The 54,787-nt window shown below is 69.4% G+C and carries 55 protein-coding genes and 2 pseudogenes (2 of these 57 running past the window's edge); 33 read left to right on the top strand and 24 right to left on the bottom strand.

Annotated elements, in window-relative coordinates; genetic code table 11:
* The 5 genes from ACO2RJ_RS09505 to ACO2RJ_RS09485 form a co-directional block, all read left to right on the top strand.
* A protein-coding gene (locus ACO2RJ_RS09505; protein WP_423267751.1) for an outer membrane protein crosses the window boundary here: on the top strand, positions 1–746 show its 3' portion. The gene continues 10 nt to the left of window position 1, outside the view; 746 of the gene's 756 nt are visible here — the last part of the coding sequence; its start codon lies beyond the left edge, outside the window; its stop codon occupies positions 744–746.
* Between the two features lie 183 nt (positions 747–929).
* Positions 930–2,102 (top strand): phosphoserine transaminase, encoded by a 1,173-nt coding sequence (locus tag ACO2RJ_RS09500; RefSeq protein WP_423267750.1) that lies wholly within the window; start codon positions 930–932, stop codon positions 2,100–2,102.
* Between the two features lie 71 nt (positions 2,103–2,173).
* Positions 2,174–2,911 carry an enhanced serine sensitivity protein SseB C-terminal domain-containing protein gene (locus tag ACO2RJ_RS09495; protein WP_423267749.1) on the top strand — a complete coding sequence of 246 codons (738 nt, stop codon included), beginning with the start codon at positions 2,174–2,176 and terminating at the stop codon, positions 2,909–2,911.
* A gap of 26 nt (positions 2,912–2,937) precedes the next feature.
* Positions 2,938–4,524: a phosphoglycerate dehydrogenase gene (serA, locus tag ACO2RJ_RS09490; RefSeq protein ID WP_423267748.1), complete on the top strand. Its 1,587-nt coding sequence runs from the start codon at positions 2,938–2,940 to the stop codon at positions 4,522–4,524.
* Positions 4,525–4,583: 59 nt separating this feature from the next.
* Positions 4,584–5,141, top strand: coding sequence for a histidine phosphatase family protein (locus tag ACO2RJ_RS09485; protein WP_423267747.1), 558 nt, complete (start codon positions 4,584–4,586; stop codon positions 5,139–5,141).
* A gap of 13 nt (positions 5,142–5,154) precedes the next feature.
* On the opposite strand, the gene ACO2RJ_RS09480 is transcribed toward ACO2RJ_RS09485, so the two are convergent.
* Together ACO2RJ_RS09480 and ACO2RJ_RS09475 are read right to left on the bottom strand one after the other, a co-directional pair.
* A complete protein-coding gene (locus ACO2RJ_RS09480; RefSeq protein WP_423267746.1) occupies positions 5,155–6,057 on the bottom strand; it encodes a hypothetical protein in 903 nt (300 codons plus the stop codon).
* Between the two features lie 151 nt (positions 6,058–6,208).
* Positions 6,209–6,829, bottom strand: coding sequence for a DUF1134 domain-containing protein (locus tag ACO2RJ_RS09475; protein WP_423267745.1), 621 nt, complete (start codon positions 6,827–6,829; stop codon positions 6,209–6,211).
* A 162-nt stretch (positions 6,830–6,991) separates the two neighbouring features.
* Here ACO2RJ_RS09475 and ACO2RJ_RS09470 point away from each other — a divergent pair, with 162 nt between their 5' ends.
* Positions 6,992–7,456: a YHS domain-containing (seleno)protein gene (locus ACO2RJ_RS09470; protein ID WP_423267744.1), complete on the top strand. Its 465-nt coding sequence runs from the start codon at positions 6,992–6,994 to the stop codon at positions 7,454–7,456.
* A gap of 21 nt (positions 7,457–7,477) precedes the next feature.
* On the opposite strand, the gene cysQ is transcribed toward ACO2RJ_RS09470, so the two are convergent.
* Positions 7,478–8,290: a 3'(2'),5'-bisphosphate nucleotidase CysQ gene (cysQ, locus tag ACO2RJ_RS09465; RefSeq protein WP_423267743.1), complete on the bottom strand. Its 813-nt coding sequence runs from the start codon at positions 8,288–8,290 to the stop codon at positions 7,478–7,480.
* A gap of 163 nt (positions 8,291–8,453) precedes the next feature.
* Between cysQ and chpT the strand changes: the two genes are divergently transcribed.
* Complete coding sequence (gene chpT, locus ACO2RJ_RS09460) at positions 8,454–9,137, top strand: histidine phosphotransferase ChpT (RefSeq protein ID WP_423267742.1); 684 nt, start codon at positions 8,454–8,456, stop codon at positions 9,135–9,137.
* 110 nt (positions 9,138–9,247) lie between these two features.
* Positions 9,248–9,664, top strand: a complete 417-nt coding sequence (locus tag ACO2RJ_RS09455; protein WP_423267741.1) for a response regulator — start codon at positions 9,248–9,250, stop codon at positions 9,662–9,664.
* Between the two features lie 190 nt (positions 9,665–9,854).
* Here ACO2RJ_RS09455 and ctrA read toward each other — a convergent pair whose 3' ends face one another.
* Positions 9,855–10,556, bottom strand: coding sequence for a response regulator transcription factor CtrA (ctrA, locus tag ACO2RJ_RS09450; RefSeq protein WP_423267740.1), 702 nt, complete (start codon positions 10,554–10,556; stop codon positions 9,855–9,857).
* Positions 10,557–10,921: 365 nt separating this feature from the next.
* On the opposite strand from ctrA, the gene fliI reads away from it, so the two are divergent.
* Positions 10,922–12,256, top strand: a complete 1,335-nt coding sequence (gene fliI / locus ACO2RJ_RS09445; RefSeq protein ID WP_423267739.1) for a flagellar protein export ATPase FliI — start codon at positions 10,922–10,924, stop codon at positions 12,254–12,256.
* A gap of 24 nt (positions 12,257–12,280) precedes the next feature.
* Positions 12,281–12,700, top strand: coding sequence for a flagellar export protein FliJ (fliJ, locus tag ACO2RJ_RS09440; RefSeq protein WP_423268948.1), 420 nt, complete (start codon positions 12,281–12,283; stop codon positions 12,698–12,700).
* Positions 12,701–12,764: 64 nt separating this feature from the next.
* Here the strand turns inward: fliJ and ACO2RJ_RS09435 are convergent, their stop codons facing one another.
* Both ACO2RJ_RS09435 and ACO2RJ_RS09430 read right to left on the bottom strand, forming a co-directional pair.
* Positions 12,765–13,940: a transglycosylase SLT domain-containing protein gene (locus tag ACO2RJ_RS09435; protein ID WP_423267738.1), complete on the bottom strand. Its 1,176-nt coding sequence runs from the start codon at positions 13,938–13,940 to the stop codon at positions 12,765–12,767.
* A gap of 221 nt (positions 13,941–14,161) precedes the next feature.
* A complete protein-coding gene (locus tag ACO2RJ_RS09430; protein ID WP_423267737.1) occupies positions 14,162–15,106 on the bottom strand; it encodes a LysR substrate-binding domain-containing protein in 945 nt (314 codons plus the stop codon).
* Between the two features lie 103 nt (positions 15,107–15,209).
* Here ACO2RJ_RS09430 and ACO2RJ_RS09425 point away from each other — a divergent pair, with 103 nt between their 5' ends.
* Positions 15,210–15,599, top strand: a complete 390-nt coding sequence (locus ACO2RJ_RS09425) for a hypothetical protein (protein WP_423267736.1) — start codon at positions 15,210–15,212, stop codon at positions 15,597–15,599.
* A 46-nt stretch (positions 15,600–15,645) separates the two neighbouring features.
* Here the strand turns inward: ACO2RJ_RS09425 and ACO2RJ_RS09420 are convergent, their stop codons facing one another.
* A complete protein-coding gene (locus ACO2RJ_RS09420) occupies positions 15,646–16,431 on the bottom strand; it encodes a helix-turn-helix transcriptional regulator (RefSeq protein WP_423267735.1) in 786 nt (261 codons plus the stop codon).
* A gap of 49 nt (positions 16,432–16,480) precedes the next feature.
* Between ACO2RJ_RS09420 and ACO2RJ_RS09415 the strand changes: the two genes are divergently transcribed.
* Together ACO2RJ_RS09415 and ACO2RJ_RS09410 are read left to right on the top strand one after the other, a co-directional pair.
* Positions 16,481–17,488 (top strand): MBL fold metallo-hydrolase, encoded by a 1,008-nt coding sequence (locus tag ACO2RJ_RS09415; protein WP_423267734.1) that lies wholly within the window; start codon positions 16,481–16,483, stop codon positions 17,486–17,488.
* 50 nt (positions 17,489–17,538) lie between these two features.
* A complete protein-coding gene (locus ACO2RJ_RS09410; RefSeq protein ID WP_423267733.1) occupies positions 17,539–18,234 on the top strand; it encodes a YoaK family protein in 696 nt (231 codons plus the stop codon).
* A gap of 7 nt (positions 18,235–18,241) precedes the next feature.
* On the opposite strand, the gene flhA is transcribed toward ACO2RJ_RS09410, so the two are convergent.
* Both flhA and ACO2RJ_RS09400 read right to left on the bottom strand, forming a co-directional pair.
* The gene (flhA, locus tag ACO2RJ_RS09405) at positions 18,242–20,389 is read right to left on the bottom strand and encodes a flagellar biosynthesis protein FlhA (protein WP_423267732.1); all 2,148 of its coding nucleotides are present in this window, start codon (positions 20,387–20,389) and stop codon (positions 18,242–18,244) included.
* A 123-nt stretch (positions 20,390–20,512) separates the two neighbouring features.
* Positions 20,513–21,148 (bottom strand): DUF1345 domain-containing protein, encoded by a 636-nt coding sequence (locus ACO2RJ_RS09400; RefSeq protein ID WP_423267731.1) that lies wholly within the window; start codon positions 21,146–21,148, stop codon positions 20,513–20,515.
* Between the two features lie 309 nt (positions 21,149–21,457).
* Here ACO2RJ_RS09400 and ACO2RJ_RS09395 point away from each other — a divergent pair, with 309 nt between their 5' ends.
* Both ACO2RJ_RS09395 and ACO2RJ_RS09390 read left to right on the top strand, forming a co-directional pair.
* Entirely contained in the window at positions 21,458–22,711 is a 1,254-nt protein-coding gene (locus tag ACO2RJ_RS09395; RefSeq protein WP_423267730.1) for a hypothetical protein, read from the top strand.
* A gap of 176 nt (positions 22,712–22,887) precedes the next feature.
* Positions 22,888–24,141, top strand: coding sequence for a diguanylate cyclase (locus tag ACO2RJ_RS09390; protein ID WP_423267729.1), 1,254 nt, complete (start codon positions 22,888–22,890; stop codon positions 24,139–24,141).
* 13 nt (positions 24,142–24,154) lie between these two features.
* Here the strand turns inward: ACO2RJ_RS09390 and ACO2RJ_RS09385 are convergent, their stop codons facing one another.
* The 8 genes from ACO2RJ_RS09385 to ACO2RJ_RS09350 all read right to left on the bottom strand — a co-directional run bounded on the left by ACO2RJ_RS09385 (position 24,155) and on the right by ACO2RJ_RS09350 (position 30,868).
* The gene (locus tag ACO2RJ_RS09385; RefSeq protein ID WP_423267728.1) at positions 24,155–24,928 is read right to left on the bottom strand and encodes a hypothetical protein; all 774 of its coding nucleotides are present in this window, start codon (positions 24,926–24,928) and stop codon (positions 24,155–24,157) included.
* Positions 24,929–25,108: 180 nt separating this feature from the next.
* A complete protein-coding gene (locus tag ACO2RJ_RS09380; protein ID WP_423267727.1) occupies positions 25,109–25,297 on the bottom strand; it encodes a hypothetical protein in 189 nt (62 codons plus the stop codon).
* 11 nt (positions 25,298–25,308) lie between these two features.
* Positions 25,309–26,670: a sigma-54-dependent transcriptional regulator gene (locus ACO2RJ_RS09375; RefSeq protein WP_423267726.1), complete on the bottom strand. Its 1,362-nt coding sequence runs from the start codon at positions 26,668–26,670 to the stop codon at positions 25,309–25,311.
* A gap of 22 nt (positions 26,671–26,692) precedes the next feature.
* The gene (fliN, locus tag ACO2RJ_RS09370) at positions 26,693–27,055 is read right to left on the bottom strand and encodes a flagellar motor switch protein FliN (RefSeq protein ID WP_423267725.1); all 363 of its coding nucleotides are present in this window, start codon (positions 27,053–27,055) and stop codon (positions 26,693–26,695) included.
* Positions 27,052–27,711, bottom strand: a complete 660-nt coding sequence (locus ACO2RJ_RS09365; RefSeq protein WP_423267724.1) for a hypothetical protein — start codon at positions 27,709–27,711, stop codon at positions 27,052–27,054. Before ACO2RJ_RS09365 ends, fliN begins: the two co-directional genes overlap by 4 nt.
* On the bottom strand, positions 27,701–28,744 hold the full coding sequence (gene fliG, locus ACO2RJ_RS09360; RefSeq protein WP_423267723.1) for a flagellar motor switch protein FliG: 1,044 nt from the start codon (positions 28,742–28,744) through the stop codon (positions 27,701–27,703). Before fliG ends, ACO2RJ_RS09365 begins: the two co-directional genes overlap by 11 nt.
* A 4-nt stretch (positions 28,745–28,748) precedes the next feature.
* Positions 28,749–30,431, bottom strand: a complete 1,683-nt coding sequence (gene fliF, locus ACO2RJ_RS09355; RefSeq protein WP_423267722.1) for a flagellar basal-body MS-ring/collar protein FliF — start codon at positions 30,429–30,431, stop codon at positions 28,749–28,751.
* Between the two features lie 161 nt (positions 30,432–30,592).
* Positions 30,593–30,868 carry a DUF1153 domain-containing protein gene (locus tag ACO2RJ_RS09350; RefSeq protein ID WP_423267721.1) on the bottom strand — a complete coding sequence of 92 codons (276 nt, stop codon included), beginning with the start codon at positions 30,866–30,868 and terminating at the stop codon, positions 30,593–30,595.
* Positions 30,869–31,163: 295 nt separating this feature from the next.
* On the opposite strand from ACO2RJ_RS09350, the gene ACO2RJ_RS09345 reads away from it, so the two are divergent.
* The 4 genes from ACO2RJ_RS09345 to ACO2RJ_RS09330 all read left to right on the top strand — a co-directional run bounded on the left by ACO2RJ_RS09345 (position 31,164) and on the right by ACO2RJ_RS09330 (position 35,658).
* The gene (locus ACO2RJ_RS09345) at positions 31,164–32,585 is read left to right on the top strand and encodes a flagellar hook-length control protein FliK (protein WP_423267720.1); all 1,422 of its coding nucleotides are present in this window, start codon (positions 31,164–31,166) and stop codon (positions 32,583–32,585) included.
* A 17-nt stretch (positions 32,586–32,602) separates the two neighbouring features.
* Entirely contained in the window at positions 32,603–33,277 is a 675-nt protein-coding gene (locus ACO2RJ_RS09340; protein WP_423267719.1) for a flagellar hook assembly protein FlgD, read from the top strand.
* Positions 33,278–33,666: 389 nt separating this feature from the next.
* On the top strand, positions 33,667–35,034 hold the full coding sequence (locus ACO2RJ_RS09335; RefSeq protein WP_423267718.1) for an NAD(P)H-dependent oxidoreductase: 1,368 nt from the start codon (positions 33,667–33,669) through the stop codon (positions 35,032–35,034).
* Positions 35,035–35,370: 336 nt separating this feature from the next.
* Positions 35,371–35,658, top strand: a complete 288-nt coding sequence (locus ACO2RJ_RS09330) for a GIY-YIG nuclease family protein (RefSeq protein ID WP_423267717.1) — start codon at positions 35,371–35,373, stop codon at positions 35,656–35,658.
* Between the two features lie 651 nt (positions 35,659–36,309).
* Here ACO2RJ_RS09330 and ACO2RJ_RS09325 read toward each other — a convergent pair.
* Complete coding sequence (locus ACO2RJ_RS09325; protein WP_423267716.1) at positions 36,310–36,534, bottom strand: YdcH family protein; 225 nt, start codon at positions 36,532–36,534, stop codon at positions 36,310–36,312.
* 147 nt (positions 36,535–36,681) lie between these two features.
* Here ACO2RJ_RS09325 and ACO2RJ_RS09320 point away from each other — a divergent pair, with 147 nt between their 5' ends.
* Together ACO2RJ_RS09320 and ACO2RJ_RS09315 are read left to right on the top strand one after the other, a co-directional pair.
* A complete protein-coding gene (locus ACO2RJ_RS09320) occupies positions 36,682–36,897 on the top strand; it encodes a YdcH family protein (RefSeq protein WP_423267715.1) in 216 nt (71 codons plus the stop codon).
* 406 nt (positions 36,898–37,303) lie between these two features.
* Positions 37,304–39,100 (top strand): ABC transporter ATP-binding protein, encoded by a 1,797-nt coding sequence (locus tag ACO2RJ_RS09315; RefSeq protein WP_423267714.1) that lies wholly within the window; start codon positions 37,304–37,306, stop codon positions 39,098–39,100.
* 198 nt (positions 39,101–39,298) lie between these two features.
* Here the strand turns inward: ACO2RJ_RS09315 and ACO2RJ_RS09310 are convergent, their stop codons facing one another.
* Positions 39,299–39,922 (bottom strand): L,D-transpeptidase, encoded by a 624-nt coding sequence (locus ACO2RJ_RS09310; protein WP_423267713.1) that lies wholly within the window; start codon positions 39,920–39,922, stop codon positions 39,299–39,301.
* A 322-nt stretch (positions 39,923–40,244) separates the two neighbouring features.
* Here ACO2RJ_RS09310 and sppA point away from each other — a divergent pair, with 322 nt between their 5' ends.
* The 9 genes and pseudogenes from sppA to ACO2RJ_RS09265 all read left to right on the top strand — a co-directional run bounded on the left by sppA (position 40,245) and on the right by ACO2RJ_RS09265 (position 49,216).
* A complete protein-coding gene (sppA, locus tag ACO2RJ_RS09305; RefSeq protein WP_423267712.1) occupies positions 40,245–41,198 on the top strand; it encodes a signal peptide peptidase SppA in 954 nt (317 codons plus the stop codon).
* 67 nt (positions 41,199–41,265) lie between these two features.
* Entirely contained in the window at positions 41,266–41,571 is a 306-nt protein-coding gene (ihfB, locus tag ACO2RJ_RS09300) for an integration host factor subunit beta (RefSeq protein ID WP_423267711.1), read from the top strand.
* Positions 41,568–41,927, top strand: a complete 360-nt coding sequence (locus tag ACO2RJ_RS09295; RefSeq protein WP_423267710.1) for a lipopolysaccharide assembly protein LapA domain-containing protein — start codon at positions 41,568–41,570, stop codon at positions 41,925–41,927. Before ihfB ends, ACO2RJ_RS09295 begins: the two co-directional genes overlap by 4 nt.
* Before the next feature lie 222 nt (positions 41,928–42,149).
* Entirely contained in the window at positions 42,150–43,172 is a 1,023-nt protein-coding gene (locus ACO2RJ_RS09290; protein ID WP_423267709.1) for an ArsR/SmtB family transcription factor, read from the top strand.
* The gene (gene metF, locus ACO2RJ_RS09285) at positions 43,172–44,086 is read left to right on the top strand and encodes a methylenetetrahydrofolate reductase [NAD(P)H] (RefSeq protein WP_423267708.1); all 915 of its coding nucleotides are present in this window, start codon (positions 43,172–43,174) and stop codon (positions 44,084–44,086) included. The genes ACO2RJ_RS09290 and metF overlap by 1 nt, the downstream gene beginning before the upstream one ends.
* A 57-nt stretch (positions 44,087–44,143) precedes the next feature.
* Positions 44,144–44,395 (top strand): hypothetical protein, encoded by a 252-nt coding sequence (locus tag ACO2RJ_RS09280; RefSeq protein WP_423267707.1) that lies wholly within the window; start codon positions 44,144–44,146, stop codon positions 44,393–44,395.
* A gap of 12 nt (positions 44,396–44,407) precedes the next feature.
* A pseudogene (locus ACO2RJ_RS09275) lies at positions 44,408–45,462 on the top strand (homocysteine S-methyltransferase family protein); the annotation flags it as partial.
* Between the two features lie 211 nt (positions 45,463–45,673).
* Positions 45,674–48,325, top strand: a complete 2,652-nt coding sequence (gene metH / locus ACO2RJ_RS09270; RefSeq protein ID WP_423268947.1) for a methionine synthase — start codon at positions 45,674–45,676, stop codon at positions 48,323–48,325.
* Between the two features lie 373 nt (positions 48,326–48,698).
* Positions 48,699–49,216: pseudogene (locus tag ACO2RJ_RS09265) on the top strand (transposase).
* Between the two features lie 110 nt (positions 49,217–49,326).
* Here ACO2RJ_RS09265 and ACO2RJ_RS09260 read toward each other — a convergent pair.
* The 5 genes from ACO2RJ_RS09260 to murI form a co-directional block, all read right to left on the bottom strand.
* Positions 49,327–49,692: a virulence factor gene (locus tag ACO2RJ_RS09260; protein ID WP_423268946.1), complete on the bottom strand. Its 366-nt coding sequence runs from the start codon at positions 49,690–49,692 to the stop codon at positions 49,327–49,329.
* Between the two features lie 186 nt (positions 49,693–49,878).
* Positions 49,879–50,403 carry a hypothetical protein gene (locus ACO2RJ_RS09255; protein WP_423267706.1) on the bottom strand — a complete coding sequence of 175 codons (525 nt, stop codon included), beginning with the start codon at positions 50,401–50,403 and terminating at the stop codon, positions 49,879–49,881.
* Positions 50,404–50,629: 226 nt separating this feature from the next.
* Positions 50,630–50,899, bottom strand: a complete 270-nt coding sequence (locus ACO2RJ_RS09250) for a hypothetical protein (protein WP_423267705.1) — start codon at positions 50,897–50,899, stop codon at positions 50,630–50,632.
* A 282-nt stretch (positions 50,900–51,181) separates the two neighbouring features.
* Positions 51,182–51,769 carry a GNAT family N-acetyltransferase gene (locus ACO2RJ_RS09245; protein ID WP_423267704.1) on the bottom strand — a complete coding sequence of 196 codons (588 nt, stop codon included), beginning with the start codon at positions 51,767–51,769 and terminating at the stop codon, positions 51,182–51,184.
* A 54-nt stretch (positions 51,770–51,823) separates the two neighbouring features.
* Positions 51,824–52,681 carry a glutamate racemase gene (murI, locus tag ACO2RJ_RS09240; RefSeq protein ID WP_423267703.1) on the bottom strand — a complete coding sequence of 286 codons (858 nt, stop codon included), beginning with the start codon at positions 52,679–52,681 and terminating at the stop codon, positions 51,824–51,826.
* Between the two features lie 220 nt (positions 52,682–52,901).
* Between murI and cysT the strand changes: the two genes are divergently transcribed.
* From cysT to ACO2RJ_RS09225, 3 genes are all read left to right on the top strand, one after another.
* Positions 52,902–53,726 (top strand): sulfate ABC transporter permease subunit CysT, encoded by an 825-nt coding sequence (gene cysT, locus ACO2RJ_RS09235; protein ID WP_423267702.1) that lies wholly within the window; start codon positions 52,902–52,904, stop codon positions 53,724–53,726.
* Positions 53,723–54,571 carry a sulfate ABC transporter permease subunit CysW gene (gene cysW / locus ACO2RJ_RS09230; RefSeq protein WP_423267701.1) on the top strand — a complete coding sequence of 283 codons (849 nt, stop codon included), beginning with the start codon at positions 53,723–53,725 and terminating at the stop codon, positions 54,569–54,571. Before cysT ends, cysW begins: the two co-directional genes overlap by 4 nt.
* Positions 54,572–54,767: 196 nt before the next feature.
* On the top strand, positions 54,768–54,787 hold the beginning of the coding sequence (locus tag ACO2RJ_RS09225) for a hypothetical protein (RefSeq protein WP_423267700.1). Its footprint extends 307 nt past the window's final position; only the first 20 of its 327 coding nucleotides appear in the window; its start codon is at positions 54,768–54,770; its stop codon lies beyond the right edge, outside the window.

Genomic DNA, 54,787 nt, shown 5'->3' with positions numbered 1-54,787 from the left:
AGCTCACGACCTACGCGCTCGCGGGCGCGCTTGCTTTCGCGTTCGCTCCGGTCGCGGGCCACGCGGCCGACCTTCCCGAACCGCCGCTGCTCGAACCCATGGCGCCGGTCGAGTTCGCCTCGAACTGGTATCTGCGCGGCGACGTCGGATACAAGATCTACCGCAACCCCGACGTCAGCTATGGCGGCAGCAAGTTCAAGGGCGAAGACCTTGACGACACCGGCGTCATCGGCGGCGGCGTCGGCTACAAGTGGAACGAGTGGATCCGCACCGACGTGACGCTCGATTACGAGTTCAAGTCGGACTTCGACGGCGGCCTGTTCTGCCCGACCACCGCCTGCGTGCCGTTCGCGGACAAATACAGCAAGGAATCGGCCAAGATCTCGGCCTGGACCACGCTCGCCAACGTCTATTTCGACCTCGGCAGCTGGCATGGCGTGTCGCCTTACGTCGGCGCCGGCGCGGGCTTCTCGAACATCAAGGTCAGCAGCTACGACTTCGTGAACCCGAACGGCTCGACCGGCAGCCAGAAGGGCGATTCGAACTGGGACTTCTCCTGGGCGCTCATGGCCGGCGTCGGCTACAGCGTCACGGACAACCTCGTGATCGACCTCGGCTACCGCTTCCTGAACCTCGGCGACGGCAAGACCAAGAACGCCGCGGGCTTCAACGGCAACAAGCCGGTCAAGTTCGACGATCTCCAGGCGCACGAATTCCGCGTCGGCTTCCGCTACCTCCTCAACTGATCGTCCTATCGATCGAAATCGCGACGCGGCGGGTCCGAAAGGGCCCGCCGCTGGCGTTTCACGATCGGTTACGGCGCGCGGCGTCGCGACGATCGTGCTTGACGCACAGGCGGTCGCCGGACTACCCGTCCGGTCGGGCCACCTCTCCCCAACGAGAGGCGACCATCTGAAAGGGTGGACGACATGATGACGACTGCTCCGGCGGCGCGCCCCGCCAATCCCAATTTCTCGTCCGGACCGTGCTCCAAGCGGCCGGGCTGGTCCCTCGAGGCGCTCAAGGGCGCGGCGCTCGGGCGCTCGCACCGGTCCGCCGTCGGCAAGGCCAAGCTCAAACAGGCCATCGATCTCACGCGCGAGGTGCTGGAGGTTCCGGCATCGCATCGCATCGCGATCGTGCCGGGCTCCGACACGGGCGCGGTCGAGATGGCGATGTGGTCGCTGCTCGGCGCCCGCGGCGTCGAGGTGCTGGCCTGGGAAAGCTTCGGCGCGATCTGGGTCACAGACGCGGTCAAGCAGCTTCGCCTGCCGAACACCAAGGCGACCGTCGCCGATTTCGGCAAGCTGCCGGATCTCGCCGCCGTCGACTTCGAGAACGACGTCATCTTCACGTGGAACGGCACCACCGCCGGCGTCCGCGTGCCGAACGCCGACTGGATTCCCGCCGATCGGGCCGGCCTCACCATCTGCGACGCGACCTCGGCCGCCTTCGCGATGGAGCTCGACTACGACAAGCTCGATGTCGTGACCTTCTCCTGGCAGAAGATCATGGGCGGCGAGGCCGCGCACGGCGTTCTCATCCTGGGCCCGCGCGCCGTCGAACGGCTCGAGAGCTTCACCCCGTCCTGGCCGCTGCCCAAGCTCTTCCGCATGACCAAGGGCGGCAAGATCGACGAGGCGCTGTTCCAGGGCGACACGATCAACACCCCCTCCATGCTGTGCGTCGAGGACTACATCGACGCGCTGCAGTGGGGACGGTCGGTCGGCGGCCTGAAAGGTCTGATCGCGCGCGCGGACGCGAACGCCAAGGTCGTCGCGGACTACGTCGCGCGCACGCCCTGGCTCGACTTTCTCGCCGAGGATCCGGCGACGCTGACGAACACGGGCGTCTGCCTGAAGATCGTCGACCCCGCCCTCACGGCGCTGCCCGCGCCGTTGCAGGCGGCGTTCGCCAAGGACCTCGTCGCGCTCATCGAGAACGCGGGCGTGGCCTATGATTTCGGCGCGTATCGCGACGCGCCTCCCGGCCTGCGCATCTGGTGCGGCGCCACCGTCGAGGCGTCCGACGTCGCGGCGCTGACGCCATGGCTCGACTGGGCCTATGCCGAGGTGCGATCAGGTCTCGCGAAGGCCGCCTGAGCGACGGCCGACGCGACGGAGGGCGCGGTCCGCGCGTCCCTCCGTTCACCGCCTCGAGCCCGGAGCTTCTGATGTTCACCCCTGAGAACGATCTCGAACGCGCGCTCGTCGCGGCGATCGAGCGGCCGGACGCGCGCATCCCCTTTCTGAAGGCGATGCTGGAGGCCGAGCTCGCGCTCGCGCTCGTCGACGACGGACAGACCAAGGGCGGCGGCTACGTCGTGCCCGAGGTGACGCATGAAGACCTCGCCTTCGTGCCGATCTTCACCGCCGACAGCCGGGTGAAGGCGATGTTCGGCTTCGAAAAGCTGATGGTCGTGCGCCAGAGCTTCCGGCAGATCCTGTCCCAGATCGACGGCGCGAATTTCGTGCTGAACCCGGGATCCGACGTCGGGCACGAATTCATGGCCGAGGACGTCGCGGCGATGGTCGACGGCGACTTCGAGCGGGCGAACGCCGGCTTCGAGGACGACGGCGAGGACGAGGAGCCGGAGCTGCCGTCGCTCGTCGGCCGTCCGTCGCCGATGCCGACGCACCTCACCAACGCGCTCGCGGACTTCTTCAAGTCCAGGCCCGACGTGGCGTCGGCGCAGATCGCCCAGGCGGTGTTCGCCGATCCCGACGGCAGCAAGCGCCTCGTCATCGGCATCTCGACCTCGGGCGATCTCGACGATCTGCTCGATCAGGTCGGCGACGTGCTCGAGCGGGTCGCGAAGCCGAGCGACGTCATCGATTTCGTGCCCGTGCCCGGCTCGCCGCTCGACGGCTATTTCGAGCGCGACACGCAGCCCTTTTACCGCAGGGCCTGACGGCCCGACCGCGAGGACTAAAGCCCATGGCCCCGAAGGTTCTGATCTCCGACAAGCTGTCGCCCGCCGCGATCGAGATCTTCACCTCCCGGGGCGTCGAAGTCGACTTCCGGCCGGATCTCGGCAAGGACAAGGACGCGCTCGCGGCCGCCATCGGCGCCTATGACGGCCTCGCCATCCGGTCGGCCACCAAGGTGACGCCGAAGGTGCTGGCGCAGGCCGGCCGGCTGAAGGTGATCGGCCGCGCCGGCATCGGCGTCGACAATGTCGACATCCCCGCGGCGACGGCGAGGGGTGTGATCGTCATGAACACGCCCTTCGGCAACTCGATCACCACGGCCGAGCACGCGATCGCTCTGATGTTCGCGGTCGCCCGAGAGATCCCCGCCGCCGACGCGTCCACGCAAGCCGGCAAGTGGGAGAAGAACCGCTTCATGGGCGTCGAGATCACCTCGAAGACGCTCGGAATCGTCGGCTGCGGCAATATCGGCTCGATCGTCGCCGACCGCGCGATCGGGCTGAAGATGCGGGTCGTGGCGTTCGATCCCTTTCTCTCGGGCGAACGCGCCGAGGAGCTCGGCGTCGAGAAGGTCGATCTCGACGAGCTGCTCAGGCGCGCCGACTTCATCTCGCTGCACACGCCGCTGACGGACAAGACCCGGAACATCCTCGACGCGGACGCGCTCGCCCGCGCCAAGAAGGGCGTGCGCATCGTCAACTGCGCGCGCGGCGGACTGGTCGACGAGCAGGCGCTGAGGGCGGCGCTCGATTCCGGCCATGTCGCGGGCGCGGGCTTCGACGTGTTCGTGGAAGAGCCGGCGACGACGAACCCGCTGTTCGGCCACCCCTCCGTCGTCTGCACCCCGCATCTCGGGGCCGCGACCACGGAGGCGCAGGAGAACGTCGCGCTGCAGGTCGCGGAGCAGATGTCGGACTATCTGCTCCGGGGGGCGGTCTCGAACGCGATCAACGCGCCGTCGATCACCGCCGAGGAAGCGCCGCGGCTGCGGCCCTTCGTGGCGCTCGCCGAACGGCTCGGCTCCTTCGCGGGCCAGCTCACCGAGACCGGGCTGACGGCGGTGCGCATCGAATATGAGGGCGCGGTCGCGGACATGAACACCCGCGCGCTGACCTCCGCCGCAATCACCGGGCTGCTGCGGCCGCTGCTGGCGGACGTCAACATGGTGTCCGCGCCCGGCATCGCGCGCGACCGCGGGATCGCGATCGAGGAGGTGCGCCGGGAGGCGGCGGAGACCTTCGACAGCGTGATCCGGCTGACCGTGACCGCCGACGGCGTGACGCGGCATGTCGCCGGCACCGTGTTCGCCGACGGCAAGCCGCGCATCATCGACATTAAGGGCATCGAGATCGAAGCGGCCTTCGCGCCCTCGATGCTCTACGTCACCAACACCGACAAGCCGGGCTACATCGGCGCGCTCGGCGCGACGCTCGGCGACGCGGGGGTAAACATCGCGACCTTCAATCTCGGCCGCGCGGCGGAAGGCGGCGACGCCATCGCCCTCGTCCAGATCGACGGCGAAATCTCCGACGCGGTCGTGGCGCAGGTGCAGGCGCTGGAGCACGTTCGGCAGGCGCGCGCGCTGCGGTTCTGACGGCAAATTGAACCCGCGGAGCGCGACGACCGCCCGCGCCGGCGTCATGATCTCCGGCGATGCTGCGTCCGATCGTCTGCGCTCTCGCCTCCCTCGGCCTTTTCGCGTCCGCGGCGAAGGCCGACGACGCCGCGCTGTGGCGAGCGCTCGCCGGCGGGGGCCACGTCGCGCTGATCCGTCATGCGACGGCGCCGGGGATCGGCGATCCCGCCAGTTTCAAGCTCGAAGACTGTTCGACCCAGCGCAATCTCAGCGCTGAAGGCCGCGCGGAAGCGCGCGCGATCGGCGAGCGCTTCCGCAAGGCGGGCGTCCCCGTCGCGCGTGTCGCGACCAGCCAATGGTGCCGCGCCCGCGACACCGCGACCGAGATGGCGATCGGCCCCGTCGTCGAGGATCCGCGCCTCAACTCCTTCTTTCAGAGCGCCGATCAGGCGAAGGCGATCGCCGCGAGCCGCGTGGCGGCGCTGGAGTCGCCGCGCTCCGGCCCGATCGCGGTGCTGGTCACCCATCAGGTCAATGTGACGGCGCTGACGGACGTCTATCCGAAGTCAGGCGAGATCGTGGTCGTGAAGCTCGGCGCGGACGGTCTCGAAACGATCGGTTCGATCAAGCCGTGACGCCGGCTCCGTCTCAGCGCGCGCCGGCGCTTTGCGCGACGGGCGAGACGCGGCCTGCGCCGTCGTCGTCCGGATGGGCCTGAGACGCCGGCGCCTGAACCAGCGGCGGCGTCTCGGCGACTGTCCCGGCCGCCCTGACGATCTGGTCGGCGACCTCGTCGAGCCGGGCGCGCAGGGCCTTCAGCGACGAGGATTCGGCCTCCGGTGCGCCGCGCTCGGCGAGCTTGCGCTCCGCAAGCGCGCGCGCGGCTTCGGCGTCCGCGACCTTCGAGCCTTCCGTCTTCAGCCTCTCGGCGAGGCCCGCCTCGCGCGATTCGAGGCCGACGATCTGATCGCGGGCCCGATCGAGCTCGCGCTTCGTCTCGTCGAGCTGGACGGTCAGCGAGGCGATCTCGGCGTCGCGCGCCGCGGCCTCGATCCGGGACTGGTCGAAGGCGAGCCGGGCCTCCGCGGCGTCCCGCTGGGCCGCCTCGAGATCGCGCCGCGCCGTCTCGTTCGCCTCGTAGGCGGCCTTGAGCGCGACGGAGGCGGCGGAGGCTTCCGCGTCGCTGCGGTCGAGGGCGCCGCGGACCCGCTCATGCTCGACCTCGAGCTCGGCGACGCGCGTCCGGAGCTCCGCGAGCGCCGCGCGCTGGTCCAGCTCGGCGCTGATCGCGCGCGCGGCCTCGACGCGGTCGTCCGCGGCCCTCGCGGTCGCCTGTTCGGCGCGGCGCTCGACGGCGCGCATCTGCATCGCCTGCTCGGCCCGCAGCCGGTCCTGCGACGCCACGATCTCGTGGATCGACACGGGAAGGCGGCCGACCAGACGCCGGGTCGTGAGACGCACGGCGCGGCTCCAGAACGCCGGCAGGAACAGCAGGCCGAGCAGGGTCGCCAGCAGGGCGCCCAGAGAGGCGTAGAGGAGGGGCTCGACCATTCAGGCTCGCTCAGCGCTTCTCGGCCGGCGGGACGCGGTCGAGACGGCGCGCGCCCGCAGGCGCGGACGCTTCAGGATGGCACAGGGCCCAGGCCGCGCCAAGCGAGGCGCGGCGCCGCCGGCGCCTCGAAGGCGCGCAGGAGCCTTCGGCTCAGAACGGATTCCAGGTCGAGTTCTGCGTGAATTTGAGATAGCCGACATTGACGCCGAGCCGCGCGCCGAGGCCGGTGCGGATCGGCACCAGCACGACGTTGTAGTCCTTGAGCGCCGTCATGCCGAAGCCGCCGATGAGATAGGCCGAGCCGTCGACGCCGGCGAAGCGGCTGTAGATCTCGTCGGGCGAGCGCAGGTTGTAGACCAGGATCATCGTGCGGGCGCCGTCGCCGCCGAAGTCGAAGCCGAGCGAGGGGCCCTGCCAATAGAGACGCCGGTTGGTCTCGCCCGAGCGGGTGAACAGATTGCCCTCGCCGTAGCGCAGGCCGCCGACGAACGCGCCGGAGCCTTCCTCGCCGAGGATGTAGCCGTCCGGCTCGCCCCACATGCTGGTCGCCTTCTCGACGATGCCGGCGAGGCCGCGGGTGGTGGAGCCGAAGAAGGCGTGTCCGCGGTCGACGATCTCGCTCGCGGAGTAGGTCTTGCGTTGTCCGTATTCGGCCTGGTCGGAATAGGCGGCGTTTTCGGAGCGCGGGCCGGCATATTGGGCGGAGGCGCCGGTCGCGGCGACGAGGCCGGCGCCGAGCGCGAGGCTCGCGGCGAGCGACTTCCAGATCATCGCGGTTCCCTCAGGTTGGCGCGCGGACGGGCGGGGGCCCGTGGAATCGCGCGAGGTTCGTACAATTTGAGGGAACGGCTTTACCGAGAGGTGAACGTCGCGGGTTTAAAGACAATCCTACGGGATAAGGCCGCGATCGACGCGGTCGGGGATCATGCGGCGATGACGACCTTCTCACTCCTTCGGCTGGCGGCCGGCGCGCTGGCGCTCGGTCTTGTCGCGGGGCCCGCGGGCGCCACGCCGGGCCTGAGCGAGCGCTTCGTCTCCGATCCGATGAGCGGCGTCGCGCTATACGGCTATGACCCCGTGGCCTATTTCACCGCCGGCCGCGCGGAGCGGGGACGCCGCGACATCGAGGCGGAGTGGGGCGGCTCGGCCTGGCGGTTCGTAAGCGAAGCGAATCGCGCCGCGTTCCTGTCGGCGCCCGAGGTCTACGCGCCCGCCTATGGCGGCTACGATCCCGTCGCGGTCGCGAACGGCGCGCCCGCCGCCGGCCATCCCCTGCTGTTTCGGGTGCGCGGCGACCGGCTCTATCTGTTCCGCTCGCCGGAGGAGCGCGATTCCTTCGCCGACGCCCGCTCGGCCGACGCCGCCTGGCCGCGCGTCGAGGCGCAGCTCATTCCCTGATCCCGGCTCCGCCCGCAGGCGTCAGCCCTTGCGACGGCCCCAGGCGACGAAGCCGCCATTGCGGAAGCCCTTCTCCGCCTTGCCATAGGCGAAGGGGGCGCCGTCGATGGTGGTGACCGAGCCGCCGGCGGCCGCCAGCACCGCGTGGCCGGCCGCGGTGTCCCACTCCATGGTCGGACCGAAGCGCGGATAGACGTCCGCCTCGCCTTCCGCCACCAGGCAGAACTTCAGCGAGGAGCCCGCCGAGCGCCGGTCGGCGACGCCGAGCTTGGCCAGGAACGCCTCGGTGTCGGGATCGGAATGGCTGCGGCTCGCGACCGCGCAGAGGCCGCCGGCCGGGGCCGCGCGCGTCGCGATCGGCGCGTAGGCCGCAGCGCCCGGTATGTCGCGGACCGCGGCCCGCGCGACGGTCGCGCCGACCCCGACGGCTCCGAGCCAGACCGCGCCCAGCGCCGGCGCGTGGACGCAGCCGAGCGTCGGGCGATTCGCCTCGATCAGCCCGACATTGACGGTGAACTCGCCGTTGCGGGCGAGGAACTCGCGGGTGCCGTCGAGCGGATCGACGAGCAGGAATGCGGACGGCGCCGAGTCCGGCGCGCCGTCGCGCGAACAGGCCTCCTCGGCGATGACGGGGACGCCCGGGAACAGCTTCGCCAGTCCCTCGTGCAGGATCGCCTCGCCCCGCTCGTCGGCGTCGGTGACGGGGCTGCGGTCGTCCTTCGAGCGCACCGCGATCGCCTCGGCGTCATACACGTCGAGGATCGCCCGGCCGGCCTCGACGCAGAGCGCGGCGAGCGCCGACATGAGCTTCGGGTCGCGGTTCGCGTCGGTCATGCGGGTCGGGCTCCGGGCGTCGGGGTTCGATGGGCGCGCCGCCTTGAGGGCGAACCCCGCAGCGTGTATCAGGCTTTTCGCGCTGCGACAGCGTCCGACTCGCGCGCTCGCGCCGGCTCCGCCCGCTGCGGGCCGTCCTCCAAAGCCCTCGGCAGGAGCACCGATGTCAACCTCTGACGGGACGGCCTCGTCCTCCGGCGTGATCACGCTCGACAGCCTCGACCTCGCCGCGTTGATCGCGAGCCGGGTCTGCCACGACGTGATCAGCCCCGTCGGCGCGATCGTGAACGGCCTCGAGATTCTCGAGGACGAGAAGGACGAGGGCATGCGCGGCTTCGCCTTCGACCTGATCAAGAAGAGCGCTGCTCAGGCTTCGGCCCGGCTGCAGTTCTGCCGGATCGCCTTCGGCGCGGCCGGCTCGGCGGCGGCCCAGCTCGACCTCGGCGACGCCGAGCAGGTCGCGCGCGGCTTCATCGAGGACCAGAAGACCTCGCTGACCTGGGAGGCGAAGCGCCAGCTGCTGCCGAAGAACATGGTGAAGCTGCTGCTCAATCTGGTGCTGGTCGCCACCACCACCATCCCGCGCGGCGGCGTGATCGCGGTGACGGCGGAAGGCGAGGGCGAGGCCACCGCGTTCCGCATCGTCACCACCGGCCCCCATGCGCGCGTGCCGACCAACGTCGTCGACCTGCTCGCCGGCCGCGCCCCGGAGGACCGGGTCGACGCCCATGTCATCCAGCCCTTCTACGCCGGACTGATCGCGAAGGCGGCCGCCATGCAGGTGACGATCGAGGCCGAGATCGAGGGCGAGCGCATCGTCACCCTGGCGCGGCCGATCGCGGCGTAAGGAGCGACGCCTCTTCGGGCGGTCCGCAACCAAGCATTATGGTTTTCGCCTCATGATCCCGAGCATGCGGGCCGCTTTCGGCGGCCCGGTTCGGGACCTTTGAGGGCGCCATGAAGCACTGCCTCGTCGTCGACGATTCGAGCGTCATCCGGAAGGTCGCGCGCCGCATCCTGGAAGGCAGCGATCTGCGGATCTCCGAGGCGGAGAACGGCCAGACGGCGATCGAGCTCTGCCGCCAGGCGATGCCGGACGGAATCCTGCTCGACTGGAGCATGCCGGTGATGGACGGCTACGATTTCCTCGTCGAGCTGCGCTCGCTGCCGGGCGGCGACGCGCCGAAGGTCGTGTTCCTCACGACGGAGAACGACGTCGCGGGCCTCGCGCGCGCGATGCGCGCCGGAGCCGACGAATATGCGATGAAGCCGTTCGATCGCGAGGCGATCCTCGCGAAGTTCGCGCATGTCGGGCTGCTGTCGAGCCCGAACCCGAATGGGGCCGCCGCGAAGACGCCGCCGAGCGCGGCCTGAACCGCCTGTCGCGGCCGCGCGCCGATCCGAACGCGCTTTCGAGCGGGTCAGGGGGCGCGGGCGGCCCGGCGGCCGGACCTCCGGCTTTCGCATCATCCGAGCCGATCGCGCCCGCGCCGGCTTTCGCAAACAGAAAGCCCCGCGACGGGGCGCGGGGCTCTGGGACGTCTTCGACGGACAGCGCGCCGTGTCAGGCGACGGCGACCCGCTCGTCTTCGTTGGGCTCGCGCAGCACGTAGCCGCGGCCCCACACGGTCTCGATGTAATTCTTGCCGTTGGTGGCGTTGGCGAGCTTCTTGCGGAGCTTGCAGATGAAGACGTCGATGATCTTCAGTTCCGGCTCGTCCATGCCGCCATAGAGATGGTTGAGGAACATCTCCTTGGTGAGCGTCGAGCCCTTCCGCAGGCTCAGAAGCTCAAGCATCTGGTACTCCTTGCCCGTCAGATGCACCCGGGCGCCGCCGACCTCGACGGTCTTGGTGTCGAGATTGACGATCAGGTCGCCGGTGGTGATGACGGACTGGGCGTGGCCCTTCGAGCGACGGACGATGGCGTGGATGCGGGCGACCAACTCGTCCTTGTGGAACGGCTTGGTCATGTAGTCGTCGGAGCCGGCGCCGAGGCCGCGCACCTTGTCCTCGATCCCGGCGAGGCCGGAGAGGATCAGGATCGGAGTCTTGATCTTGGCGAGCCTGAGGGCCCGGAGAACCTCGTAACCGGACATGTCCGGCAGATTCAGGTCGAGGAGGATGATGTCGTAGTCATAGAGCTTGCCGAGGTCGATGCCCTCTTCGCCCAGCTCAGTGGTGTAAACGTTGAAGCTCTCCGACTTCAGCATCAATTCGATGCTCTGAGCCGTAGATCTGTCGTCTTCTATAAGAAGAACGCGCATGCGAATCCTCCACCGATGCCCGCGTGACCTGCCCTGGCGTCGCCGGGCGGTACGGTGAACCGATCGTTTCCAGTCCGATTCAAGCTTAACGGCGAAAGGTTAACAGAGTGTGATTCGCCGGTGCAAGCTCGAAGTCCGAAGCGCTCAAATTCGACCTAAGCATCTTCAAAACATGGCTTTTTCGAAAAAGAGGCGGCTCAACTCAAGTCTTAAGAATTTGAGCTAACCGATTCTGCGGACTCAACGTTTCGAAAGCCCGCCACGGTTTCCGCCCCCTTAAGGGTCGAGGCCATTTTTAGGCGCTCCGGTAAACGAAAGGTTACGCTGCGGACTCAAAGCCACCCTGATTCGACGGAAAGCTCCGAATGAGCCTGCTGCGAGGCCTGCGGGAGACGATCGCGGCGACGCCGGATCGGGAAGTGTTCGGCCGCGTCGTCGGCGTCCGGGGCCTTCTCGTCGAGGTCGCCGGGCCGCTCGGCGCGATGGCCATCGGGGGCCGCGTCGTCGTCGAAGGGGCGGGCGGCCGTCCGACGCCCTGCGAAGTCGTCGGCTTCCAGGGCGAACGGGCCTTGCTGATGCCCTTCGGGGCCCTCGAGGGCGTGCGCCGCGGCTGCCGCGCGATCGTCGGCTCCGCGGAGCCCGGCGTGCGCCCCTCCCGCGCCTGGCTCGGACGCGTGGTCGACGCGATGGGCGCGCCGATCGACGGCAAGGGGCCGCTCAAGGACGGACCGCTGGTCTATCCCTATCGCGGCGCCCCGCCGCCGGCCCACGCCCGCCGGCGGGTCGGCGCCCCGCTCGATCTCGGCGTGCGGGCGCTCAACACCTTCCTCACCTGCTGCCGCGGCCAGCGCATGGGCATCTTCGCCGGGTCCGGCGTCGGCAAGTCGGTGCTGCTCGCCATGCTCGCGCGCAACACCGCCTGCGGCGTCGCCGTCATCGGCCTCATCGGCGAGCGCGGCCGCGAGGTGCAGGAGTTCCTGCAGGACGATCTCGGCGAAGCCGGCCTGTCGCGCTCGGTCGTCGTGGTGGCGACGTCCGACGAGCCGGCGCTGAAACGCCGCCAGGCGGCCTATCTCACGCTCGCGCTCGCGGAGTATTTCCGAGACGAGGGCGACGACGTGCTCTGCATGATGGACTCGGTCACGCGCTTTGCGATGGCGCAGCGCGAGATCGGGCTGTCGACCGGCGAGCCGCCGACCGCGAAGGGCTATACGCCGACCGTGTTCGCGGAGCTGCCGCGCCTGCTCGAGCGGGCGGGTCCCGGCGTGGCGGAGGGGACGGTGACCGGCGTGTTCACCGTCCTCGTCGACGGCGACGACCACAATGAGCCGGTCGCCGACGCCGTGCGCGGCATTCTCGACGGCCATGTCGTGATGGAGCGCGCGATCGCCGAGCGCGGGCGCTATCCCGCGATCAACATTCTGAAGTCGGTGTCGCGCACCATGCCGAAGGCGACGCCGGAAGCCGAGCGCGAGGTGATTCAGAAGGCCAAGCGCGCGATGGCGACCTACGCCGACATGGAGGAGTTGATCCGCCTCGGCGCCTATCGGCCGGGATCGAGCCCCGAGGTCGACGAGGCGATCGCGCTGAACGGGCCGTTCGAGCGTTTTCTCGGCCAGGGTAAGGAAGAAGCAACGCGTCTGAGCGAAGGCTATGCGCAGTTGCGTTCGATCTTAGGCGTTCCGGAAACCGGCCGCTAACCCGCGTGTGCTTCCATGTCCGACATGAAATCGCGAGACACCCTGCTGCGCCTCAAGCGCTTCCACGTCGACGAAAAACGTCGGCAGGTCGTCCAGATCGAGACGATGATCGCCGAGTTCGAGCGCATGGCGGGCGATCTCGACCGCGAAATCCTGCAGGAGCAGGAGAAGGCGGGCATCCACGACATCGCGCATTACGCCTACCCGACCTACGCCAAGGCGGCCATGACGCGGCGGGACAACCTCAAGCGCTCGGCGGACGAGCTCGCGGGCCAGCTGACCGACGCGCAGGACGCGCTGGCCGAGGCCTTCGAGGAGCTGAAGAAGATCGAGTTGCTTGAAGAGCGCGACGTCGCCCGCGAACGCGTCGCGGAGGCGGCTCGCGACCAAAGCGAGATGGACCGCATCGGTCTCGCGGGCACGGGCGAGATGCGCGCGGGTTGACGCCGGCTTCGCTTATGTGAATCGTCCGAACCGCCCGGATCGCTCCGGGCGGTTTTTCGTTGCGTCAGCGCGGACCGGCGCGCAGGCCGAAACCTGCGCCGCCGCGCGGCTTCGGCATCGGCGGCGCGGACTGCGGCTCGGCGAAGGCGAGTTCCGGCGCCGCGGGCGCGGCCGCCGTCGGACGGACGGGCTCGCGCGGCTTCTGCGGCGCGGCGAGAATGGGTCCCGCGCCGGCGAGCACGGGCTGGGTCGTGGCGGAGATCACCCGCTGCCTCGGCGCGGCCACGGCGTCCCGGACGGGCGGGGTCGGCACGGGCAGGTTCGCGGCGAGCGCCGTTGCGGGCCGCGGGCCTGGGCCGACGGGCGCCGCGCGCGTGGGCGGAAGCGGCGGAACGGGACCGGCGGCCGAGGCGATGACGGGCGCGGCGTCCGGGGCGATCGTGCGGCGCTGGAGCGAAGCGGTGGTCGTCGGCTCGGGCTTCGTGGACGCCAGAGCGACGTCGCGGACCGGCGGCACGGGAACGGCGGGGCTCGCTGCGGCGAGAACTGGAGCTGCGGCCTGCGGCTCCGCGGGCCGGGGCGTCGGAACCGGGAGCGCCGGCGCGACGGGCGCGGCCGCGGCGATCACGACCGGCGCGGGGCCGCGGGCGGGCGGAAGCGGGACGGCGGCGACGCTCGTCCTGGCCGCCTGCGGCGCGGCGGGCGAGCCGACCGAGGTCTGCGGGAAATCGGAGAAGGCGAGCTGCGTGCGCGCGTCGGGCGAGCCGGGCGCGGGGGCCGGCGGCGGCGCGGTCAGCTTGCCGTCGCGGCCCATGCCGATTTGGGCCAGCATCCCGCGGCGCTTGGCGTCGTAATAGTAGCCGCTGGCGTAGAGGCGCACCGCGCGCTCGTGATTGCCGCCCGCGACCTTGTAGGCGCCGGCGAGATAGCGCACGCCGTAAGTGAGGTTGACGTCGGCGTCGAGCAGGCCGCCGGCTGGGCCCTGATAGCCCATCGAACGGGCCGTCGCCGGCATGATCTGCATCATGCCGTAATAGTTGCGATGGCGCGCCGTCGGCCGATAGCGGCTCTCGCGCATGATGACGCGATGAATGAGGCTCGCAGGAACGCCGGTCGCTCGGGAGTGCTTGGCGACCAGCGCCTGATACTCCGCAGGCACCTGCGCCGCCTGGTCGTCGGCCGCGAAAGCCAGTTGCGCGCAGCCGATCGCCGCTGCGATCCCGATCGCCGTAGCCTTCAAATCCCCGTCCCCACGCCGCTTACGCAAGCGCCTTTCTTGGGCCGCAAATGCGGCTGAAGCGTGACTCGCCCGATTTGGGACGCATTCCCACCACGCCCGCAAGTCGGTCGAAAAATCCTAGCCCCGACCGGAGTGCGGGGACGTGAAGTCCAGGAGGCGCTTTAAATCCTGCTGCCCCGCCTCGGGTCGGGCTATGGGCGGCGAAAGCGCGACGATCCGACTCAGGCGGGGGTCCAGCGCGGCGCCGGCTCGCTGTCGACCAGGCGGCGGATCGTCTCGCGGAGCCAGCGATGAGCGGGATCGGCGTCGTAGGACGAGTGCCACAGCATCGAGATCGTGACGTCCGGAAGCTCGATGGGCGCGGGGCTGACGGCGAGGCCGAGCGCGTCGGCGAAGAACAGCGCGACGTTCGCATGCATCGTGGCGATCACCGGCGCCTGCCGCACGACGAAGGGCGCCGCCGTGAAGCGCGGAGAGGTGAGGGCGATGACGCGCGTCTTCCCGATCTTGGCGAGCGCGTCGTCAACCACGCCATGGGCGCTCTCGACCAGGCTCGTCAGCACGTGAGGCAGCCGAACATAGTCGTCGAGCGAGATCGGCGGCGCGACCCCGACCAGATCGGGATTGAAGACGCAGAGATAGCTCTCGCGGTGCAGGGCGCGCCGCTTGTGATGCGTCTGGCCCTCCTCGAAGATTCCGATGCCGAGATCGACGCGGTCGGCGTCGAGATCCTGCAGGATGCGGTAGCGGTCCACATTGCGCAGCAACAGGTGAATCCCCGGCGCGGTGCGCTGCAACTGCGCGACGAGGCGCGGCATCAGCAGCACTTCGGAGCTGTCGGGCATGCCGAGCGTGAAGGTGCGTTCCGCGCGTTCGGGGTCGAAGGCCGCGGGCGGCGCGACCAGTGCCTCAATGCGCGCCAGCGCCTCGCGCACCGGCTCGATCAGCGCGAGCGCCCGCGGGGTCGGCAACATGCCTTTCGGGCCGCGGGTCAGTAGCTCGTCGTTGAAGGCGAGGCGGAGGCGCCCGAGCGCATGACTCATCGCGGACTGTCCCAGCCCGATCCGGGCCGCGGCCCGCGTGACGGTCGGTTCGCTCATCAGCGCGTCGAAGGCGACGAGCAGATTGAGGTCCAGTTTGCCAAGATTAGCGTGGTCGATAGCCATTATGCATACAATCGGTTTGATTCATGACGAAGGGATAAGCACATTCACCTCCAAGAGCGAGGGGAATTCGATCTCCCGCCATCACTCCTTGGGGACATGAACCATGTCGAACCGTATCGTCGCGGCCACCGTCGCCGCTCTTCTCAGCCTGACCTCGACCGCCGTCTTCGCGGCGGAGCCCACCCCCGCCGGCGCCTATTACGGCGCGGGCACGGTCGGCGCGATGTTCGTCGAGACCGCCGGCCTCGCCGTCAGCGGCGGCGACGTCGCCCGTCAGGGCGGCGCGGCGACCGCCGCAACCGTGCGCTGGACCCAGGGTCCGACCGCGACCTCCGAGGGGGCCTATTACGGCGCCGGCGCCATCGGCGCGATGTTCCGCGAAACCGCCGGCCTCGCCACGAATGGCGGCGACGTCGGCCGCCAGGGCGGCGGCGCGACGGCCTCTACCGTCCGCTGGGCGGTCGAGGCTCCGGCCATCCAGCCGGGCACGTAAAAGGCGAAATCCGCCGCGCCGGTCCGTCCGGCGCGGCGTTTTCGTTTCAACGCCTGACGTCGGTCAGGCTGCGCGACGCCGGCGCGCCGAAGGTGCGTCGGAAATCATGGGCGAAATGGGCCTGGTCCGCGAAGCCCGCGAGATGGGCGGCGCCGGTGAAGTTTTCGCCGGCGACGATCGCCTCGATCGCGCGCCGCATGCGCGTCCAGGCGCGGTAGCGCCGGAACGGGACGCCGACCTCCGCCGTGAAGAGATGCTGCAGCCGCGAGGGCGACAGTCCCGCCACGCCCGCCACCGCGTCCAGCGACGGCGCATCGTCTCCCGCATCCTCCAGCGCCCGAACGGCGCGCGCCACCCGCGGGTCGATCGCGCGTCGGGCCCGGGCGGTCGCAAATCCCAGCATGTCATCGAGCGCTTCGCCGGCCCAGCCATGGCTCGCGGGGTCCTCGTAGAGCTCGCGGGCGAGCGAGCGGACGGCGGATCGGCCGACGAGCGCGCCGTCGATCTCCTCGGCGTCCCGCATCAGGGGCGCGAACGCCTCGGCGCCTGCCGCGCTCGGCTCCAGATAGAGCACGAGGATCGGCTCTCCGCCGACCTGAAGCTCGTGGAGCGCGCCGGCCGGCGCCATCGCCGCCTCACAGGAGAGCCAGGGCCCGTCGCCGAGCCTGAGGCCGAACGGTCCGCCGAGGCTCGACAGAAACACAGGCGCGCCGTGCTGATGGCTGGCGTTGTGGTCGAGCGGCCCGACGAACAGGGTCCGGGCGGCGTCGAGCCGCCACAGCGGCCGCGGCGGCGCAGCGGGTTCGTACAAGCGCGGCGCAGGCTCGCTCATTAGCGTCGTCTCCCCGCGCCTGTTTCGGCGCTTGCCGGAGACGCTAGCGATGTTCGAGCCCAAGGTCATCCTCACCCGACGCGGCGCTTTGGCCTGCGGCTCCGCGGCGCTGCTGGCGCCTGCGATCCTGCGCGGCGTTTCGGCGCCCGCCGAGGCCGCCGCGTCCATGCTCGGGCCCGCCGATCCCGTCTTCCGAAGGTTCAAGCTCGGCGCGTTCGAGATCACCGTGGTCTCGGATTGCGCGGCGATGGTCGACGGCCCCTGGCCGATCGTCGGCGAGGACCGGCCGAAGGAGGAGGTCGAGCAGCTGATGCGCGACAGCCTGCTGCCGCCCAGCCGGTTCCAGCCGGGCTTCAGCCCGATCGTCGTCAACACCGGCGCCGAGATCGTGCTGGTCGACACCGGCAACGGCGCCGAGGGCTTCGTGCCCCGTCCCGCCGGCGGGCGCCTCGTCGAAAATCTCAGGATCGCCGGGTTCGCTCCCGAACAGATCGACGTCGTCGCGCTCACGCATTGCCATGTCGACCACATCGGCGGCGTGATGGAGGCTGGAAAGCCGGTGTTTCCGAACGCGCGCTACGCCGTCGGCGCGATCGAATACGACTTCTGGAAGAACAGCGACCGGCTCAAGGCGGCCGAGGGCGGAAACGAGCTCAAATCCGCGAAGCTGTTCGTCAAGACGATGCCGCCGCTCGCCGATCGCACGACGTTTCTCAAAGCTGGCGAGGAGGTCGTGCCGGGCGTCACGGCGGTCGCGGCCTACGGGCACACGCCGGGCCATCTCGCCTACCACCTCGAAAGCGCGGGCCGGCGGCTGTTCGCCTGGGGCGACTGCGCCCATCACGAGGTCGCCTCGCTCGCCCATCCCGAATGGAGCGCGCTGTTCGACCAGGACAAGGAGCAGGGCAAGGCGACCCGGCGACGCGTCTACGACATGGCGGCGACCGAGCGGCTGCCGGTGCTCGGCTATCACACCTCGTTTCCGTCGCTCGGCTTCGTGGAGCGGTCGGGGACCGGGTTCCGCTGGCTGCCCGTCACCTACCAGCTCGTGGAATAGGCGCGTCGCGTCGCATTGACGGGCGACGGAGGGCCGGGCCCAATCCGGCGATGAAGGCCGTTCTGATCATCCTGCTCAGCCTGACCGCGGGCTATGTCGACGCCGCGGGCTTCCTCGCTTTGCACGGGCTGTTCACGACGCACGTCACCGGCAATTTCGTGACGCTCGGCGGCGCGATCGCCTTCGGGACCACCGGCGCGCTCGCCAAGCTTCTGGCGCTGCCGCTGTTCTGCGTCGTCATCCTCGCCGCCCGGCTCGTCGGCATCGCGCTCGACCGGCGCGGCTGGCCGGCGCTGCGCATCATGTTCGCGCTGCAGGCGGCGCTGCTGTCGCTGGGCGCTGGTTTCGCGGCGAAGTTCGGGCCGTTCCCGGACGGCGACGCCTGGCCGGCGCTCGCGACCGGCGGCGCGCTGGTCTCCGCCATGGCGATACAGAACGCCATCCACCGCGTGCGGCTGACGAGCCTTCCGCCTTCGACCGTGATGACGGGCGCCACCACCCAGGCGATGGTCGATATCGCCGATCTGATGCGCGGGATCGGGCCGGAGAAGCGCGCCGCCGCGAAGAAGCGGCTGGGGCCCGCGCTGATCAGCATCGCCGCCTTCGCGGTCGGCTGCGGCGCCGGCGCGCTGGCCTACACCATGTTCCGCGACCTCTGCTTCGTTGCGGCGCCCGTCACGGTGATCGCGGCGCTCGTGGTCGAGGCGACCTCGAAAAGCGCGACGGCTCAGCCCGCGACGGCGTGATTCGACGTCACACGCTGCCCACCGTCTTCAGCCGCGCGCGGGGATGGACCTCGTTCTGCGACATCACGGGGGTCTGGCTGCGGAAGCGCTCGACGATCGAGCGCACGAAGGGTCGGGCGGCGGCGGAGGTCAGCAGCACCGGTTGCTCGCCGAGCTTCGCCGCCTCCTCGAAGCGGTCGCGCACGGTCGCGATGAACTCGTGGAGCTTGGAGGGCGCCATGGCGAGGCTCTTCTCGTCGCCCTGGCCGACGATCGATTCCGCGAAGGCCTGCTCCCAGGCCGGCGACAGCGCGACCAGCGGCACGTAGCCGCCCATCGCCTGATGCTGCGCGCAGAGCTGTCGCGACAGCCGGGCGCGGACCTGTTCGACGATCTGGGCCGGCGCGCGGGTGTAGGCGACGGCCTCCGCGACGCCTTCGAGGATCGTCGAGAGGTCGCGGATCGACACGCGTTCGGCGAGCAGCAACTGGAGCACCCGCTGCAGCGCCGTGGTCGAGATCTGGCTCGGGATGATCTCCTCGACGAGCTTCTGCTGCTCCTTCGGCAGCTCCTTTAGGAGCTTCGTCACCTCGGCGTAGGACAAGAGGTCCGGCATGTTCGCCTTGACGATCTCGCTCAAATGCGTCGAGAGCACGGTGGTGGCGTCGACCACGGTGTAGCCGCGGATGTTCGCCTCCTCGCGGAGCGAGGGGTCGACCCAGGTCGCGGGCAGGCCGAAGGTCGGCTCGACGGTGTGGATGCCCGGCAGGCCGACCTGGCCGCCGGTCGGATCCATCACCATGAACTGGGCGGGGTAGACCGACCCCGCGCCGCCGTCGACCTCCCTGACCTTCACGACGTAGCCGTTCGGCGGCAGCTGCAGATTGTCGACGAGGCGAACCTGCGGCATCAGGAAGCCCATCTCGCCGGCCATGGTGCGCCTCAGCGCCTTGATCTGCTCGGTCAGCTTGTCCGGTCCGGAGGAGGCGTCGACCAGCGGCAGCAGCGCGTAGCCGAGCTCGATCTTGACGTCGTCCATCTTGAGGGCGGACGCGATGGGCTCTTCCGCGGGAGCCGAGCCGGTCGCTTCGCCGACGGCTCTCGCGACGCGTTCGGCGTCGGCGAGGCGGTGCTGCTTTTCGGCCCGGAAGGCGAGCCAGCCGGCCCCGCCGGCGAGCCCCAGGAACGGGATCAGCGGAATGCCCGGCAGCAGCGCCATGACGGCCATGACGGCGGCCGCGAGGCCGAGCGCCTTGGGATAGCCGGAGAGCTGCCGGACGAGCGCCCGGTCGGCGGAGCCCGAGACGCCGGCCTTCGACACCAGCATGCCGGCCGCGGTCGAGACGATCAGCGCCGGAATCTGGCTGACGAGGCCGTCGCCGACCGACAGCAGCGTGTAGGAATGCGCGGCCTCCGAGAAGCTCAGGCCGTTCTGGGCGATGCCGATGATCATGCCGCCGATCACGTTGGCGAACACGATCAGCAGGCCGGCGATGGCGTCGCCGCGCACGAATTTCGAGGCGCCGTCCATCGCGCCGAAGAAGGTGCTCTCGTCCTCGAGCTCCTTGCGGCGGAGCTTGGCGGTCCGCTCGTCGATCAGGCCGGCGGAGAGGTCGGCGTCGATCGCCATCTGCTTGCCGGGCATCGCGTCGAGCGTGAACCGGGCCGCGACCTCCGCGATGCGGCCGGAGCCCTTGGTGATCACGACGAAATTCACGATCACCAGTATCGCGAACACGATGATCCCGATGACGAAATTGCCGCCCATCACGAAGTTGCCGAAGGCCTCGATGACGTGGCCGGCGGCGTCCGTGCCCTCGTGCCCGTTGGCGAGGATCAGGCGGGTGGAGGCGAGGTTGAGCGACAACCGCAGCATCGTCGCGACCAGCAGAACGGTCGGAAACGCCGAGAACTCGAGCGGCTTCTCGATGAACAAAGCCGTCATCAGGATCAGCACGGACAGGATGATCGAGACCGCGAGCAGCAGGTCGAGCAGGAACGCCGGCAGCGGGACGATCAGCACGCACAGGATGACGAGGACGCCGAGCGCGAGGCCCATGTCGCCGCGGCGCACGGTGTCCCAGGCGCGCCGCAGCGCGTCGGCGACCTGCGCGCCGCCCGAAGGCCCGCCCGCCATGGGGGCGCGCGCCTGTCCGGCCACCGTCACGTCCGACATTCCACGCCTCGCGATCTGCGACCAGAACCCGGCAGAAATTGCCGGGGGCATGGTTAGCGCGGAGTTAACGGCGCTTGGCTCCGGCGCAAACGCCGCACACTTCGCGGATCCCTGCGGCGAGCGTCACCCTCCGCCCATCAGGCTGGAGGCCAGCCCGACGCTGATTGCGATGATGACGGTGTTGAAAAAGAACGACGCGACGCCGTGGACGAGGGTGAGCCGCCGCATGGCGGCGGACCTCGTCTCCACGTCCGAGGTCTGGAAGGTCATGCCGATGGTGAAGGCGTAATAAGCGAAGTCGAGGAAGTCGGGGTCCGCCTCGCCGGGAAAGTCGAGGCCGGGCCTGTCGGGACCGTCGGCGTAGCAGCGGTGGGCGTAATGCGCCGCGAACACCGTGTGGAGCAGAAGGAAGGAGGCGATGATGGTGACGGCGGCGAGCGCCAGCACCGCTCCGCTCGGCGTCTCCCTGATCATCGCGAAGATCGCGGTGAAGCTGACGCCGACGGCCAGCGTGAACAGCAGGGTCAGCGCCGCACGTCCGTCGTCCTCCTCCGCCGACCAGGTCTTGAGCACGTCGGGAGAGACCGGGCTGAGACGCAGCCACAGCCAGGCGGCGTAACCGAGCGCGCCGACGTCCCAGCCGATCGCGGCCGCGACCTCGGGCGGAGCGACCAGCCCGGCGACGAGGCCGGCCGCGAGGCCGAGCGCGACCGTCGCCCCGATCCGCGCCGCATGACCCTTCCAGCCGATCGCCGCCATATCCGCGCTCCTGACGCGGAGATCATGGCGCATGAGGTCGCGACGGGGAGGGGCAGGGGGAGGCGGACAGCGCCGCGCGCCGCCGCTGGCCCCGGGCGCCGCCATGTTTGGATCCATGAGGCGATGAGCCGGCTGTTGGCGCCGGTCTACCAATCGGACCGCCGCGTACTACCCTCGCCATAAGATCGGCTGCCTTTGCCGCTGGCGGTAGAACGGCCGCTATTAAGCGTTGCATAAGAATGACGCGTCCCGCAGCATGACGCTGGCGCGTCTCGCCGTCGCAAGGCGAGGGGCATGGGCGGAGGGTCGATGGGCCGGGCGTCTCCCACGCGGTGGATCGCGGCGTTCGCGCTGTGCGCCGGGGCGCTCGCCGTCGGCGTCGCCGGCTGGCGCGGGGCCGCGGCGGAAACCCCGCCGTCCGTTTACGCCAGCGCGGAGATCGAGCGCGTCGTGCGCGACGCCTGCGCGGCCCGCGCGCCCTTCGTGGTGCTCGACACCTTCGCCATGCTGCGGCCGGGCGACGTCGACCATTTCTCTCCGGCCCCCGACGCCGAAGCGCCGCTCCGCCCCGGCCATGGCGACGTCGTGGCGGCGATCGCCTCCGTGCACCATGACGAGGTGATCGCCTATCAGATCGACCCGCGGTTCACCGCGCGCACGCTCGCCGCCGATTTTCGCCGCCTCGCCGACGACGTCGAAGGCGGGCGGATCGCGAAGCCCGCCGCGGTGGTGAGCTCCATCGTGCTGCCGGTCGACCTCGGCGACGTCAACCGCCTGATGGAGGAGGGCGACCCGATCGCGCCCGGCGATCTCGCCCGCCGGCGCGGCGAGGCGCTGCGGCTGGTCGCCGCCGGCGACGACCGGAACCCTTACGCCGCGATCGACCGGCAACTCGCGCGGCTGAGGCGCGCCGGCGTCCCGGTGTTCGTCGCCGCCGGCAACACCGGGCCGGACACCCAGTTCAACGTCCTCGCTTTGTCCGACGGCGTGTTCGCAGTCGGCGCGCTCGACCGCGACGGCGCCCCCGCGCCCTATGTCAGCCTTCCGGAATTCGTGTCGATCTGGAGCCCCGGCCGGGTCGTGATCGGCGAGACGGCGGACGGGCTGAGCGTGAGCGGGGGCCGCGGCGTGGAGCTGAAGGGGGCGGCGCTTCCCGAGCAGCGCGCCACCCTCGCGGCCTTTGTCGGCCAGCCGGCGGAGCGGCTGGTGCGGGAGATCCCGCGCGAGGCGGGCTATCTGCCGGCGGCGGCCTCTTCGCCGTCGTCGCTCCGGCAGCGCTATGTCCGGCGCCTGCTGACCCCCGGCCTCTACCGGACCGAGGAGTTGATGCGCGCCTACGGCTATCCCGCGGGCTCCGGCAACTTCATCCGTTCGGTCGCGGAAGGGCCGTTCATGCACTACCCCTCCGACACGATCTTCACCGTCGACGTGGACGGCCGGCTCGCCTTCGACCCGCGCGGCGACCGCTCGGAGGGACAACTGCGGCTGGAGGACGCCACCTCCTTCGCCGCGCCGAACATCTGCGCTAACCCCGGTCGCGACGCGCGGCGGGCGGCGCTCTGAGTTCCGGATCGTCCGCCATCCCGCGGCGTCCTGAGACGGGCGGAAGCGGCCCGCCGGCGCGTCCCTTGCAGCTTTAGGTCGCCTTGCTGGCCGCGAGAATCGGGTGATATGGCGAGGCGCGCCGGCGCGCTTCGGGGCGCGAGCCGGCTCTTACCGAGTTAAGGCGTGAGACCTTCATGACCGGCGTCGCGCTTCTCGCTCTCCAGGCGGTCGTCTATTTCAGCGCGATGGCGGCGCTGCTGCGCGCCCGGCGCGCCTACGGCGTCGGGCTGTTCGTATGCGCGCTCGGGGTGATGCACTTCCTCGAGACCTATCTCGCGGCGGTGTTCTTCATCGAGCTTCCCTTCGGCCTGCTGTCGCCGGGCTCGACCGTGCTGTTCTCCGGCAAGCTGATGATGTTCCTGCTGCTCTACATCCGCGAGGACGCGGAGATCGTGCGGCAGCCGATCTACGGTCTCTTCATCGGAAACCTGCTGCTCGTCGTCCTCGCGCTGATCCTGCGGCTGCACACCAACGTCGTGCAGATCGCCGGCGACAGCCCGAATCTCGGCTTCGTCGATCAGATGGGCCTCTTGATGGTGTGGGGCACGCTGCTGCTGTTCGTCGACTGCATCGCGCTGATCCTGATCTACGAGAAGCTGTCGCGCGTCTTCCGTCGCAACGTGTTCGCCGCAGCCTTCTTCGGCTCGGCGGTGGTGCTGACCTTCGATCAGCTCGCCTTCTTCCCCGTTCTGCACTGGCTGACCGGCACGCCGCTGTCGGCGCTGACCGGAGGCTGGGTCGCGAAGATCGGCGCGGCCGCCCTCTACAGCGTGCTGATCGGGGTCTATCTCCGGGTCGTCGAGCCGCTCGACAGGCTGCCGGGGACGCGCGCGCTCGCCGACGTCTTCTCCGCGCTGACCTACCGGAACCGCTACGAGGACCTGCTGAGAACGTCTCTCACCGACGAGGTGACGGGCGTGCGCAACCGCAACGCCTTCGAGCAGGTGTGCCGAGAATGGGCGGCGCGAAGCTCGCCCGACGCCCGGCCGGTGACGATCGCGATGGCCGACATCGATCATTTCAAGACGATCAATGACGAGCTCGGCCACGCCGCGGGCGACCGCATCCTGAAGGCCGTCGGCGGCGCGCTCGAGGCGCAGGTGCGCAGCGGGGACATGGTGTTCCGCTACGGCGGCGAGGAGTTCGCCGTGCTGTTCAAAGGCCTTTCGCACCCGGAAGCGCTGGAGATCGCCGAGCGCATCCGTCGGGCGGTGACGCGGGAGATCGAGCCGGTGGCGGGGCGGCCGGTGACGGTCAGCGTCGGCGTGGCGAGCTCGCAATTCGGCGCCGGCGACCTGCGCGGGCTGGTGGTCAAGGCCGACAAGCGCCTCTACGAAGCCAAGCGCCTCGGCCGCGACCGCGTCGTGGGGGACGGCGCGCCGGCGTGAGGCGCTTGTGTCGTCAGCGCATCGCCGCAGACGTCGGAAATTGGTCGTCAGGCGAACTGGTCGGGACGGGGGAAAAGCGGCTGAACGTCATTTCGAACGTCGCTCTTGCCTTGCTGAGGGCGGCGAGGGTGTTCCCGTAGCCCAGCATGGTGGAGAGCGGAACGGCCGCTTTGATCTCCGACATCCGTCCCGCGGCTGCCATCGCCCACCCGTCGTCCGCGCGGTCGGCGACCAAATCCTTGCACCTTCGTCTCCTAAGGTCGCTGACGATCGCCTGGGAGACGTCTTCAGGCGCCGTCACCGTTACGGCCATGACCGGTTCGAGCAGCGTGGAGCCCGCGTCGATCAATGCCTGTCTCATTGCGTCGACCGTCGCCCTGAAGACAACGGCCGACGACGAGTCGATCGGATGAAAAGCAAGGTCGTGGAGCGTCACGCGAATGTCGGTCACCGGAAATCCGGCGCACACGCCGGCTTCGAGGCAACGGAACACCGCGCTCCCGATCGAGGGGACATAGCGCAACACCGCTCGCTCCATGGCGATGTTCGAGACAAACTCGCTGCGGCTCGCCGGTTCGACGGAAAGTCGGACGCGGGCGAAATCTCCCCCGCCGGCCTCGGCCTCATACGTCCGGTCGCCGAAGCCAAGACGCTGGACCGTTTCCCGGTAAGCGATCTGGGGCTCGCCTACGGAGATCTTCACGGTCGCCTTGAGCTCGCTGACGACTTCGTCAAGCGCCTGTTCGCTCGGTCCGCCGATCACGATCCCTCCGTCGGCGACCAGCACGACGGTCGTCTCGGAGAAACGACGCATAGCGGCTTTCAGCCCGACGAAGTCCTCCGGGCGTCGCGGCTCGACAGCCACCTCGACCAGCACGAGCGGATGATGCAGAGCCATAAGGACTAACTCTCGGTGAGCCGCTCCACGCCTCTCGTGCCGCCGTGAAATCTCTCGATGGACGTGGCTTCAGCGCAGAAGCGGATCGAGCGCGGGCATGGGGTAGCGGAGATCGCGCCAGGTGATCGCAGCGTCCGGGGCGAGCGGGCTCCGGCCCGCGTCGGGGCGGCCCGCCGCGGTCTTGGCGCGCCGTTCGAGATACGCCGCGGCCCCCGCCAGCGCCCGCCGGTAGTCCACGATCTTGGGGTCGGCTTGCATCCGTCGCGCCCTCACGCCGCCGCCACGCCGCCCATCGGGGGCGGGATCGCGAAGCCTTCGTCGTCGTACTGGTTGAGCTTGTTCCGCAGCGTGCGGATCGAGATGCCGAGGATGTTGGCGGCGTGGGTGCGGTTGCCGCGGACATGGCCGAGCGTGTCGATGATGAGCTCGCGCTCGACCTCAGAGACGGTGCGGCCGACGAAGCTGCGCGTCACGTTTTCCGCAGCCTCGAGAGCGCGGTTCGCAGGGCCCCGCGCGCCGACGTCGAGCGGCGCGCCGTCGGGCGTGCGGATGGCCTCTACCCCGATCTCCGGCCCGACGGCGAGCAGTACCGCGCGGTGGATCGTGTTCTCGAGTTCGCGGACGTTGCCGGGAAAGCGGCCGCGGGCGAGCTCGGCGCGCGCCTCGAGGGAGAGCGGACGCACGGGCAGGCCGTTCGCCTGCGCGTATTTCCGCGCGAAATGGGCGGAGAGCTCGGCGATGTCGGCCGGCCGGTCGCGTAAGGGGGGGACCTTCAGGTTCACGACGTTGAGCCGGTAGAGCAGGTCCTCGCGGAACGTCCCCTTGCGCACCTCCTCGGCGAGGCTGCGGTTCGAGGTGGCGATCACGCGGATGTCGACCGGCACGGGCTTCGCGCCGCCGACGCGGTCGATCACCCGCTCCTGAAGCGCGCGCAGCAGCTTGGCCTGCAGCCGCACGTCCATCTCGGAGATCTCGTCGAGCAGCAGCGTGCCGCCGGAGGCCTCCTCGAACTTGCCGATGCGTCGGTTGGTGGCTCCGGTGAACGAGCCCTTCTCGTGGCCGAACAGCTCGCTTTCGAGCAGCTGTTCCGGGATCGCCGCGCAGTTCACCGACACGAAAGCGTGTTTCGCGCGCGGCGACTTCAGGTGGACGTGGCGGGCGAGCAGCTCCTTGCCGGAGCCGCTCTCGCCGGTGATCAGCACGCTCGCCGAGGAGGCCGCGATCTGGGTCGCAAGCTGGATCAGCGAGATCATCGAGGGATCGCGGAACACGAGGTCGCGCGCGTCGTCGGCGACCGCCGCCAGCACCGCCGCGATCAGCTCGGGATCGGGCGGGAGCGGGATGTACTCCTTGGCGCCCGCGCGGATGGCCTCGACGGCGGCGCGGGCGTCGTTGTCGACGCCGCAAGCGACGACGGGAATGTGGAAGCGGTCGGCCTCGAGCCCCGCCACCAACTCGCGGACGTCGAGCGCGACGTCGATCATGATCAGGTCGGCGCCGCGCCCGGCGCGCAGCGTTCTCAGCGCCTCGGCGACGGTCTCGGCGTGGATGACGGCGGCCCCGCGGTCCATGGCGATGCGGGTCGCGGCGGTCAGTTGGCCTTTCAGGCGGCCGACGATGGTGAGGCGCATGAGGGCTCTCCTCTCTCTCGGCTCAAGCCCGGTCGGGCTTGATGATTTCGGTCATGGTGACGCCGAGCTTGTCCTCGACGAGCACCACCTCGCCGCGGGCGACGAGCCGGTCGTTGACGTAGATGTCGATCGCTTCGCCGACCTTGCGGTCGAGCTCGATGATCGCGCCGGGCTTCAGCCGCATGAGCTGCTGCACCTCGACGCTGGCGCGCCCCAGCACCGCGGAGACCGCGACGGGGACGTCGAACACCGCCTCGAGGTCGGAGGCGACGCGCGGCTCGCCGTCGGCGGGGGCGGGCCTGCCGTGCTCGACCAAAGCGAGGTCGGCCTCGGCGTCGAGTTCGGGCAACGGCATGGAGCCGCCGCGGGTCTTGTCGGCGCTCATGGGGTCGTTCCTTCATCGGACGCTTTCGCGTCGCCAGGGCCGAGGTGACGGGCGAGGGCGGAGCGGATCGCGCGCTCGACGGCTGCGGCGTCGCGCACCACGCCGCCGTCGGCCCATTCGAGCCGGGCGTCGCCTTCCGCGACCTCGGGATCCCCGAGGACGATCAGGCGGCCCGCGAAGCCCCGGATCTGGGCGATAGCGGTGAGCTCGGAGCGGGTCGCTTCGACGAAATCGGGCGCCACGCGAACCGCGACATGCGGCGCCTGGCGCAGCTCGTCGAAACAGGCCTGGGCGGCCGCCTCGATCTCGGCGAGGGGAAAGCGCGCGACGGCGGCGCCCGAGAGCTTGCTCGCAAGCTCGACCGCAAGCCTGATCGCGTCGCGCTCGATCGCCTGCGCCCGCGCCTCCGCGGCGGCCACGGTCTCGGCGAGCCGGGCGCCGAGCGTCTCGACGGCGGCGATGAGCCGCGCGGCGTCGGCCTCGCGGGCGGCGCGCCGCCCGTCGGCTTCGCCGCGGCGATAGCCGGACGCCTCGGCGTCGGCGAGCGCGGCCTCATGGTCGGCGAGCGCCACCAGGCTCGGCCCGGTCGGCGCCGCCGGTCTAGGGGCGGAGAAGTCATCTTCGAACAGGAAGCGGACGGGGCGGCTAGTAGACAAGCTCGTCGTCCCCCTTCGACTTGGAGATCGTGATCTGCCCCTTCGAGGCGAGATCCTTGGCGAGGTTGACGAGCGCGGCCTGCGCCTCGTCGACGTCCTTCAACCGGACGGGGCCCATCGCCTCGATGTCGTCCATCAGCATCTTCGAGGCGCGGCCCGACATGTTGGACGTGACGAACTCCTTCATCGCCTGCGTCGCGCCCTTGAGGGCGACGGTCAGCTTGTCGCGCGGAGCGTCGCGCAGGAGGGTCTGGATGCCGGCCGAGTCGAGCTTGCCCAGATCGTCGAAGGTGAACATCAGCTGCTTGATGCGGTCGGCGCTGTCCTTCGACGCGGTCTCCAACCGGGCGAGGAATCGGGCCTCGGTCTGGCGGTCGAAGGAGTTGAAGATCTCCGCCATCTGCTCGTGCGGCTCGCGGCGCGAGGTCTGCGACAGCGACGCCATCAGCTCCGAGCGCAGCGTCTGCTCCACGCGCTCGAGGATCTCCTTCTGCACGGGCTCCATCGAGAGCATGCGCCGCACGACGTCGAGCGCGAACTCCTCCGGCAGGATCGCGAGCACGCGGGCGGCCTGCTCCGCTCTGACGCGGCTCAGCACCACCGCGACCGTCTGCGGGTACTCGTTCTTGAGGTAGTTCGCGAGCACCGCCTCCTGCACGTTGGAGAGCTTCTCCCACATGTTGCGGCCGGCGGGCCCGCGGATCTCCTCCATGATGAGGCCGACTCTTTCCTTCGGCAGGAACTGCTTGAGCAGGCGCTCGGTGGACTCGACGTTGCCGATCAGCGCGCCGGTCGAGGACATGCGGGACACGAAATCCACCAGCAGGTCGTCGACGGCGGCGGGCTCGACGGGGCCGAGCGAGGCCATGGCCCCCGACAGGTCGCGGATCTCGTCGTCCTCGAGCAGCTTCCAGACCGGCGCGCCATGCGTCTCGCCGAGCGCGAGCATCAGCGCCGCCGCGCGCTCGACGCCGGAGAGCCTGCGGTTCGCGACGGAGCGAAGTCCGGAGAGGGCGAGAGCCTGCGGAGCCATGGGTTTACGCCGGCTCCTGCAGCCACTGACGGATGATGGCCGCGCTCTCGGCCGGGTTGTTCCGGACGAGTTCTCCGATGCGCTCGACGGATTCGGCCTTCACCTTGCTCGCGATCTCGGCGCCGGCGAGCCGCCGGGCGTTAGTCTCCGCCTCGCCCATGCCGATCGGCGTCAGATCGCCGCCCTGCGGGCCCTGGAGCGAGGGCGAGGCCGCGACCTGCGCGGCGTAGGCTGCGATCTGTTCGGGCGTGGCGTCGGGTCCGGGCGCTGCGGGAAGCGCCGCCGTCGACGCCCTTCCGCCCTCCGGCGCGAGCGCCTTGCGGAGCAGCGGCCGGACGACGAACAGCAGCACCAGGATCGCGAGCAGCGTCAGCACGGCGAGCTCCGCGGCGCGCATCATGTCGGCCCGGTCGAGACCGAGGAAACCCTCCGCGACCGGGTCGGCGGAGCCTGCGCCGGGCAGGTCGGCGAAGCGCAGATTGACGATCTCGACGGCGTCGCCGCGGGCGGCGTCGAAGCCGACGCCCGCGCGCACCAGCGCGCCGATGCGGTCGAGTTCGTCCTGCGGCCGGGGCGCATAGGAGACGTCGCCGTTCGCGGCCCGGCTGTAGACGCCGTCGACGAGCACCGCGACCGACAGCCGCTTCACCCGGCCGCCGTCCTGCGTCTCGGTGCGGGTCGTGCGGGAGATCTCGTAGTTGACGACCTCCTCGGACTTGTTCGAGGCGTCCTTGGCCTGCTGGCCCTGCGCCGCGGGCGGGGCGGCGTTCGGCAGCTGGTTTGCGACGCTGACCGACTGCTCGGCGGGCTCGGAAGTCTGAGCGCTTTCTTCGCGGGTCTGGGTCGAGCGCACGACCCGGCTGTCGGGGTCGAAGCTGTCGGAGGTCAGGGTCGACTTGGTGCGGTCGATCTCGGCGCGGACCTCGACGCGGGCGCGGTCGGAGCCGACGACGCGGCCGACGATCGCCTCGACCCGGTCGCGGAGCCGCTTCTCGAGCGCGGCGACGCGCTCGTCGGCGCCGGCGCCGCCGGCCTCTTCGGTTCCCGCGCCGTCCGCGAGCAGGCGTCCGCCCTCGTCGACCAGCGACACCTTTTCAGGCTTCAGCCCCTGGACGGCGGAGGCGGCGAGATGACGGATCGCGCGAATCTCGCCGGGATCGAGCTCGCCGCGGGCGCGGATGACGATCGAGGCGGAGGGCTGCGGCGCGTCGCGGGTGAACAGCGGGCGCTCGGGGATGACGAGATGCACGCGGGCGGACGCCACCCGGTCGAGCGAGCCGATCGAGCGGGCGAGTTCGCCTTCCAGCGCCCGCAGGTGGTTGACGTTTTGCACGAAGCTGGTGGCGGAGAAGCCGTCGCCCTTGTCGAAGATCTCCCAGCCGACCGAACCGCCCGCAGGCAGCCGCTTCTCGGCGAGCGCCATGCGGAGCTTCGCGACCTGCTCCTTCGGCACGAGGATTCCGGCGCCGTCGCCGCGCAGCTCATACGCGACGTTCTGTTGCTCGAGCTCCCGCACGACGGCCGCGGAATCCTGCAGCGACAGGTCGGAGAACAGCGGGACCATCTGCGGCGCGGTGAAGCGCATGATCGTGAAGGCGAAGAAGCCGACAAGCGCGAGCGTCACGACGCCCATCGCGGCGACGCGGCCTGCTCCGAACGATCTCAGAAACTGTCCCAAGCCTGACACCGACCATCCCCGACATGGGGCGCGTCTCGCAAAACGCGCCGCCCGGCAAGAATTGCCCGGCGCATGGTAAACGACGCGTTAACCCGCCGATGGGCCGGCCCGGAAACGACGGCGCCGGCCACGAGGGGCCGGCGCGCAACGATCGGTTAACCTTGTGGGCGTCAGGCCCGATACTGTTGGATCCGCGTGGTGCGCAGCCCCGCAAGGCCATGCCGGTCGATCGAGGCCTGCCACGACAGGAATTCCTCGACCGTGAGCGTGTAGCGCTGGCAGGCCTCCTCCAGGCTGAGCAGACCGCCGCGGACGGCGGCGACGACCTCGGCCTTGCGGCGGATGACCCACCGCTTCGTGTCGGTCGGCGGCAAATCCGCGACGGTCAGCGGGCTACCGTCCGGACCGATCACGTATTTGGTTCGTCCGCGATGCATTTCGACCATCGATACTCTCACACGCGTCTGACCCGTTCTCCGCTGACGTTACGTCCCTCCATTTAACATTTGCCTAAGCGGAATAGAGGTGTTTAAGGGTGTTTCAAAGGTTAAGAGGAAGTAATTCTGGAGCTAACAATTTAGAAACTTAAGTTAATCTTTTACCGGGCGCCTGGGCGGCAGAAACTGCCCCGCCGGGCAGAAACGGCCGGGCCGACGGAGGCTAAGGGCGTTCATTTTCTCGGCGTCAGCCGTGGCATGGCGCTTGCTGCCCGGGTCCCGTGTCCCGCGTCCCGAGCGTCCCATGGCCCTCGCTTCCCTCAGCCCGTCGTTAAGCCTTGCCGGTCCCAGCCCGGGCGCCGGCGCGCGCGCCGCGGACGGAGCGCCGGGCTTTCAGGACCTGCTGTCGCTCGCCGAAACGAAGAGCGAGCTAGGCGACGACGAGGTCGCCCGGTCCGACGCCGGCGACCCGGTCGCCGCCTCCGGCGCCGTTTTGCAGACGGGGGCGGGCCTGGCGGCGTTCCTGTCGCTTGCGCCGTCGCCGCCTGCGCCCGTCGAGAGCGCCGCCGGATCGGCTGCGACCGACGTCGGCGGCGCGGCGGGCGAGGCCCCGCGGCCCACGCCTCTCGCCGCAGAGCCGGGCCTGACCGCCGCGGGCGCCCTCGACGGAATTGGCGAGGCCGGTGGCGCGCAGCCGGCTGTCAAGGCCGCCGCGTCCCCGGCAGCCCCGGCGACTCTCCCGGGCGCCGCGCCGGGCGCCGCGCCGACCGCGCTCCCCGCGGGCGTCACCGGCCTCATCGGCGCCGTCGACGGCTCGCCCGCTGCGGCTCCGATCGCCTCCGCGGAACGCTCCGCCGGCGGCGTCGCGCCGTTCGCACGCCCAGCCGGTGCGCCGGCAGCCAAGCCCGAAGGAGACGACGTCGCGCCGGCTCCGGACGCCGCGGCGTCGGCCACGGGAGACGAAAGCGAGACCGGGGACGCACCGGCCCAGAAGACGATCGCGGACGCCAGGATCGCCGCGCCCGGGCCCCTTTCGTCTGCGGCGCCGCAGCCGGCGGCCGTCGACGCCCAGGCCGCGATCGCGACGTCGGGGGCCGCCCATGCCGCGGCCAGAGCGGTCGCGCCGGGAGAGTCGGAAGGGGCGCAGGTCGACGCGGCGGACGCCGCGGGCGGCGCCGGCGATCCGACGTCCTCGGCCGGGATCGACGCCAAGCCGGCGTCCGCCGCCGACGCTGCGGCGCCTGCGCGCGGAGAGCCGTCTCCGGGTGCAACTGCGCGGGCCGCCCCGGCCCCGTCCTCACCTGTGCAGGCGCACGTCGCCGCCTCCGCGGTCGCGGCCGTCGCTGCGGCGGTGACCGCCGGCGCCGTCTCCCGGCGAACGCGGTTCGAGGTCCGGCTCGACCCCGGCGAGCTCGGCCGCGTCGACGTCCGGCTCGACATCGCTCATGACGGCAAGCTCGCGACCCGGCTGATCGTCGACCGGCCCGAGACGCTCGATCTGTTGAAGCAGGACGCCCGCGAGCTCACGCGAACGCTCGAGAACGCCGGCTTCCAGCTCGGCCAGGGCGGTCTGTCGCTCCAGCTCCGCGACGGGGGCCGCGGCGCCTGGCCCCTGCCTGACGCGACGCCCGGCTCCCCCCCGGCTCAGGTCGAATCCGAAACCCAGACGCCCGTCTATGTCCGACCGTCGCCCATGCGGGCCGGCGGCGTCGACGTCACGGCTTGAGAAGGACAGGAACGGTCATGGCGGTCGACGGCATTGCAACCACGGGCGCTGCGGCGACGGACGCGTCGTCGTCCACGCGCACCACGCTCGCCTCGAATTTCGACACCTTCCTCTCGCTGCTGACGACGCAGCTGAGGAACCAGAACCCGCTCGACCCGCTCGACACCAACCAGTTCACCCAGCAGCTGGTGCAGTTCGCGGGCGTCGAGCAGCAGCTTAAGACCAACGACACGCTGACTGCGCTGCTCGCCGCCAACAACACCGCGCAGGCCGGCGCCGCGCTCGGCCTCGTCGGGCGCGAGATCACGGCCGACGGCGACACCGCGCTGCTCGACGACGGCAAGGCTTCGTGGAAGCTGACCTCGCCCAAGGACGGCGTCACCGGCACGGTGACGATCCGCGACGCCAACGGCGCGGTCGTCTTCACCAAGGCCGCCGAGTTCGCCTATGGCGACCAGGAGTTCGCCTGGGACGGCCGCAAGACCGACGGCTCCCGCGCGGCCGAAGGGCTTTATTCGATCGCGGTCGACGCCAAGGACGTCGCCGGCAACGCGGCGGCGGTGACCTCGGAGGTGAAGGGCGTCGTGGACGGCGTTGATCTCTCAACCGGCGAGGCGGTTCTGCTGCTGGGCGAACTCCGAATCCCGCTCGGCTCGCTGAAGTCGGTGCGCGCGGCCGCCGCCAGCAGCTGATCCGGCGCGGAACCCGTCCAAGGGGGCGCGCCGCTTCTTATCCCTGCTCCGCGCCTGCGGCGCGAGCGGAGGCCGCCGCGCTCCATCCTCCTCGCGATCACTGCCGTCGGCTGGGCGCTCGCGTCCCCCGGGGAACGGCGCGACGCCGCCGTCCCCCTCTCCCCTTGAGGGAGAGGGTCGGGGTGAGGGGTGTGGGCGGCGCCTCTGCAGGACATGGCGACGCCGCACCCCTCATCCGACCGTCGGCTGGCGCCGCCGGCCACCTTCTCCCGCAAGGGGAGAAGGGAACAGCGCCGCCGCCCGCCGAAGGCGAGAGCCCGGCGAGGCCATTGACCGGCGCGCCTCAAGACCGTCTCTTTTCCCCAAAACATCAGGAGGAGACGCCAGCCATGAACCTCGCAGCAAAGCTGCGCCGACGCGCCGAGGAAGGTCGGCCCGTCCGCGTGGGACTGATCGGCGCGGGCAAGTTCGGCTCGATGTTCCTGTCGCAGGCTCGCGTCACGCCGGGACTGCACGTCATGGGGATCGCGGATCTGTCGGCGGAGCGCGCCCGCGCGGCCCTGATCGCGACCGGCTGGGACGTCGACGCCTCGGTCGCAGGCTCCCTCGACGACGCCCGCGCGACTGGCCGCACCGCGATCGTCGAGGATTCCGAGGCGCTGATCCGCGCCGGCGGTCTGGACGTGGTGATCGACGCCACCGGCAGCCCGGCCGCCGGCATTCGCCACGCGCTGCTCGCCGCGGAGAACGGCCGTCACATGGTGATGGTCAATGTCGAGGCCGACGTGCTCGCCGGTCCCTATCTCGTCGAAAAGTTCAACCGCGCCGGGCTGGTCTACTCCATGGCCTATGGCGACCAGCCGGCGCTGGTCTGCGAAATGGTGGACTGGGCGGAGGCCTGCGGCTTCTCGGTGGTGGCGGCCGGCAAGGGCACGAAATATCTGCCCGCCTATCACGCCTCGACCCCCGACACCGTCTGGTCGCATTACGGGCTGACGGCCGAGGAGGCGGCGCGCGCGGGCATGAACGCGCAGATGTTCAACTCCTTCCTCGACGGCACCAAATCCGCGATTGAGATGGCCGCGATCGCGAACGGCACGGGCCTCGCGGCGCCTGAGGCCGGGCTCGCTTTCCCGCCGGCGAGCGCGCATGAGCTCGCGACCGTGTTGCGACCGAAAGCCGAGGGCGGCGTTCTCGACGGCAAGGGCATGGTCGAGGTGGTGTCGAGCCTCCAGCGCGACGGCTCCGACGTGCCGAACGATCTGCGCTGGGGCGTCTATGTCGTGTTCGAGCCGAAGGACGCCGATGTTCGCGGCGACTACGCCCGCAACTGTTTTCGCGAGTACGGCGTGAAGACCGACCCCTCCGGGCGCTACGCCGCTTTGTTCCGCCCGTCGCACCTGATCGGGCTTGAGCTCGGCGTCAGCGTCGCGGCCGCGGCGCTGCGCGGCGAGGCGACGGGCGCGCCGACCGGTTTCCGCGCCGACGTCGCGGCCTGCGCAAAGAAGGCGCTGACGGCAGGCGACACGCTCGACGGGGAGGGCGGCTTCACCGTCTGGGGCAAGCTGATGCGGGCGGAGGACTCGCTCCGGCGCGGCGCGCTGCCGATCGGCCTCGCGCACAAGGTCCGGCTGAAGCGCGACGTCGCGGAAGGCGCGATCTTGAGCTGGGACGACGTCGCTGTCGAGGACAGCCAGGCCGTGCGCGTCCGCCGCGAGATGGAGGCGGCGGCCGGGCTCAAGGCGGCGGCGGAGTAGCCACGTCAGCCTACCAAGGGGCGCCTCGCGCCGTCATTCCGGCTGCAGCGAAGCGGAATGCCGGAATCCATTTCCCCGACGTCGCAGGTTCGCGGCAGGTCGACCGGCGCGCTCCCACGAACGCCGTCGCGGCAATAGGTTCCGGGACGAGCCCGGAACGACGGGGGCGTGAGAGGGCGAGTCGGCGCCGTCATTCCGGCTGCAGCGAAGCGGAATGCCGGAATCCATTTCCGCGACAGGAGTAGGTTGGGGCGCTCCCTCGGACGCTGTCGCGGTAAGAGGTCCGGGACGAGCCCGGAACGACGCGCGTGACACAAGCCGTACGGAATCTGCGGAATGGCGCAGTATTACGTCTACATCCTCGCGAGCGGCCGGCATGGGACGCTCTATGTCGGGATGACGGGCGATCTCATTCGCCGTGTCTATGAACACCGCGAAAAGCTCACGCCGGGCTTCACCAGCCGGTACGGCGTCACGCGGCTCGTCCATTTCGAAGTTTTCGACGACCCGGCGTCGGCGATCGCGCGCGAGAAGCAGATCAAGGGCTGGCGTCGGGACTACAAGACGAACGTTATCGAACGCGACAATCCAGACTGGCACGACCTCTATGAAACCCTGTGCTGACGCCCCGCCGTCATTCCGGCTGAAGCGAAGCGGAATGCCGGAATCCATGTCCGCGACCGGGGTGGGTCGGGAAGGTCCACCGGGCCGCCCCCTCGGAGCCCGTCGCGATAATGGGTTCCGGGACGAGCCCGGAACGACGGCGGCGTGAGAGGGCGGAGTCGGCGCCGTCATTCCGGCTGCAGCGAAGCGGAATGCCGGAATCCATGTCCGGGACCGGGGTGGGTGGGTCGGGAAGGTCCACCGGGGCGCCCCCTCGGAGCCCGTCGCGATAATGGGTTCCGGGACGAGCCCGGAACGACGGCGGCGTGAGAGGGCGGAGTCGGCGCCGCCATTCCGGCTGCAGCGAAGCGGAATGCCGGAATCCATGTCCGCGACCGGGGCAGGTTCGCGGCAGGTCGACCGGCGCTCCCTCGAAGCCCGTTGCGGAAATGGGTTCCGGGACGAGCCCGGAACGACGGCGGCGTGAGAGGGCGGGTCGGCGCCGGCTGAAGCGAAGCGGAATGCCGGAATCCATGTCCGCGACCGGGTGGGTCGGGAAGGTCCACCGCGGCGACAGGTCGACCGCCGTCGCGGCAATAGGTTCCGGGACGAGCCCGGAACGACGGCGGCGTGGACGCGACTTGCCGGGCGCGTGGCCTCCGCCGGAGGCCGTTACGCGATGATGTCCGGCGTCAGCTGGTCCTCGAGGAAGGCGATGCGGTCCTTCAGGCCGAGCTTGCGCTTCTTGAAGCGCTGGATCTGGAGCCGGTCGCCGCTGCCGAGACGCTCCATGGCCTCGATGGCGTTGTCGAGATCGCGGTGCTCCTCGCGCAGGCGGGCAAGCTCGTCCCGGGCTGCGTTCTCCTGGGCCCGCGCGTCGTCATTCCGCCCCGTCATCCGCGCCGCCCACCGCCTACGCCAACCCTGTGCGGCGGGAGTATCGCCGCCCGCCCGCCGGCGGGCAAGCGGGGCGCCGGACGCACGGCGCCGTGATCCGGGCGGCGCGATCTCCGTTCGACAGCGCGGGCGTCTCGTGACATCATAATGACGTCAAGACAGACGAGGGAGACGACATTAATGTCTATCGAGTCGCATCTTGCCGAGCTGGAAAAGAAGCATCGCGCGATCGAACGTGAAATCGAAACAGAGCTGATGCATCCCAGTTCGGACGACGTGAGGGTTTCATCCCTGAAGCGAAAGAAGCTTCGAATAAAGGATGAAATGGTGCGCCTCCAGCCCCCGGGCCCAACAATCCACTAGACGCACTTTAAGCATTTCAGTCTTGAAGTAGGCGCCGTCGACCCTTGGGCCGGCGGCGTTTTTTGTTTGTGTGTGGCGGGAAAGACACTTTCTCGTCGAGGGTCGTCGACGCCTCTTGAGCCCCGAATCGGCGGCGTGTAAAACCTAGGCCTCGGCCCACCCGAACCGTCCGGAGGATCTGCATGGCTCAGCCTATCGCGCCTGTCGCCTCCGGCTCGACGCGTCGCCTCTAGGTCAGACGCGCGCGCGGCCCTCCGCCGCGCCAGCCGATTTTTCAGACAGTCCTTTCGCTTTACGAGGTTTCGCCGCGGTCGACGCTCGTCCTCCGCATGTGCGTTCCCTCGCGTCGTCCTGACTTTCAGTCGGCTGACGCGCGCCGTCGAGGCGCCGCGGCCGGGAGACCGCCATGTCGAAATCCGCTCCGCTTCGCGCGACTCCGTTCGTGCGGGTTCTCCGATTCGTCTTCGGGCACTGGAGGCGCCAGCCGGCGCGCGTCGCCTTCATCTGCGGTTCGATCGGACTTGCGACGCTCGCCGACGTCCTGCTTCCGCTGTTCGCCGGCCGACTGGTCGACGCCTTCATCGAGCCCGACCGGGCGGCTGCGCTCGACGACGCGCTCTGGGCGCTCGCGGTGATGGTCGTTCTGGGGGCGGCGATCGCGCTGTTCCGGCATATCGCCTTCATCGGCGTGATCCGCATGACGCAGACCATGATGCGCGGCGTCGCGGGCGAGGCTTTCGCCCGCGTGCAACGCTTCTCCACCGACTGGCACGCGAACAGCTTCGCCGGCTCGACCGTGCGCAAGATCACGCGCGGTATGTGGTCAGTGGACCAGTTTAACGACCTCCTGCTCGTCTCGCTGGCGCCGTCCGCGCTGGTGATGCTCGGCGCGAGCGCGATGCTTGCGGCGCACTGGCCGCTGATGGGACTGGTCACCCTGCTCGGGGCGTCGATCTTCGTGGCGGTGGCGGTCTGCGCCTCGCTCTTCTGGGTGGCTCCGGCCGCGCAGCTGTCGAACGCCTGGGACACGCGGCTCGGTGGCGCGCTCGCGGACGCCGTGACCTGCAACGCGGTCGTGAAGGCGTTCGGCGCGGAGGCGCGGGAAGAGGAGCGGATTGCGCGGGTGCTCGACAAATGGGGCCGACGCACGGCTCGCACCTGGCGACGCGGCAACTGGAACGGCACCGCGCAGCAGCTGGTGATGCTGGCCCTGCGCGTAGCGGCGCTCGGCCTCGTCGTCTGGTTCTGGTGGCGAGGCGAGGCGAGCGCGGGCGACGCCGCCTTCGTGCTCACCACCTTCGTGCTGATCACGGGCTACCTCCGCGAGGTCGGCATGCAGGTCTCCGACCTGCAGCGGGCGGTGAACGACATCGAGGAACTGGTCGAGTTGCACGACGAGCCGATCGGCGTCGCCGACCGCGCGGACGCGCGGCCGATCGCCATCCGCGAGGGCCGCATCGCCTTCGAGAACGTGACCTTCCACTATGGCGGCCACGCCCGGCCGCTCTACCGCGATTTCTCGCTGTCGATCGCGGCGGGCGAGCGGGTCGGTCTCGTCGGTCGCTCGGGCTCGGGCAAGACGACCTTCGTGAAGCTCGTCCAACGGCTCTACGACGCGACGTCGGGACGGGTCACGATCGACGGCGTCGACGTTGCGGACGCGACGCAGGAGAGTCTGCGATCCCAGGTCGCGATCGTGCCGCAGGAGCCCATCCTGTTCCACCGCTCGCTCGCCGAGAACATCGCCTACGGCCGGCCGAGCGCGACGATGGCCGATGTCGAGCGGGCGGCGCGGCTCGCGAACGCGCATGACTTCATCGCCGGCCTTCCGAAGGGCTATGCGACGCTGGTCGGCGAGCGCGGGGTGAAGCTCTCGGGCGGCGAGCGTCAGCGGGTCGCGATCGCCCGCGCGTTTCTGGCCGACGCGCCGATTCTCATCCTGGACGAGGCGACCTCGAGCCTGGATTCGGAGTCGGAGGGCCTGATCCAGCAGGCGATGCAGCGGCTGATGGCCGGCCGCACGACGCTCGTCGTCGCGCACCGGCTGTCCACCGTGCGGGCGATGGACCGGATTCTTGTGTTCGACCGGGGAAGGGTGGTCGAGCAGGGCGACCATGCGGGGCTGCTCGCCCGCGAGGGTGGCGTCTACCGCACCCTGTTCGAGCGTCAGTCCGGCGACCTCGCCGACGGGATAGCGGCGTGACGCGCGCTCGCCCCTGTCGCCGAGCGGAGATGCGCCGCCCGCGCGTCTTCGGCCGGGGGAAAGGCGGCCGCCGGCGTCAGCCGGCGGTCGCTGAGGGGAGGGCGGGCGTCGCCCGAAGAGGGCGCTCCGGACGGAGGAGATCGCCGCGTCGCGATCCGTCCGAAGCGCGAGAGGAGCCTTGCGGCTCCGCTTCGCCCCTCAGCGCACCACGACGCGGGCGCCCATGGGGACGCGCTCGTACAGGTCTTCGACGTCGAAGTTCACCATCCGGATGCAGCCGGAGGACATCGCCCGGCCGATCGTCTGCGGCTCGTTGGTGCCGTGGATGCGGAACAGCGTGTCCTTGCCGTCGCGGTAGAGATAGAGCGCTCGGGCGCCGAGCGGGTTCTCGGGGCCGCCGGCCATGCGCAGCGGCAGCTCGGGCCGGCGCTCCAGCATTTCAGGGGGCGGGATCCAGTCCGGCCATTCCTGTTTGGCGCCGACCTTGGCCTCGCCGCTCCAGCCGAAGCCCTCGCGGCCGACGCCGACGCCGTAGCGCAAGGCGCGACCGTCCGGCTGGACGAAATAGAGATACTTGTCGGCGGTGTCGATCACGATCGTGCCGGGCGCCTCGCCGGTCGGATCGGCGACCTCCTGGCGGCGGTACTGGACCGGCAGCGCCGAGGGGTAGCTCGTCGACATCGCGTTCGCGATGGCGGCGCCGGAGGACGAGGACGACGCCCCGAGATTGGAGCTGCCCCCGCAGCCGGCGAGCAGCGCCGAGAGCACGACCAGCGCGAACGCAAGCCCCGCCTGCGGCCACCGTAACCCTGCAGATGTCATGTCGACCCTTGACGCGTCACGCGGAGACGTCGGCCGTCTCCCACTCCCCAACGGACAAGATTACCCGCGCGCGGACCGTCCGGATCATTTTTTTGCGCGTCCTTCAGCGCTTTGCCCCGTTTCGTGACCGGAGCGCCACAGTTTCGTCAAAGGACGCGCGCGCGAACGGCCCGTAGGCGCGGAGCCAGGGCGGGGGGCTCGGCCGCCTGGGCCGTTCCAAAGGCGCGCTCGCGGAGAGTTCCGCCCGCGGGTTCGGCATGTTAGGTCAGACGCTTCGCTTTTCGCGCAGGCCGCGTCCGGACGCGCAATCGAGATTGACGCCATGCCCATCGACCCCGACGCCATCCTCGATCGCCGGGCCCTGCGCCGACGCCTCGCCTTCTGGCGGATCGGCGCGATCGCGCTCGTCGGCCTCGTGATCGTCGTGGGCGGGCTCGCGCTCGCCGGGCGCGGCAAGACGGGCCATCGCGGCCCGCACATCGCCAAGGTCGAGATCTCGGGCGTCATCTTCGACGACGACAAGCGCGCGAAGCTGCTCGCCGATCTCGCCAAGAGCGACGCCAAGGGCGTCCTGCTGATGATCGACAGCCCGGGCGGCGGGGTGACCGCGTCCGAGGACATTTACGAGGCGGTGCGGCTGATCGCGAAGGATCGGCCGGTTGCGGCCGTCGTCGGCACGGTGGCGGCGTCCGGCGGCTACATCGCGGCGATCGCGGCCGACCACATTGTCGTGCGCAAGACCTCGATCACAGGGTCGATCGGCGTGCTCGCGCAGTACCCGAACTTCACGGAGTTGCTGAAGACGGTCGGCGTGCAGGTCGAGACCGTCAAGTCGACGCCGCTCAAGGCCGCGCCCAGCGGGCTCGAGCCGACCAGCCCGGAGGCGCGCAAGGCGCTCGAGGCGCTGATCCTGGACAGCTACGACTGGTTCAAGGGCGTCGTCGCCGAGCGGCGCGGCCTCGCAGGAGCCGATCTTGCGACCGTCGTCGACGGTCGCGTGTTCTCCGGCCGGCAGGCGATCGACCTGAAGCTCGTCGACGAGATCGGCGGCGAGAAGGAGGCGATCGCCTGGCTCGCCACCAAGGGCGTCGACGCCGACCTGCCGGTGCGCGAGTGGAAGCCGAAGTCGAGCGGCTACGGTCCGTTCGGCATGGCGAGCGCCGCGGCGACGCTCGCCGACGCCTTCGGCTGGCCGCAGATCGCCTCGGCTCTCCGTCGAACGGGTGACGCCGCCGTCCTTGACGGGGTGCTGGCGCTCTGGCAACCTTCCTCTTAAATTTCCTGACAAATGAATGATTTAGCGTCAATTTGCGTGGCGTCTTGCCGGGGGTTGGGAGACACCTATGATCAAGTCTGAGCTGGTCGCGCGCATCGCGTCGATGAACCCGCATCTGTATCAGCGGGACGTCGAGAACATCATCAACGCGGTCCTCGACGAGATCGTCGACGCGCTGGCGCGTGGCGACCGGGTCGAGCTGCGCGGCTTCGGGGCCTTTTCGGTGAAGGCGCGCCCGGCGCGCGTCGGGCGGAACCCGCGCACCGGAGAGCACGTTCCGGTGGACGGCAAGGTGGTGCCGTTCTTCAAGACCGGCAAGGAGATGCGGGTGCGGCTGAACAAGGACGACGAGCGCGCGGGCGCCTCGGCATGACCCTGCGACGCGTTCTCGCGGGCCTGATCGGCCTGCCGCTCGCCCTGCTGATCGTGCTGTTCGCGGTTGCGAACCGGCAGGACGTCACCGTCAGCTTCGACCCGTTCGCGACCGACGCCCCGGCGCTGTCGGTCGCGCTGCCGCTGTTCGCTGTGATCCTGATCTCGGTGATGGGCGGCGTCGTGCTCGGCGGCGTCTCCGCCTGGGCCAAACAGGGCAAATGGCGCAAGGAGGCGCGCCGGCGCCGCGTCGAGACGGCGCGTCTCGAAGCCGAGACCGAGACGGCCCGGCGCGAGGCCGCGGTCGCCCGCAACATGGCGCTGCCGGCCCCGACCTCCGCCCGCCGCGCGGCCTGACGCCGGGCGCGCCGGGCCTCTTCGGTCCCCCGATTACGCCCGTGCCCTCCGGCTTGATGCGGGGCCTACGCGCGCGCTCGCGGACTTCGATCGTCCGGGCGAGACGACGATGACCCGCTCAGTGAACGCGCCGCGGCGCAAGCTGGCGCTTGACCGCAAGCGGGCGCACACTCTCCGTGATCGCCATTGCGCGGGTCGCGATAAACATATAAATCTATCTTTATGTCTTTCGCCGAACCCGCCGCGCTGTTGAACGTCGAAGCCGCGCTCGCCTGCCTGCGCGCGGCGGGCGAGCCGACGCGGCTGCGCGTTCTCGCGCTGCTCGCGCAGGGCGAACTCACGGTCTCCGATCTCACCGACATTCTCGGCCAGAGCCAGCCGCGCATCTCGCGGCACCTGAAGCTCCTCGTGGACGCGGGTCTCGTCGAACGCCACCGCGAGGGGGCCTGGGCGTTCTTCGGCCTCGCCGAGCAGGCGCGGGGCGCGTCGGCGGTGCGGGCGGCGCTCGACATCCTCGACGTCGACGATCCGATCCTTGTCCGTGACCGCGAACGGCTGGAGCGGGTGCGCGGCGCGCATCACGACGCGGCCGCGGCCTATTTCAGCGCAAACGCCGAGCGCTGGGACGGGGTGCGCACCCTTCATGTCGCGGAGTCCGACGTCGAGCGCGCCGTTCTGGCGGCGGTCGGCAGCGGCCGGATCGAGGCCGCGCTCGACCTCGGCACCGGCACCGGCCGCATGCTGGAGCTTCTCGCGGGCCGCGTCGGCCGCGCCGTCGGCGTCGACTCCAACCGCGACATGCTCGCGCTCGCCCGCGCCAACCTCGCCCGCGCCGGCGTGTCGAACGCTCAGGTCCGGCAGGGCGACATCTTCGCGCTGCCGGTGCCGGCCGACAGTTTCGACCTCGTCGTCGTGCATCAGGTGCTGCACTTCCTCGACGATCCCGCCCGGGCGCTGCGCGAGGCGGCCCGGACGGTGCGTCCGGGCGGCCGGCTGCTGATCGTCGACTTCGCGCCCCACGCGATCGAGGCGCTACGCGAGCAGCACGCCCATCGCAGGCTCGGCTTCTCGCCTGAGACCATGACCGGCTGGATCGTCGCGGCGGGCCTCGAACCCGTCTCGCGCGCCGACCTTCCGCCGTCCGACGGGGCCGGCGACAAGCTCACCGTCTCGCTGTGGCTCGCCCGCGATCCGAGGATCGTCGCCGACGCCGTCCCGCAGCCCTCAGACCTCGAGGTGGCCTGATGCCCAACGACCGTCTCTCCCGCACGTCCCGCCGCCCGATCCGCGTGTCCTTCGAGTTCTTCCCGCCGAAGACTCCGGAGATGGAAGAGTCGCTGTGGCGGTCGATCGAGCGGCTTACGCCGCTTGGGCCGACCTTCATGTCGGTGACCTACGGGGCCGGCGGATCGACCCGCGAGCGCACCCACGCGACGGTCGAGCGCATGGTCAAGGAGACCGACGTGCCGCCGGCGGCGCATCTGACCTGCGTGTCGGCCAGCAAGGACGAGGTCGACGCCGTCGTCGACAGCTATCGCGAGGCCGGCGTGCGCCACATCGTGGCGTTGCGCGGCGATCCCGCGGGGGGCGTCGGCGCCGCGTTCGAGGCTCATCCCGACGGCTACAAGTCGACGGCCGATCTCGTCGCCGGCATCCGCAGGCGCGCGCCGGAGATCGAGCTGTCGGTGTCGGCCTATCCCGAGAAGCATCCGGAGAGCCCGAGCGTCGAAGCCGACTTCGACGTGCTGAAGGCCAAGGTCGACGCCGGCGCGAACCGGGCGATCACCCAGTTCTTCTTCGACAACGCGCATTACCTCCGCTACGTCGACGAGGCCCGCAAGCGCGGCATACACATCCCGATCGTGCCGGGCATCGTCGCGGTGTCGAATTTCAAGCAGACCGCGAATTTCGCGGCGCGCGCCGGCGCGAGCGTCCCGGACTGGTTCGCGGCCCGCTTCGACGGGCTGGACGGCGACCCGCAGACCCGCCAGCTGATCGCGGCGGCCGTCGCCGCCGAACAGGTGCTCGACCTCGTGGACCACGGCGTGAAAGACTTCCACTTCTACACGATGAACAAGGCCGACCTGGTCTATGCGGTGTGCCATCTGCTCGGGCTGCGGCCGACGGCGGGGGCGGGACGGAAGGCCGTGGCGGCGTGAAGATGCAATTCTTCGGCGGACGACACATCTTACGCCGAGGCGACTTGGGAGCATCCGATGGCCGAACCTGACAATCTCGTCCTGACGCTGCTGCGCGAGATGCGCAACGTGATGGATGCCCGCTTCGACGCCGTGGACGCCCGCTTCGACGCCGTGGACGCGCGCTTCGGCGAGCAGGACAAGAAGCTCCAGGCGATCCGCGAGGCGCTGAAGAGCGAGACGATTCTCGGTCGCTACGTCGTGAACGGCGTCGACGATCGGCTGGATGACATTGAAAGGCGCCTGAGCGCCATCGAAGCGCGAGGCTGAAAGGCGAAGACCATGACTGACGTCGAAACCACGATCCGCAAGCTCGCCGCCGAGCGCATCCTCGTGCTCGACGGGGCCATGGGCACGATGATCCAGCAGCGGAAGTTCTCCGAGACCGACTTCCGCGCCGGGCGCTTCACGGAATGGAACCGCGACGTTAAGGGCAACAACGACCTGCTGATCCTGACGCAGCCGGACTGCATCCGCGACATCCACCTCCAGTACTTCCGCGCCGGCGCCGACATCGTCGAGACCAACACCTTCTCCTCGACCACGATCGCGCAGGCCGACTACGGCATGGAGGAGCTCGCCTACGAGCTGAACGTGGAAGGCGCGAGGCTCGCCCGCGAGGCGGGCGACATCGCGCAAGATGAGGACGGCCGTCCGCGCTTCGTCGCCGGCACGCTCGGACCCACCAACCGCACCGCGTCGATCTCGCCGGACGTCAACAATCCGGGCTTCCGGGCCGTCACCTTCGACCAGCTCGCCGAAGCCTATGGCGAGGCCGCGCGCGGCCTGCTCGACGGCGGCGCCGACCTGCTGCTGGTCGAGACCATCTTCGACACGCTGAACGCCAAGGCCGCGATCTTCGCGATCGAGCAGATCTTCGCCGAGCGCGGCGTCCGCGCGCCGGTGATGATCTCGGGCACGATCACCGACCTGTCCGGCCGCACCCTGTCGGGCCAGACGCCGACGGCGTTCTGGAACGCGCTCAACCACGCCCGGCCGATATCGTTCGGGCTCAACTGCGCGCTCGGGGCCCGGGAGATGCGCGCCCACATTGCGGAGCTGTCGCGGGTCGCGAACACGCTGATCTGCGCCTATCCGAACGCCGGCCTGCCGAACGAGTTCGGGCTCTACGACGAGAGCCCGGAGGCGATGGGCGAGCTGGTCGGCGAGTTCGCGACCGCTGGCCTCGTCAACATCGTCGGCGGCTGCTGCGGCACGACGCCGGATCACATCGCGGCGATCGCCGAGGCGGTGAAGGGCAAGGCCCCGCGGAAGATCCCCCACATCGCGCCGAAGATGCGGCTGTCGGGGCTCGAGCCCTTCGAGCTGACCGCCGCGTGACGTTCCAGCAGCACCAACGGACTGCGTGCTTCGAGACGCCCGCTGCGCGGGCTCCTCAGCATGAGGACCGTGGAGGATGGTGGGCGCCGACCGTCCTCATGCTGAGGAGCCGGCTGCAAGCCGGCGTCTCGAAGCACGCATGACCTCGACCCAACCCATTTCAACGACGGATCGCCCATGACCTCCGCCGCCTCCCGCTTCGTCAACATCGGCGAGCGCACCAACGTCACGGGCTCCGCCAAGTTCCGGAAGCTGATCACGAATGGCGACTACGCCGCGGCGCTCGACGTCGCGCGCGAGCAGGTCGAGAACGGCGCGCAGATCCTCGACGTCAACATGGACGAGGGACTGCTCGACTCCGAGAAGGCGATGGTCGAGTTCCTCAATCTGATCGCCGCCGAGCCCGACATCGCCCGCGTTCCCGTGATGATCGACTCGTCGAAATGGTCGGTGATCGAGGCCGGTCTGAAATGCGTCCAGGGCAAGCCGATCGTGAACTCGATCTCGCTCAAGGAGGGCGAGGAGAGCTTTCTGGAGCACGCCCGCAAGGTGCGCGCCTACGGCGCCGCGGTGGTCGTCATGGCCTTCGACGAACAGGGCCAGGCCGACACCTTCAAGCGCAAGACCGAGATCTGCGCCCGCGCCTACAAGATCCTGACCGAGCAGATCGGCTTTCCGCCCGAGGACATCATCTTCGACCCGAACGTGTTCGCGGTGGCGACCGGCATCGAGGAGCATTCGAACTACGGCGTCGACTTCATCGAGGCGACCAAGTGGATCCGCGAGAACCTGCCGCACGCCCATGTCTCGGGCGGCGTCTCGAATCTCAGCTTCGCCTTCCGCGGCAACGAGCCGGTGCGGGCGGCGATGCATTCGGTGTTCCTCTACCATGCGATCGCGGTCGGCATGGACATGGGCATCGTCAACGCCGGCGCTCTCCCGGTCTATGACGACATCGAGCCGGAGCTGCGCGAGCTCGCCGAGGACGTGGTGCTCAACCGTCGGGCGGATTCCACCGACCGGCTGCTGGCCGCGGCGGAGAAGTTCAAGGGCGGCAAGCAGGAAGCGCGCGTCGTCGACACCAAATGGCGCGAGCAGCCGGTGTCGAAGCGGCTGGAGCACGCGCTCGTCCACGGCATCACCGAGTTCATCGACGCCGACACCGAGGAGGCGCGCGCGGCCGCCGAGCGCCCGCTGCACGTCATCGAAGGCCCGCTGATGGACGGCATGAACGTCGTCGGCGACCTGTTCGGCGCCGGCAAGATGTTCCTGCCGCAGGTGGTGAAGTCCGCCCGCGTGATGAAGCAGGCCGTCGCCTACCTCATGCCGTATATGGAGGAGGAGAAGAAGAACGCCGGCCTCGCCCAGCGGCAGGCGGCCGGCAAGATCCTGATGGCGACGGTCAAGGGCGACGTCCACGACATCGGCAAGAACATCGTCGGCGTCGTTCTCCAGTGCAACAATTACGAGGTGATCGACCTCGGCGTGATGGTGCCGGTGCAGAAGATCATCGCCGCCGCCCGCGAGCACGGCGTCGACGTCATCGGCCTCTCCGGCCTGATCACGCCCTCGCTCGACGAGATGGTGACGGTCGCCTCCGAGCTCGAGCGCGAGGGCTTCGACATCCCGCTCCTGATCGGCGGGGCGACGACCTCGAAGATCCACACCGCGGTCAAGATCCACCCGGCCTATGAGCGCGGGCAGGCGGTCTATGTGCTCGACGCCAGCCGCGCGGTCGGCGTGGTCTCGCAGCTGCTCTCGAAGGAGGGCGGGGCGGACGCCTATGTCGCCGACATCCAGGCGGAGTATGTCCGGCTCGCCGAGAACCACGCCCGCGCGCAGGAGGACAAGGTGCGCTCGCCGATCGCCGCGGCGCGCGCCAACCGGCTCGAGATCGACGTCGCCAAGGTGGCGCCGAAGCCGAGCTTCCTCGGCGTGAAGGTGTTCAACGAGATCCCGCTCGACACGCTGATCCCCTACATCGACTGGACGCCGTTCTTCCAGACCTGGGAGCTGAAGGGCCGCTACCCCGAGATCCTGACCGACCGGAAATATGGCGAGGCGGCGAAGAACCTGTTCGACGACGCCACCGCCATGCTGAAGCAGATGGCCGCCGAGAAGTGGCTCGAGGCGCGGGCGGTGATCGGCTTCTGGCCGGCGGCGGCGCGCGGCGACGACGTCGTGCTGTTCAAGGACGAGGCGCGGACCGAGGAGCTTGCGACCTTCCACACGCTGCGCCAGCAGATGGCGCGCGGCAAGGACCGCCCGAACCTCGCGCTGTCGGATTTCGTGGCGCCGGAAGAGAGCGGCGTCCCGGACTATGTCGGCGGCTTCGCGGTGACCGCCGGCATCGGCGAGGAGGCGGTGACGCAGCGCTTCGCCCGCGCCAATGACGATTATGGCGGCATTCTCGCCAAGGCGCTCGCCGACCGTCTGGCGGAAGCCGCAGCCGAATGGATGCACCAGCAGGTGCGCCGCGAGCACTGGGGCTACGCGGCCGACGAGACGCTCTCGAACGAGGAGCTGATCCACGAGGCCTATCAGGGCATCCGCCCCGCGCCCGGCTACCCCGCGCAGCCCGACCACACCGAAAAGGGCGTCCTGTTCGACCTGCTCGGCGCGCCCGAGGCGATCGGCCTGACGCTGACGGAATCCTATGCGATGTGGCCGGGCTCGGCGGTCTCGGGGCTCTATTTCAGCCACCCCGAAAGCCGCTATTTCGGCCTCGGCAAGATCGACCGCGACCAGGTCGCCGACTACGCCAAGCGCAAGGGCTACAGCCTCGCCGACATGGAGCGCTGGCTCGCGCCGGTGCTGAACTACGACCCTTTGCGCGCGCAGAAGATGGCGGCGGAGTAAGGGGGCGCCTAAACCGCCCCCGTTACAGGAACGCCCAGCGCCGCCGTCGTGGTCCGGCTTGACCGGACCACCCATGCCGCCGCGATGCGCGAGAACGGGCGGGCCATGTGGTCGACGCCACCTTTTACAAGCTGGAACGCCGTGCGTTCTCCTAAGTGTCGTGCGGCCATCACTTGTACCCGGCCGCCGGCACGGTGTTTGAGGACCCTCGCACCCCGCTCCAACTTTTGATTCTACGCGGTCTATCTCTTCGTCACGACCCGCCACGGCGTGAGCGCAAGGAGCTTCAGCGCCAGCTCGGAGTGACCCACAAGACCGCGTGGCGCATGGGACAGCACATCCGCATGCTGATGGATCGCGCGACGGCTTTGTGATGCTTCAGGGTCACGTGGAGAGCGACGAGGCTTACGTCGGCGGCGTCCACCACAGCGGCAACCGGGGTCGCGGCGCGCCCGGAAAGACGATCGTCATGGGCATGAAAGAGCGCAGCGGCCGCTCGTGACTGAGGTGATCCCCGACGTGAAAAAGGACACGCTGCGCGACGTCGTGAGCCGCAATATCGAGGTCAGATCCGTCGTCTCGACCGACGAACTCTTCTCGTATGGCTTACTGGAAGGCCACGGCTACAAGCACGGGACGGTGAAGCATGGCGTCAAGGATGGGCGTATTACGATTACCGCCACGACGCGAAGAACCACACGAACAGCGTCGAGAGCTTCTGGAAGCTGTTCAAGGCCTCGGTTCGCTCGACCCACATCCACGTGTCGTCCAAGTACATGGACCCGCTATCTGGCGGAGTTCGGCTTTCGTTCGAACCATCGCAGATGCACAATGCCATGTTCGATCTCTCATCGAGGATGTGAGCAGCATCTTGCGCAACGCGGTATCTAAATCAGAGACAAGTGCGGGGCCAACGCCGGCCACCTCAGCCTGGCCGATAGACTCGCCCAGGGACTTGTGGAAATGGCGTCAGATAATGCAAGCTTCGCAGTTGGGGGTCTCTAGGCGGCGCCCCGATCGCCGAGCCTGAGCTGATTGCTCAGCGCGGGAAGGAGGTCATTATCCTCGTCCACCCGCAGCATGCGGAGGTCAGACACGACCCGATTGAACCAAGCGTACCTTCTGTCCAAGTCCTGTACTGCCATAACACACCGAACGGCATCAGAGCTTTCGTCACCGAAGTAGACGCTTCCCTGCTGTCTAGTGAACCCATATTCAGAGAGTACGGTCGCGATCTGGGCGTAGCAATTCCGCCAGCTCGTTCCGACTACTGCCTCAGCAGTAGCGGTATTAAGATCGAATGCGATAGCGTACACGCGCTTATTCCTTTGTTGCTGACGATGCGGCTTCGCTTTCTGCGGGCGCATCTGCACGACAGGCATGGGAACCCTCCTAGGAATAAGACGTAAGCCTTACCTATAGACGGAATCCGACGATTCTGCTAGGAACGAGCCGCAGAGCGGGGCGGTTAGCCCCGCCCTACGGCATCGTCTAACAAGACGGCTTGCCACACAGGGTTTCTCACTTTCTAGGCTGCTGGCCCCGGTTGGTGATTAATCAAAAACGGTAGAAGGCGTTGGTCCGCCTTCACCGCTGGCGTCTGGGCCGCCAGCAGAAGTGCTGTGCGGCCCATTCTCTTCGGGCTCTTGCCCATCTCCGTCTTCTTCGTGGGCGAGCGTCCAGCCCCTGCGGCCGATGCTCGTGAGATCAATGCTGCGAGCGAGCAGCGCTGAGAGTGCGTTCACCTTGTCGACGCCTCGAATTTCAACGCCTTCAGCCTCAATCAGCTCAACGAGCCTGCGCGTGAGAACCGGACGCACCGTTTCCTTCTTAACGGCCGTGATGGCCGCCTTGACGACCTCACGTCCATATTCGGTGAAGCGGTCCAGGGGAACGCGATCGCGCACCGAGGCCGGGCGCGTCGCAGGGACGATGGCCGGTTTCGGCATATTGCGTTCGCCGGAGGGCGCGCGGCCATTCTGGACGCCATAGGCGGCAAGAAAGGCGCGAACCGCATCCAGCTTGCGCATCAGATCGGCCTCTTCGGCCTTCATTTGTTGGACGATATTGGCATCCATGAACGCGACCCCACCGGAAACCCACGCTCCTTATATCAGATCGCCATCGCGAATAAAAGACGCCATCCGAGATGGCGTCCAGCTAGCGCACGTGGCTGATGTTCATGATTTGTACCAATAGCAAGAATGCATTGGCGCGCCCTGCCAACGCTAGGACGCCCATCCGTGTACCTGTCTGAATGGGATAATCCCCTTCCAAATCGAAGTCGGCCCTACGGAAGCCGATCTACCAATTTCGTTCAGGCCTATTCAGCCAATCACTACACAAATAATCCCAAGAACTCCAATCTCGAGCAAGCTTAACGACAAACGTTATGTCATCGTTGTCGATTAGCTTTGTGAGATCGTCTCGAATTTTCCCCGTTGAAGCAGAAGTATCCAATAAATATACAGATTCAAGATGCTTACAGTGAGTGTATTGTCTTAAGTAGGTGTGGACGTCGGCGTAATTGCGTCCCGGTTTTTTAAGATCATAGGTCACGAGGATTATGGTCATGTAACTCTCCCCCGACGATTGAGAGCGTAATGCTACCACCGGACCGTGTAGTGTGCGAAGTGCATAATCGGCCATTTCCTCTCTCTTGCCGCACCTTCGAGCGTCCTTCTCCGTCACGGGCCGGCCATGCGGGGAGGGAGCGGCGGTAGGCGCGGGGGAAAGCCCGGATGTCTCCGTCCCCGGACGTCTGCAGCGTCGTCGGGGCTCGCCCGCTAGGCCTATGACCCGTCGCCCATTCCGGACGCCGAATATCTCCGCCAGCCGCTCAGCGACCGCCCAACCTCACCCCCCGGCGTGCATCGCCGCCGTCCGGCGGTAGAGCACGTGCGGCGATCCGGCGTGCTCGAACGGTTTGTCGTAGGCGAAGGCGAGGCGGTCGATCACGGCGAGGGAATGGACGTTGGCCGGGGTGGTGAAGGCGACGATCTCGGGCAGGCCGAGATTTTCGAAGCCGAGCGTCAGCGCGGCTTTGCCGATGCGGGTCGCGTGGCCCTTGCAGCGCAGCTTCGGCATCAGGGCGTAGGCGAGTTTGACGGTGCGCTCGCCGGCGGCCTCGCAGCGGCGCAGGCCCGCCCATCCGGCGAAGTCGCCGTCGCGCATGTCGCGCAGGAACCAGAGTCCGTAGCCGACGTCGCGCCAGTGGGCGCGTGCGCGCGCTATGAAACTGCGCGCAGCCTCCGGCCCGCGCACGCCGCCGAGCGTGTTCATCACGGCCGGATCGGCGAAGGCCGCTTCCAGCGCGGGCAGGTAGCCGTCATGCGGAACGTCGGCCAGCACGCCGTCGATCTCGACGATGGTCGGGTAGCGCTGGCTCAGCATCACGCCCCCTTGGCGGTCGGCCACGATCGCGCGGCCGTCAGCGGCCGACATTGGAATGTCGCTCTCGAAAAGTGACACAGTTGCGACGGGCCGCGAAGACGAACTTCAGGCGAGGATAATCAGCTCTTTATCGACGGATGTCAGCCCGCGCGTCGCGAGCGCCGCGGCGAGCTCCGGCGGCAGCGGACGGTCGGAGGTGAAGAGCGCGCGCGGCGGCTCCGCTCCCGTGTGCGGGGCGTCCCCGACCAGCGCCACGACGCGGCGGGCGACGGCCGGCGCCGGGTCGATCCAGCGCACGGGCCAGGGCGCCAGCGCCTCGAAGCGGCGGATGAGCAGCGGGAAATGCGTGCAGGCGAGGGCGACCGCGTCGGTGCGGCGGCCGTCCTCCTCGACGAAGCAGGGCGCGATCTCGGCGGCGAGCGCGGCGTCTGCGACGGGCGCGCCGCGCAGCTCGGCCTCCGCGAAGCCGGCGAGGCGGGGAGCGCCGACGAGCGTCACCTTCGCCTCTCCCGCGAAGGCGTCGATCATCGCCTTGGTGTGCTCGCGCCGGACCGTGCCGGGGGTCGCGAGCACCGTGACGAGCCCGGACGTCGTCGCCGCGACCGCGGGCTTGATCGCGGGCACCGTGCCGACGAAGGGCAGGGAGAAGCGCGCCCGGAGCGCGGGCAGGGCGAGCGTGGACGCCGTGTTGCAGGCGACGACGACGAGGTCCGGCGCCTCGCGCGCGATCAGCCGCTCCATCACGGTCAGGACGCGGCGGACCAGCCGCTCGTCGTCCAGCGCGCCATAGGGGAACGCCGCGTCGTCGGCGGCGTAGACGTAAGTGGCGGCGGGCAGCGCCTTCAGCAGCTCGGCGAGCACGGTGAGGCCGCCGAGCCCGGAATCGAACACCAGCACCTTCGGCGCGCGATCCAGCGCCAGCAGCGACGCGTTGGCGAGCCCCGCAAACAGATCCACGCCCATGTCCCGCCTGCGCACCGCTTGCCTGTCGACCAACCCCGATTGAACGACGCGATGGTTACCGAATCGTGGCGAAACCGGCGCGCCGGCGTGATTGCGCGTGGCCTTTGGGTGGACGAGGGGTCGCGGGCTGGCGTTTCGGGCCGTATAAGGCGGCCTCGCCGTCATCGCCGGCGCCGAACGTCTTCCGCGCGTCCAAGCCCCTTTCGTCCCCGCGAGCCCGATGTCCCGCACCGTCCTTCCCGGCTTTCGCCTCGCGCTCGGCCTCACCCTCGGCTATCTCGGCCTGATCGTGCTGCTGCCGCTCGCCGCGCTCGCGCTGCAGGCGGCGGGGCTCGGCTGGGATCGCTTCGTGACCGTCGTCACCGGGCCGCGGGCGCTCGCGGCCTTCCAGATCACGGTCCTCGCCGCTCTCGGCGCGACGGCGCTGAATGCGGTCTTCGGGCTCGCGATCGCCTGGGCGCTGACGCGCTACGACTTTCCCGGCAAGCGGCTGCTCGACGCGCTCGTCGACGTGCCGTTCGCCCTGCCGACGGCGGTGGCCGGCGTCGCGCTGACGGCCCTGTTCGCCGCGAACGGCTGGTACGGCGCGGTCCTCGAGCCGCTCGGGATCAAGGTCGCCTATGCGCCGCTCGGCATCATGGCGGCGATGGCCTTCACCAGCCTGCCCTTCGTGGTGCGTTCGGTGCAGCCGGTGCTCGAGGATCTGTCGGCGGACGTCGAGGAGGCCGCGGAGACGCTGGGCGCGGGCTCCTGGCGCACGTTCCGCAGCGTGGTGTTCCCGGCGATCTTCCCGGCTTTCCTCGCCGGCTGCAGCCTCGCCTTCGCGCGCTCGCTCGGCGAGTTCGGCGCGGTGATCTTCATCGCCGGCAACCAGCCGTTCCGCACCGAGATCGCGGCGCTGCTCGTCTTCATCCGGCTCGAGGAATACGACTACCAGGCGGCCGCCGCCATCGCCTCGGTGATGCTGGCAGCGGCCTTCGTGATGCTGCTGATCGTCAACGCCATCCAGCTCTGGCACATGCGCTATGCGAGGGCCGGGGCGTGAGCGCCGGACGCCGCCCCCGCATCGGCGACGCGCCGGCGACCCGCCTCGTCATTCTGGCCGTCGTGTTCGCCTTCGCGGCGCTGATGATCGTCGCGCCGCTCGCGGTGATCTTCGCCGAAGCCTTCAAGGCGGGCCTCGGCGTCTACCTCTCGAACCTCACCGCGCCGGACACGCGCCACGCGATCTGGCTGACGGTGGCGACCGCGCTGCTCGCCGTCCCGATCAACACCGCCTTCGGGATCGCGGCGGCCTGGGCGATCGCGAAGTTCGAGTTCCGCGGCAAGGGCCTGCTGATCGCGCTGGTGGAGCTGCCGTTCTCGATCTCGCCGATCGTGGCGGGCGTCGCCTATCTCTTCGTCTACGGCGCTCAAGGCTGGTTCGGCCCCTGGCTGCAGGAGCACGGGATCAAGGTGATGTTCGCCTATCCCGCGATCGTGCTGGCGAGCCTGTTCGTCACCGCGCCGTTCGTCGCGCGCGAGATCCTGCCGCTGATGCAGGCGCAGGGCTCGGAGGAGGAGGAGGCGGCGCTGTCGCTCGGCGCCTCGGGCTGGCGGACGCTGTGGAGCGTGACGCTGCCCAACATCAAATGGGCGCTGCTCTATGGCGTGGTGCTGACCAACGCCCGGGTGATGGGCGAGTTCGGCGCGGTCTCGGTGGTCTCCGGCAACATCCGCGGCGTCACCAACACGCTGCCGCTGCAGATCGAGCTGCTCTATCAGGACTACAATTCCGCCGGCGCCTTCGCGGCGGCGACCGTGCTCGCCGGGATCGCGCTGCTCACGATCGTCGCCAAGCTGATCGTCGAGCGCTTCGAGCCGGGCCGCGCACGCGGCGGGGCGGGGTAGGGCGCGGACCGCCAGGCCTGGCGGTGCCGCCGCCGAGCGCGATTACTTGCTGAACGCCGGTTCATCAAGATTACAAATTGGACATTCGGGAACGAATACTTGGTCGTCTCGTTCATTCCGCGAGCCCACCGAGGTTCCACCCATGTCGGGGCGGCGCAGTCCGCAGACTTCGGCGAGCCATTCGGGAGTGACGTCGATGACGTCGTTTCGCAAGAT

The sequence above is a fragment of the Hansschlegelia sp. KR7-227 genome (assembly GCF_049446035.1).
Classification (GTDB): Bacteria; Pseudomonadota; Alphaproteobacteria; order Rhizobiales; family Methylopilaceae; genus Methylopila.
This window is presented reverse-complemented; position numbering and strand designations above follow the sequence as displayed.

Bases quoted from the DNA above. Each gene is read 5' to 3' on its own strand.
- ACO2RJ_RS09330 (WP_423267717.1), top strand. From the start codon at position 35,371: ATGGCGCAGTATTACGTCTACATCCTCGCGAGCGGCCGGCATGGGACG.
- ACO2RJ_RS09350 (WP_423267721.1), bottom strand. From the start codon at position 30,868: ATGGTCGAAATGCATCGCGGACGAACCAAATACGTGATCGGTCCGGAC.
- ACO2RJ_RS09340 (WP_423267719.1), top strand. From the start codon at position 32,603: ATGGCGGTCGACGGCATTGCAACCACGGGCGCTGCGGCGACGGACGCG.
- ihfB (WP_423267711.1), top strand. From the start codon at position 41,266: ATGATCAAGTCTGAGCTGGTCGCGCGCATCGCGTCGATGAACCCGCAT.
- ACO2RJ_RS09320 (WP_423267715.1), top strand. From the start codon at position 36,682: ATGACGTCAAGACAGACGAGGGAGACGACATTAATGTCTATCGAGTCG.
- chpT (WP_423267742.1), top strand. From the start codon at position 8,454: ATGTCAACCTCTGACGGGACGGCCTCGTCCTCCGGCGTGATCACGCTC.
- ACO2RJ_RS09255 (WP_423267706.1), bottom strand. From the start codon at position 50,403: ATGGATGCCAATATCGTCCAACAAATGAAGGCCGAAGAGGCCGATCTG.
- ACO2RJ_RS09400 (WP_423267731.1), bottom strand. From the start codon at position 21,148: ATGGCGGCGATCGGCTGGAAGGGTCATGCGGCGCGGATCGGGGCGACG.
- ctrA (WP_423267740.1), bottom strand. From the start codon at position 10,556: ATGCGCGTTCTTCTTATAGAAGACGACAGATCTACGGCTCAGAGCATC.
- ACO2RJ_RS09420 (WP_423267735.1), bottom strand. From the start codon at position 16,431: ATGAGCGAGCCTGCGCCGCGCTTGTACGAACCCGCTGCGCCGCCGCGG.
- ACO2RJ_RS09295 (WP_423267710.1), top strand. From the start codon at position 41,568: ATGACCCTGCGACGCGTTCTCGCGGGCCTGATCGGCCTGCCGCTCGCC.
- ACO2RJ_RS09315 (WP_423267714.1), top strand. From the start codon at position 37,304: ATGTCGAAATCCGCTCCGCTTCGCGCGACTCCGTTCGTGCGGGTTCTC.
- ACO2RJ_RS09290 (WP_423267709.1), top strand. From the start codon at position 42,150: ATGTCTTTCGCCGAACCCGCCGCGCTGTTGAACGTCGAAGCCGCGCTC.
- ACO2RJ_RS09410 (WP_423267733.1), top strand. From the start codon at position 17,539: ATGAAGGCCGTTCTGATCATCCTGCTCAGCCTGACCGCGGGCTATGTC.
- ACO2RJ_RS09390 (WP_423267729.1), top strand. From the start codon at position 22,888: ATGACCGGCGTCGCGCTTCTCGCTCTCCAGGCGGTCGTCTATTTCAGC.
- ACO2RJ_RS09500 (WP_423267750.1), top strand. From the start codon at position 930: ATGATGACGACTGCTCCGGCGGCGCGCCCCGCCAATCCCAATTTCTCG.
- ACO2RJ_RS09375 (WP_423267726.1), bottom strand. From the start codon at position 26,670: ATGCGCCTCACCATCGTCGGCCGCCTGAAAGGCCAACTGACCGCCGCG.
- ACO2RJ_RS09485 (WP_423267747.1), top strand. From the start codon at position 4,584: ATGCTGCGTCCGATCGTCTGCGCTCTCGCCTCCCTCGGCCTTTTCGCG.
- serA (WP_423267748.1), top strand. From the start codon at position 2,938: ATGGCCCCGAAGGTTCTGATCTCCGACAAGCTGTCGCCCGCCGCGATC.
- metF (WP_423267708.1), top strand. From the start codon at position 43,172: ATGCCCAACGACCGTCTCTCCCGCACGTCCCGCCGCCCGATCCGCGTG.
- ACO2RJ_RS09430 (WP_423267737.1), bottom strand. From the start codon at position 15,106: ATGGCTATCGACCACGCTAATCTTGGCAAACTGGACCTCAATCTGCTC.
- sppA (WP_423267712.1), top strand. From the start codon at position 40,245: ATGCCCATCGACCCCGACGCCATCCTCGATCGCCGGGCCCTGCGCCGA.
- fliG (WP_423267723.1), bottom strand. From the start codon at position 28,744: ATGGCTCCGCAGGCTCTCGCCCTCTCCGGACTTCGCTCCGTCGCGAAC.
- fliI (WP_423267739.1), top strand. From the start codon at position 10,922: ATGAGCCTGCTGCGAGGCCTGCGGGAGACGATCGCGGCGACGCCGGAT.
- ACO2RJ_RS09335 (WP_423267718.1), top strand. From the start codon at position 33,667: ATGAACCTCGCAGCAAAGCTGCGCCGACGCGCCGAGGAAGGTCGGCCC.
- ACO2RJ_RS09480 (WP_423267746.1), bottom strand. From the start codon at position 6,057: ATGGTCGAGCCCCTCCTCTACGCCTCTCTGGGCGCCCTGCTGGCGACC.
- ACO2RJ_RS09495 (WP_423267749.1), top strand. From the start codon at position 2,174: ATGTTCACCCCTGAGAACGATCTCGAACGCGCGCTCGTCGCGGCGATC.
- ACO2RJ_RS09425 (WP_423267736.1), top strand. From the start codon at position 15,210: ATGTCGAACCGTATCGTCGCGGCCACCGTCGCCGCTCTTCTCAGCCTG.
- flhA (WP_423267732.1), bottom strand. From the start codon at position 20,389: ATGTCGGACGTGACGGTGGCCGGACAGGCGCGCGCCCCCATGGCGGGC.
- ACO2RJ_RS09455 (WP_423267741.1), top strand. From the start codon at position 9,248: ATGAAGCACTGCCTCGTCGTCGACGATTCGAGCGTCATCCGGAAGGTC.
- ACO2RJ_RS09280 (WP_423267707.1), top strand. From the start codon at position 44,144: ATGGCCGAACCTGACAATCTCGTCCTGACGCTGCTGCGCGAGATGCGC.
- ACO2RJ_RS09345 (WP_423267720.1), top strand. From the start codon at position 31,164: ATGGCCCTCGCTTCCCTCAGCCCGTCGTTAAGCCTTGCCGGTCCCAGC.
- ACO2RJ_RS09415 (WP_423267734.1), top strand. From the start codon at position 16,481: ATGTTCGAGCCCAAGGTCATCCTCACCCGACGCGGCGCTTTGGCCTGC.
- ACO2RJ_RS09470 (WP_423267744.1), top strand. From the start codon at position 6,992: ATGACGACCTTCTCACTCCTTCGGCTGGCGGCCGGCGCGCTGGCGCTC.
- ACO2RJ_RS09325 (WP_423267716.1), bottom strand. From the start codon at position 36,534: ATGACGGGGCGGAATGACGACGCGCGGGCCCAGGAGAACGCAGCCCGG.
- murI (WP_423267703.1), bottom strand. From the start codon at position 52,681: ATGGGCGTGGATCTGTTTGCGGGGCTCGCCAACGCGTCGCTGCTGGCG.
- fliN (WP_423267725.1), bottom strand. From the start codon at position 27,055: ATGAGCGCCGACAAGACCCGCGGCGGCTCCATGCCGTTGCCCGAACTC.
- ACO2RJ_RS09395 (WP_423267730.1), top strand. From the start codon at position 21,458: ATGGGCCGGGCGTCTCCCACGCGGTGGATCGCGGCGTTCGCGCTGTGC.
- ACO2RJ_RS09250 (WP_423267705.1), bottom strand. From the start codon at position 50,899: ATGACCATAATCCTCGTGACCTATGATCTTAAAAAACCGGGACGCAAT.
- cysQ (WP_423267743.1), bottom strand. From the start codon at position 8,290: ATGACCGACGCGAACCGCGACCCGAAGCTCATGTCGGCGCTCGCCGCG.
- fliJ (WP_423268948.1), top strand. From the start codon at position 12,281: ATGAAATCGCGAGACACCCTGCTGCGCCTCAAGCGCTTCCACGTCGAC.
- ACO2RJ_RS09380 (WP_423267727.1), bottom strand. From the start codon at position 25,297: ATGCAAGCCGACCCCAAGATCGTGGACTACCGGCGGGCGCTGGCGGGG.
- ACO2RJ_RS09475 (WP_423267745.1), bottom strand. From the start codon at position 6,829: ATGATCTGGAAGTCGCTCGCCGCGAGCCTCGCGCTCGGCGCCGGCCTC.
- cysT (WP_423267702.1), top strand. From the start codon at position 52,902: ATGTCCCGCACCGTCCTTCCCGGCTTTCGCCTCGCGCTCGGCCTCACC.
- ACO2RJ_RS09310 (WP_423267713.1), bottom strand. From the start codon at position 39,922: ATGACATCTGCAGGGTTACGGTGGCCGCAGGCGGGGCTTGCGTTCGCG.
- ACO2RJ_RS09245 (WP_423267704.1), bottom strand. From the start codon at position 51,769: ATGTCGGCCGCTGACGGCCGCGCGATCGTGGCCGACCGCCAAGGGGGC.
- ACO2RJ_RS09260 (WP_423268946.1), bottom strand. From the start codon at position 49,692: ATGCGCCCGCAGAAAGCGAAGCCGCATCGTCAGCAACAAAGGAATAAG.